Below are 55,498 nucleotides of genomic sequence, written 5' to 3'. Positions count from 1 at the left end.
GAAGGGCACGACCATGCGAATAGGTTGCTGCGAATGTGCCGCGCCTGACACCACGGCCAGGCCCAGCAACAGCGAGGCGATGAGCTTTCGATGAATCACTTTGTCTCCGATTTCTTTTGGAATGCGGTGGCTGTAACGCCACTCGCTGATTCAGTCTATCGACGGGCCTGGGGCGGGGGGCTTCAAGGAATGAAAAGGTGGTTTGTAGGTTGCGCATGGGGCGCGGCGTCTTTCGGCTGGCGCTGCCCGTCATGGTTTATCCAATGAAATGGATAAATCAGGTCATACGAGGCAGGTTGTTTGACTACCATGATGGTCAATATGCCAAGCCAAGCGCACGCCCACCTGACCTTGGACACGCCCGCCGAAATGCACGTTGATGGGCCATGGCGGCCGGCCGGGTTTGAAGGTGCAGCTGCACTGCCGAAGGCTCCCCGTGGATAAACGCCGCAAGCGCGTCGATGCGCAAGCAGAGAGCGCGCTGCGCACCGCCATCTACAGCGCCATCGCAGCGGGCGATATGTCGGTGGGCCAGGCCGTGGCCGCGATGCGCCGCATCAGCAAGTTGACGCAGCCGGAGTTCGCCAAGCACCGCGGCCTGAGCGTGCAGAGCCTGCGCGCCATCGAGGCCGACAAAGCCAACCCCACGCTGGATACGCTCGACAAGGTGGCCGGCATCTTCGGGCTGCAGGTGGGGTTTGTGCCGAAGGGTATGCGGCGTGTGTCTTGGCGGGATCTTGAGGAGGAGCGGTCCGCGCAAGACAACCCAGGCATGACCGCGCAGGGCTGACGCGCTGCTATTCAGTGACGGGCAACGGCCGTCGGATCTTCATGCCGGGAGGCCAGTCCACGTAGCAGTTGCAGAGCTCCGGGACCGCGTGCCCATCCATGATGTGAGCCGCCCATGCGAACAAATTGGCCATGTAGGCCGCGTTGGTTGGCGTCAGCCCACAAGACGCGGCGACTTCAGGCAATCGTGTGCGGCAAACATCAAGGTGGCGGCGCACACCGGCCTGTCCGCCAAGATAGGAATCGAATTCGTCAAGGTCGATGCCTAAGCCTGAGCATCCGTAGGTTCCGGCGACGCCTGGCGCATCCGTGTATACGCCCATGACATCGTGGCCTTCAAGGATTGCGACAGTTGTGAGTACTCTGCAAAAAGCGTCTTTCATCCCATTGCTGATCCAAAGGTCCTTGTTCTCGCCGATCCAGATTGGAGCACCCATGAGATTTTTCTTTTGGTTGCGCTATTGGAATGCGCAGAGGTTGTGCGAGTTTCAGTGACTCAAGATGTTCTTCGGCTGATGAGCTTACGTTCATTCGAGCGACCCATGATGAATTCGCCGTCGTGACCTTCAGCCGTTTCAGCAGCACTGGGCTCGTGTCTCGATGGTCTTTCAAGCAGAAGCAAAAGCTCTGGCACGGCCGCTTTCTGGCGATCTGCCATCCTGACCGCGCTTATCAACTCGGGGAGCCTTTGTTGCCGAAGAACAGCGTGAGTGCCTGTTTCTTTTCCTCACTTAAATGGACTGCGGTAGTGCCGCAAGCGGTGAGGTCGTGAGCGGCGCCGTATATGCTCATTTAGAAACAGAGACCGATTTGGCTGCGATGCGGTCAGGCAAAACGCGAGCCATCAACTCCGTGTCGCAATATTCCTCGTAGCGCACGATCTTTCCGTCCTCGAAGTGAATCACGAAGACGTAGTCGTTCTCGTAACGTTGACCGTCGCGGGTCAGATTTTTACCCCTGGCTTGCAGCACGATGACATCACCACCGTCAACGATGCGGGCAGGGATCGTGGCTCGCTCGGCCAGCGCGTAATTCAGCGGACGCAACACCTCTTCGATGATGGTTTGCTTGCCTGAGAACTCGCCGCTCCAAGAGCTTTCACCGATGGTTCGCCAGACGACATCCTGGTGACACGCGGCCCAAAACGGCGCGCCATTGCCTTTGGCTATCTCATCGAAGACATCAGAGACGAGCTGAGCATTTGGGGAAAGCTTGCGCATAGGTGTCCTGTGCTCAATGGCCTTGGAAATCGCGCTGCGGTTGCTGCTTGCCGCTCGCTAGAGATTGACCTTGGAGTTCCTGCTGCGAGCTCTTGCCCGATGCGGGCGGGAGCAAGAGGCAAGCCAGCGCACCACTGGCCGACGCCGCAGCCGCAACGCAGAACGGCCATACGAAGCCAGATACAGCGCCGCTCGAGGGCAGGAGTCCGCCCAAGGCAGCGACACCAATGGCGAATCCTCCTTGCCTCGCGATCACTGCAATCGCAGACGCCATGCCACTGGCCTCTGGCGGCGCAAGTGCCAGGACGGCACCTGAAAGTTGCGGGCTGGCTAGCGCAGCTCCTGTACCGAGAATCACCATTCCAGCGATAGACCACATCACGGACGACGTTGTCTGTGCCGCCGCCAAGCCCAAGGCGATGCCTCCGATCGCCATCGTTGTCAGCGCAATGGCAAACAAACACCGCCAGCCCAGTTGGGCCGCCACTCGGCCGCTGAAGGGGGGAACGATCAGCATCGGTAGCGTGGCTGCCAACAATCCCATGCCAGCCTCCTGAAGCGTCCAACCGTAGGCCGTGTTCAAGAACAGAGGCAGGTAGACCAGAACCGCCCAGTAGCCAATCGACACAGCGGCGATCAGTGCGGCGACGCCGATCATGGAGCGGCTTGCAAAGACAGCCGGATCAAGCATGGGCCGCTCCTGCTTCCTCTGCCGAAGCGTGAAGAGCACGAGAAGACCCACCCCAACCGCCAGTCCGAACACAAACCGAGTCCAGGAGTGGCGCGCCTGCAGCAACGCCTCGATCACCAGACCAAGAGCCAAAGTCAGCATAACCACGCTGGGCCAGTCCAGCGGTTTCCCCCGATTGCCAAGCGACTCCGGAACAAAGCGCGTTACGGCAAATGCCACCAGAACGCAGATGGGCAGATTGACAAGAAAGATCCAACGCCATCCCAGCCACATGCTGATGGCCCCGCCCAAGCTTGGCCCCAGTGCCATCGCAATGCCAGAAATCACACCCACAAGTCCAAACGCCCGTGCTCGTGCTTGAGCGTCCGGGAACGCGGTCGCAATGGAGGAAATAGCACCCGTCACGAGAAAGGCAGCGCCCCCGCCCTGTAAAGCACGAGACGCCAAAAACGTCGAAGTGTCCCAGCCCAAGCCACAGCACAGCGACGCCAAGAGAAACCATGCATTGCCAATCAAGAGTGTGCAACGGCGACCAAAACGGTCAGCCAAAGCGCCTGCGATGAGCAAGGTAGCGGTGAATGCAATGCTGTAGGCGTCGATGATCCACGCGATGGCCGCATCGCGGATGCCAAGGTCGGCTCCGATCATGGGCATTGCGACCACAACCGAGGTCACATCGAATTGGGCAAGAAATATCGCGAGACCCAGGGTCGCGGCCGTCAGGCGAGCGCGGGAGTTCCAAGCTTCATTGGGTTTGTGCTGCATGTTTTCAGTGTCGTGACCGCGGCACCGAACAGCAAATGAGCATTGCTTTCGAGCGCATGAAATGGTTTCATGCGGTATGACCAAGATCTCAGGACGCGTTCCGCCCTTGTCGGGCTTGCTTGCTTTCGAGGCGGCGCTGCGACACGGCAGCATGACTCTTGCCGCTGACGAACTCGGTCTGACGCAGAGCGCTGTCAGTCATCGGATACGTTCACTTGAGGACTTCTTCGGTATGGGCCTGCTCGAACGGCTCAATCCCGGTTTGCGCGCCACTGAGGCGGGTGCGCTGCTTTCGCGCGAACTGTTGCCGACCTTGGGTGCTCTCGCGGGTCTTATGCGGCGGATCATTGGTCAATCTGGCGCGCGCGTTTTCCGATTGGGCCTCAGCACGCCGTTGCTCGCGTGGTGGCTGTCGCCACGGCTGCCTGCTTTGCGCGAAGCCTTTCCAGACTTGCTCGTCGAAATCGTGACGTGGGATTCGCCTGCGGAGGCCGCCAGATCTGAGGTCGATCTCGCCCTCCTGTGGATGCCACGCGGAACCGCGAATGGGGGCAGCTGTGAGCTGGCTTTCCCGGATGAACATGTTCTCCCGGTCGCTGCGCCGAAACTCCTGAAGGCCAGTGGCGTGGGGCGCGATTGGCAGTCGTTGCCACTGTTGGCCAAAGGGCGGCGCGGTGAGGAGACCGGACGGGAGTGGTCGTGGGGCACATGGCTCGGTGCAACGCCTGCCTTTGAGGCCATTCGCTTCCGCGACATTGGCAGTTCTCTTCAGGCCGCAGTGGACGGTAACGGCGCCGCCTTGGGACGCTCGCTGCTGGTCGCCGACGCACTGTCCCAGCGCCGCCTGGTGCGGCTCGTGCCTTCGAGTCAGACGCGCATCTGCTCCAAGGCCCAAATTGCTCGCTGGAGAGATCCGTATGACCAGACGGCTGCGCGAATGGCGGATTGGCTCATTGCTACCGCTGGACAAGTTCTCAGAACTGAACACAAGGCGCTGAAGAACGTTGCGTCTAAAGACCGCTAAAAAAGCACGCTTGCCTTGACTTCAGGAAGACAGTTCAGGGCGCGTTCCAGCCCGTCAACTGTGAGCGACCGCTTTCGGGAACAGCCGATGTCCGCAAAGGGCGCTAAGCGCCTCGACTTGGTTCGTTGATTTCAATCGCGAAGCAAGATTCCGTGGCCCGACTGCCAACCCCAACACCGCATCACAACACCTGAACACCCCCCACAGCCGCCTTCACCACCCCCGCCTCATGCAGCGCTGCAACCTCCTCAGCGCTGAACCCCACCCCCCTCAGCAACTCATCCGTATGCGCCCCATGCGCCGGCGCCGCCAGCGTCGCGCGGCGCGGCGCGGCGCGGCGCGAGAAGATCGCATCGTACTATTTATGACATAGTAAGACTAAGACATGAGGCCGGGCTGGCGGACTATGGCGAGCTTGTCGAATACCACGCCGCCGTTGCTCGCGGCGACGCGCCCTGGTCGGCGGACGACATGATGCAACGCCTCGACGCCGCCAAGCTGCGCTATGTGCCCGGCGTCAGTTGGCGATATTCGAACGTCGGCTACATGTACGTCGCGAGACTTATCGAACGGGTGACAGACCTCACGCTCGAAGAAGCGCTGATGCAGCAAGCGCTGGTGCCGCTCGGTTTGTCGAGAGTTCGTTTGGCAAAGACGCGAACCGACTTTGCCGACGTCTGCCTTGGGGCCGCATCCACATACGACCCGCGATGGGTTTATCACGGCTTGCTGGTGGGTGCTCTCTCGAGCGCCACGCTTTTCCTGGACCGCTTGCTGGCCGGACACCTCTTGCCCGACTCGCTACTGCAGGAGATGACAACGGCGCGCGTCGTCGGCGGACCCATTCCTGGGCGCCCCTGGACTTCTCCAGGATATGCCCTCGGCCTGATGCAAGGCGAGGTGGACAGGGGCTTGACCCTGTGCGGACACACGGGAGCCGGGCCGGGCAGCGTAGTGGCCGTCTACCGTTGCGCCTACGGCGCCAATACGGCCAGCTGCGCCGTATTTCGTGAGGACTCCAGTGAAGGCTTGGCTGAAGCAGAGGTCGTCAATCGCCTGTCAATAGCCCTTAAACCCGAGAAGCATCGAGGCTAAGGATTTTGTCTCCGAGGTGGTGAAGCCCTGCCTGGTCGCGAACGAGTATTCCGCTCGCCGTCGAGAAACGTTTTTGACTGCTGGACGAAGCGATGGCATCCCGACACTTGAAACGCTCTTCGCGATCGATTGTTTGCTTCAACGCAGCAACTGGTTGGAAGAGGATGTCAATCGCGCCCTCAAACAAGGTTCCGGGCAACCGTCAGACCTGGCGATACAGCGCACCCCGATGCGCGACAGCCTGGTCCGGCTAAAGTTGGCTGGACGATGAGGATCGAAATGCAAAAGCCCCCACTGTTCCGAAAAGAAAACACAACGGCGCACCGACCCAACAGGCGCAGCGGTGGCGACTATCGCGACGACCGACACTCCAAGCAGCAGTCATCCAACGAGTCGATGCTCACCTCCATGCATGGAAAAACGCGTCGAGGCCGGGACTACAGCCCTCTTTTCAGGTTTCTCCTGGCAAACGCAGGCAGCCCGTGGGACGAGGTTTATTCAGAGGCCGTCAGCCGGCTCGATCGCATCGAGCCAATTTTCTGGTTGGTGGCAACTAGCAATGCTGAACGTCGAGACTATGTCCGCACAGGGGAATCTTCGTACTTCAGTGGCCTTTACGTCGATGAGTCCGGCCTGCTTCAAATCGTGAATCCCCGTCTTGGTCCCGACAGCCTGACGCCTACCTGCAAGTGCTGCACGCACACGTTCAACGGAGTGCGCTTTACTCAGCCGTTTGGAAGTCCGACCTCTTCGCTGAATCCTCTCGGGGACGATGCAGCCTAGAAACGGGGCGGCAGTTCCCAAGATGTTGGGGAGTCTTTCAACACAATCGGCCTGTTCCAGACTTTCGCCATCAGTGACTGCTTTCGGGAAGGATCGATGATCGCCATGGGGGCGCTCCTGCGACGACGGTGGCCGGCAGGGCCCGGCCCTAATCTGATCCGAACTTCAACCCTACCTCCTGCCCAGCCAAATGAGAGCTTCCTATGAATAGAGTGTCGACGAGCCTGCGGGCCCTGGTCATCGGTCTTCTGGCGCTAGCCACGCTGCACGTCTCAGCCGAGCAAGAAAAAAAGCTGGAGGACGGCCTGGCCAATGCGTTGCGACTGAAGAACGGCTCCGTCCAAAGAAGCGGGACCTCTGGCAAGGCCATTCAGGCATACATGCACGCCGGGCTGGTCGGCAAGAAGCCGACGCAGCGCAGCGACTACACCGACTACTACTTGCTCCGCAAACCCGCGGGCTTCATGGGGCACGAGCTGGTTGTCATCGAAGAAGAGTACATGGCCCAGTATGTGGGGTGCTGCGTCAGCCCGGGAGCGGGCTTGTCGGTGAAGGTGAATGGCCGCGCAGACAACCTGGAGGCCTTTGCTCGCCAGAACAAGTGCACCTTCACCGACAAGGTCGATCTTCAACGGGCGCTGCGCGAGGTGGGCGTCAAGGTCGTGTTGCCTGCAGCCAGGTATGCGACCTTGAGTTGCCGAGAGCGGGATGCGGACCGTTGACTCCGTCCGCAGAATGATCTCGCGTCCATCAGCCAGGAGCGCAGTGCCGGCGAAGGAAACCTGTCGGACCGAAGCGATGCGAAATTTATATAACTGCCTGTTTGCCGCATTTTTTCATTTGAGCGCCATGGTCCAACCAAGCCTGTGCACATTGCAAGAAGCGCTTCTTCAGGATATTCGAGCGTCCTGATTGAATGCGCTTCGACGTGATGCAAGGGATGGCGGCGTGCCTTTGCGCTGGCCAAACGAGCGGCTACAGTCGCCCAAAAGCAGTCCCTGCCAGGCTTCCATCAATATGTACTACGCCGTCGTCTTGCTATTTATGTTCGTGCTACCGATCGCCTCGATTACAGGGGATTGGGCGGTTGCTCTGGCGCCCTTTGGTGCAGCACTTGTCCTCAAATGGTACGTATTCTGGGCCGTAGGCTGGCGACTGTTCCTGGCGGGCACGCGGCAGATACTCCAGCCCGAGTACACGGCACGGCAGATTCTGGGACACAAGGGCGATGAATCCATAGTGCTCGTTCGCGAGTTGGGGTTTGCCAACGTCTCCATCGGGCTTGTCGCGCTCATCAGCCTGGCTTCGCCGAGTTGGCGCATTCCGGCGGCCGTCGCTGGTGGATTGTTCTACCTGCTCGCAGGGGCAAACCACATGCGCCAGAGGCACCGGAACCGGCTTGAGAACGTGGCGATGGCATCCGATCTGATCGCTGGGGTTGTACTTTTCGTTGCCTTGGCAGGCGCAATGTCCGCATAGGGCGGCTGCACGCCATGCTGTGATCCGGGCTACAGCGAACGTCTGATTCCGGGAGACCTCGATGTCCGCCAAGGGCGCTGAGCAGCACCTCAAGCTCACGCTGCGTCTGTATATCTCGAGATTCAAACTTCAAAGAATCCCAAATCGAGCGAAACAGCAGTTCTACAGTCAACGCCGCATCTAAACACCCCCCACAGCCGCCTTCACCACCCCCGCCTCATGCAGCGCCGCAATCTCCCCAGCGCTGAACCCCACCTCCCGCAGCAACTCATCCGTATGCGCCCCATGCGCAGGCGCCGCCTGCGTCGCGCGGCGCGGCGTGTCGCACAGCTCGTAAGGCAAACCGAAGCTGGTGTAGCCAGGAACCTCACCGTTCGGCGCCGCCTCGATCACCATGCGGCTCGCGCGAAAGTCTTCGCCCGCCAGCGCGTCGCTGTAGCTGCGCACCCTGCCCACCACGATGCCGTGGCGCGTGAGCAGGTCCACGCACTCTCCGGTGCCGTAGCGCGCCAGGCGCTCGCTCACTGCCGCCTTCATGGCCGGGCGGTTGGCCACGCGCAGTTCGTTGGTGGCAAACCTCGGGTCGCTCGCCAGCTCGGGGCAGCCGATGGTTTCGCACAGGCGCACCCAGTGCGCGGGCACGTAGGCAGAGATCACCACCATGCCGTCGCGCGTGCGAAAGATGTCCGCCGCCGGCGCGCTCAGCGGTTGGCCGTCACCGCTGCGCGTGGGCTCCACGCCGCGCACCAGGTAGTCGCTCCAGTTGGCCAGTTGCAGGTTCAGCGCCACCTCCAGCAATGACACGCGAATGGTTTCGCCATGGCCGGTGCGCTCGCGCCTGAACAGCGCCGCCAGAATCGCCTGCGTGGCCACCTGCACGGTGGCGGTGTCGACGATGGTGGCGCCCACTTTCTGCGGCAGGCCCTGCGGCTCGCCGGTCACGGCCATGAGGCCGCTCTCGGCCTGCGCTGCTATGTCGTAGCCGGGCCGATCACGCGAAGGCGACTCGGCCGGAAAGCCGCTGATCGACACATGCACCAGCCGCGGTTGCGCGGCGCGCAGCGCCTGTGCGCCAAGGCCCAGCGCATCGGCGGCGCCGGGGCGCAGGTTCTGCACCAGCACGTCGGCGCCGGCGATCAGGCGGCGCGCCACCTCCAGGCCGCGCGGCTTGCGCAGGTCCAGCGCAATCGATTTCTTGCTGCGGTTATAGGCGCGCAGCATCGCGTGGCCGAAGTGGCCGCTGTGGCGCGCCATGTCGCCCTCCAGCGACTCGATCTTCAGCATCTCGGCACCCAGGTCGCCCAGCGACATCGCGGTGCCAGGGCCCGCGATGTAGTTGCCGAGCTCGACCACGCGAATGCCCTGCAGCGGCGGGGGAGCGGTTCGTTCGTTCATCGGCCGCACTCTAGAAGCGCACGCACGCCGCGGCAAAGCATGATGCGCAAAGCTGCTTTGCAGGCGGCGCCACGGCCCGCGCACCATCCGTCGCCACACTGCGCTCCCATGGATGCATTCACTGTTCGAGAGATCGGCACGACCCGCGACCTGCTGGGCGAAAGCCCGTGCTGGGACGCGCGCTCGGGCGCGGTCTGCTGGATCGATTCGCTGGCCGGCACGCTGCACCGCCATTGGCCAGGCAACGACGGCGCCACCAGCGCAGCGGAGCAGCACACCCTGCCCGCACCCGTCGGCTCGATCGCGCTGTGCGACAGCGGCGCGGTGCTCGTCGCGCTGAAGCACGGCTTTGCGCGCTACGACATTGGCACGCGCACGCTGCAGGCCATTACGCAGATCGACACCGACCACGAGAACGTGCGCCTGAACGACGGCAAGTGCGACCCGTGGGGCAACTTCGTCGCGGGCACCTTGCACGTGCACCGCCAGCCCGATGAGCCTATCGGCGGTGGGCTCTATCGTTTGCGGCCGAGCGGCCAGGTAGAGCTGCTCGCGCAAGGCTTCTCGTTGACCAACGGCCCTTGCTTCAGCCCTGACGGCACAACTTTCTACGTGGCCGACAGCCCGCTGCGCACGATCTGGGCGTACGACTATTCCCCGACCGGCCCGCTCACCAACAAGCGCGTCTTCGCGCAGACCGAGAGCTTCGCTTCCGGCCCCGACGGCGCGACGGTGGACGCGCAAGGCTTCGTGTGGAGCGTGTTGCCGCGCGTGGGCAAGATGGCGCGCTTTGCGCCCGATGGCACGGTGGAGCGGGTGGTCGAGCTGCCGGCGACGCACCCGACCAGCCTGTGCTTCGGTGGCGCCCTGCTCGACAAGGCCTTCGTCACCTCGCTGTCGAAGAGCACCAACCTCTCGGGCGACCGGCCGCAAGACGGCGCGCTGTTCGAGCTGAGCGGGCTGCCCGCGCCGGGGCTGTCGCCGCACCGGTTCGGCGGCTAGCGGCCAAGGGCACCAGGGGCCCGCTCACGCCGCATCCCCTTCACGCCGCATCCCCTTCACGCAGCGCCTCTGCAATGAAGTCGACAAACGCCCGCACCTTCAGCGGCAGCGTGCGGCTCTGCCTGAACACCGCGTAAACGCCGTTGGAAAACGCCCTCACCGCAAAGCGGTGCTCGGGCAGCAGCCGCACCAGCGTGCCGTCTTCCAGGCAGCTGCGCACCGTGGGCTCCGACAGCAGCGCAATGCCCATGCCGCCGATGGCCGCCAGCCGCAGCAGCTCGCCGTTGTTGGAGCTCAGCACGCCCTGAATGGCCAGCTCCTGCTGCTGGCCCGCGTCGTCGATGTACTTCCAGGTGATGGCCTCGTGCTCGCGCTTGTAGGTGAGGCAGCGCACCTGCATCAGGTCGCTGGGGTGGCGAATGCGCTTGTGCACTTTCATGAACGCGGGGCTGGCCACCAGCACCTCGTCGCTGCTGAGCAGCCGCTTGATGACAAAGCTCGAATCGTTCGACTCGCCGGTGCGAATGTCGATGTCGAAGTTCTGCTCCACCAGATTCACCGGGTGCTCCGACAGCTCCAGCTCCAGCTGAATGTCGGGGTGGCGCTGCGCAAAGCCCGGCAGCAGCGGCGCAATCACGCGCAGGCCGATCTGCGTGCGCGAGTGGATGCGCAGGCGCCCCTCGGGCAGCAGCTTGGCGTTGCGCGCCGCTTCTTCGGCCTGGGCCATGGCTTCCAACACCAGCTCCGCGTGTTCCAGAAAGGCCTGGCCCGCTTCGGTGACCTTCAGGTTGCGGCTGGTGCGGTCAACCAGTTGCACGCCCAGTTCTTCCTCCAGCGCGCTGATGCGCCGCGAGATGGTGGCGGGCGACAGGCTCAGGCTGCGCCCGGCCGCGGAGAGGCTGCCCTTCCTCTGGACGATGACAAAGATCCGCAGCGAATCGAGGGCCTTCATTTCAATAAGCGCAAAGAAGGTGTGCGAAGCATGGCGCGCCGGGCGGGGACCCCGCTCCTACGATCACGGCACGTAACCCAGCCTACAAGGAGACCAGCGATGGATTTCGGAATCTTCATATTGATGCAGCAGCGAAACAAGCACAAGACGTCCCACGAAATCCTTCGCGATGCCGTGGAACAGACCCGCGTGGCGGACGAACTGGGCTTTGGCGGCGCGTGGTACGCCGAGCACCACTTCAGCAACTACGGCCTGTGCTCCTCGCCGCTGACCATGATCGCGCATTGCGCCGCGGTCACCCGCAACATCCGCCTGGGCACCGGCATTGTCGTCGCACCGCTGTACCAACCGGCGCGCCTGATTGCCGACGTGGCCATGGTCGACCAGCTGTCCAACGGCCGGTTGAACCTGGGCATTGGCTCGGGCTACCAGCACTTCGAGTTCGAACGCTTCGGCGTGTCGCTGGACACGGCCAAGGCACGCACGTTCGAAATGCTCGACATGCTGGAGCTGGGCCTGAAGCAGCCCAAGTTCAGCTACGACGGCGAGTTCTACCAACAGCCCATGAGCGCCATCAGCCAGCGCGCTGTGCAGCAGCCGATGCCCCCGATGTGGATCACCAGCATCGACCCCACCTTCGTGACCCGCGCGGTGCGCGGCGGCCACCATGTGTTTGTGTCGGGCGGCGACGGCGGTGTGGAAAAGCTGCGCCAAACGCGCAACCTCATCGACAAGGTGGCGCTGGCCGAAGGCAAGGACCCGGCGCAAATCAAGGTGGGCGTGCTGCGCGCGGCCTATGCCAGCGACAACAAGGCCGAGGTGGAGCGCTACCTCGACTGCGCACGCTTCCAGCGCCGCATTGCCGTGAGCCTGAAGCGGCGCACCGCGCAGGTGGCCGACGACTACCAGGTCGAAGAAAACGTGGTCGAAGGCGAGTCGAGCCTCGAAGAGATGCGCGCCAACCTGCCAGTGGGTTCGGTGGACCTGGTGATCGAGCGCGTGGTGAAGGAAATTCGCACGCTCAAGCCCTGCCACTACGCCTTTCAAACGCAGATGGGCGACTTCGACCACCCGACCATGCTGCGCCAGCTGGAGCTGTGGGCCAAGGTGATCATGCCCGCGGTGCAGCGCGAGATTGCCAACGACCCGCCGCACGTGGCGCAGGTGCAGCCCGAACTCGTGGCCGCCTGAAGGAAGCAGCCATGACCCACGCCGTCGCCCAGGCAACGCACACCGCTGAGGCCACAGCGGTGGCCGCAGCCGCCCCGTCTGAGATCGCGCCGATCGAGCCCGCGCTGTTTCGACAGCTGCTCGGCTGCTTTCCGACCGGCGTGGCCGTCATCACCACGCGCGACGCGCAGGGGTGCCCTGTGGGGCTGACCTGCAACTCGTTCAGTTCGGTGTCGTTGGAGCCGCCGCTGGTGCTGTTCAGCCTGCGCAAGGCCAGCAGCCTGGTGGGCGCGTTCCGCGAGGCCGACGGCTTTGCCATCAACATCCTGTCGCAGCGTCAGGACGCGCTGTCGGGCCGCTTCGCCTCCAGCAAGATCGCCGACAAGTTCGACGGCGTGGCGTGGCGCGCCGGCCCGCTGGGCATGCCGGTGATCGACGACTGCCTGGCCAGCTTCGAATGCAGCGTGCATGCCTGCCACGACGCGGGCGACCACCACGTGTTCATCGGCGAGGTGAAGCACATGGGCGGCGGCGGTGCCGACCATGCGCTGGTGTTCTACAAGGGCGCCTACATGATGCTGGCGGAGTCGCTGCGCACGCTGGTGGTACAGGGGCGGCTGGGCTCGGCCGACCTCGACGAGGCCTACCGCACGCTGTACGGCACGCTGCTGCGCCTGGCCAGCGAGCGCGCCAGCGACGCGGAGCTCGACGCCATCGAGCACGCGGTGGACAGCATCGAGCGCCACCAGGGCAGCGACACGCTGGCGCAGCGCATCGAATCGGCCAGCCGCTTTTTCTGTGCCATTGCCGAGGCGGGCCACAACGAGGCCCTGACGCTCATGGCGCAGACCATGACCACCATCCTGCGCGAACGCATGACGCACGTGGTTCCCGTGCTGCCGCGCCCCGACCTGTTTCCGCTGCGGCGCGAGGTGGTGCAGTGCCTGCGCCGGCGCGACGCAAACGGCGCCGTGGCCGCGCTGGACGAACTGATCACCAAGCTGCGCAAGGACGCGCCCGCGCCCACAGCTGCCGCATAGGCAAGCCCGGCCCCGGTGCGCAGCCACAGGCGGCGCACCAACGACACAGATGGCGCAGCAAGCGCTGCGCATGGACCACAGGACAGGAGACAAACATGTCGAACACCGACACCCCCCACACCGACCCCAGCTCGGACGCAGACGGCTACGCCGCCTTTCGCCGCGAGCTGGAAGACTTCGCGCGCAGCGCATGCCCGCCGGAGATTCGCGCCGTTGTGGCGGCAGGCCAGAAAGTCACCAAGCGCGAGTACCTCGGCTGGCAGAAGATCCTCACCGCCAAAGGCTGGGGCGCACCCAGCTGGCCGCGCGAACACGGCGGCACCGGGTGGGACATCACGCAGCGCCTGGTGTTCGAAGAGGTGATGGCCGAGTCCGACTGCCCGCCGCTCTACCACCACGGGCTGGGCCACATCGGCCCCGTCATCATCCGCTTTGGCACGCCCGAGCAGAAGGCGCGCTTTCTGCCGCGCATCCTGGACGGCGCGGACTGGTGGTGCCAGGGCTACAGCGAGCCCAACGCGGGCTCTGACCTGGCATCGCTCACCACCAGCGCGCGGCTCGAAGGCGACGAGTACGTCATCAACGGCCAGAAAATCTGGACCTCGCATGCGCACGAAGCCAACATGATCTACATGCTGGTGCGCACCTCCAGGGAGGCCAAGAAGCAGGACGGCATCTCGCTGCTGCTGGTGCCCATGGACACGCCGGGCATCACCGTGCGGCCCATTCACACCATCGACGGCTGGCACCACCTGAACGAGGTGTTCTTCGACGAGGTGCGCGTGCGCGCCGACAACCTGATCGGCGAAGTCGGCAAGGGCTGGACCTGCGCCAAGTTCTTGCTGGAGCGCGAGCGTCTGCCCCCGGCCAACGTGGCGCGGCTGGAGCTGGTGCGCAGGCAGGTCACGCGCGTGGTGGAAGAAGCCGCCAAGGCCGCTGCAGGCAAGCGCGACTTCAGCAGCCTGCGCTACCGCCTGCTGCTGGCCGAGGCCGACGTGAAAGGCGCGCGCGTGTTGCTCGCCCATGCCACCGACGACCTGAAGCACCAGCGCCCGCTGGGCGTGCAACCGTCAGTCATCAAGCTGATGTGCAGCGACGTGGCGCAGCGCCTGACCACCATCGCGCTGGACGCGGTGGGGCCCGATGCGGCGCACCGCTTCCTGGTCGACCAGGGCGAAGGCGAGCCCGGTGCCGCCTGGGTGCAGAACTACCTGTTCACCCGCGCCCGCACCATCGCCGGCGGCACGTCGGAAGTGCAGCGCACCGTCATTGCAAATGAATTGCTGGGAGCCTGAAAAGTGTCGATGTCATTCACCCCCCTGCTCCCCGGCATGCTGCTGGACGCCGCCGCGCGCTTTGCGCAGGACAACGAAAACACCAAGGACTTTGCCGGCACCGACCCCGTGCGCCAGATGGGCTGGACCTGCACGCTGGTGCCCGAAGAAGCCGGCGGCGTCGGCGGCACGCTGGCCGACCTGGCCTCCATCGTCGTTGGCCTGGCCACGCACGGCGTGCACCTGCCCGTGGTAGAAACCTGCGCGGTCGCGCCGCTGCTGCTGCAGGCCGCCAACACCGACACCGCCACGCGCTGGCTGCAGCAAGTGTGCGAAGGCAGCGCGAAGATCGCGCCGCTCACGTCGCTCTCGGCCTCGCTCGACGACATCGCCGTCAGCGCGAAGCAGCTCGACATCGGCTGTGCCTTCACCGGCCAGGTGAAGGGTGTGGACGTGTCGCTTGCGGCCACGCACTACATCGTGCCCGCCGTGCTGCAGGGCAGCGATGAAACGGCCTTGTTCGTGGTCGACCTCGAACACATGCCCGCGCCCACCGCCACCTATCGCACCATGGAAGGCCGGCGCAGTGCCGACTTCACACTCGACGGCATCACCGTGCCGGCGGTGGCCTGCATCGCACGCGGCGCGGCGGCCGACGCGGCCATCGAGCAGGCCGACAACGCCGCGCTGCTGCTCACCGCGGCCGACACGGTGGCCGCGCTCACCACGCTCATCGAGCAGACCGTGAAGCACCTGCAGGAGCGCCGCCAGTTCGGCGTGGCGCTGGCGTCGTTCCAGGTGCTGCGGCACCGCACGGCGGACATGTACGTGCGCTACCTGTGCGCCAAGGGCCTGATGCTGCACGCCTTTGCGGAACACGAGCGTGGGGCGACAAACCTGCGCCGCACGCTGCGCCTGATGAAAGTCGCTCTGGCAGAAACCGCGCGGCTGTGCGCCGAAGGCGCCATCCAGATGCACGGCGGCATGGGCGTCAGCGAAGAGGTGCTGGCCACCCGAATGGCGCAGCGCCTGCTGGCCTCCGAGTTCCGCTACGGCGACCGCCTGACGCACGCGTCGCGGCTGCTCCATTCCCCCAACCAAGTGGCCGCTGCAAATGCAACGGCCCCAGGCATGTCCCCCGTTTCCAGGAGTTCGTCATGAGCGTGAGTCTTGAAGTTTCCGAGTTCGTCGCCGTCGTGCGTCTGGACAAGCCGCCCGTCAACGCCCTGAGCCGCGAGACCCGCCACCGCCTGATTCAGGTGTTCGACGAAATCTCCGAGCGCGAAGACATTCGCGTGGCCATCCTCACCGGCACGGGCAAGTTCTTCTGCTCCGGCGCCGACCTGAAAGACCGCCCCTCGGCCGACAAGCCCGGCGACTTTCTGGACCACAACCGCTGGACGCGCGAGACCGGCAATGCCATTCGCGAATGCGCCAAGCCCGTCATTGCCGCCGTCAACGGCCCGGCGCTGGGCGCGGGCTTCGGCCTGATGGCCGCGTGCGACATCTTTCTGGCGTCCGACGATGCGAGCTTTGCCATGCCGGAGATCAACGTGGGCCTGGCCGGTGGCGTGTCGATGCTGCGCACGATGTTCGGCCGCTCGTTCACCCGCCACATGTTCTTCACCGGCATGCGCGTGTCGGCCGCCGAGCTGTACCGCCGCGGCGTGCTCGACGAGGTGGTGCCTGCGGAAGAGCTGATGCCCACCGCGTTGCGCCTGGCGCAGGAGATGGCTTCGAAGAGCCCCATTGCGCTGGCCTACGCCAAGCAGGCCGCCAACATGATGGACGTGATGCCGCAGCGTGACGGCTACCGCTTCGAGCAGAACATCACCATGGCCCTGTCGCGCACCGAAGACGCCAAGGAAGCGCGCCAGGCCTTCCTGGAAAAGCGCCCGCCTGTGTTCAAGGGGCGTTGAGCGATGGCCACAACCGAAGGCGAAGCTGTTGAAGTCGAAGCTGTTGAAGTTGGCACGGGTCTGGAGGCTCTCTTCAAGCCCCGCTCCATCGCCATCTTCGGCGCGTCCGACGACGTGACCAAGATCGGCGGACGGCCGCTGCAGTTTCTGCAGAAGTACGGCTTTCGCGGCGCGATCTACCCGATCAACCGCAAGGGCGGCACGGTGCAGTCGTTGCCCGCCTATGCGAACCTGGCCGAGCTGCCGTCGGTGCCCGACCTGGCCGTGATGGCGGTGCCGCCCGAGGCGGTGCTCGACGCGGTGAAAGACTGCGCCGCACGCGGCGTGCGCGCGGCCGTCATTCTGTCTTCCGGCTTCTCCGAGATGGGCGAGGAAGGCAGCCGCCTGCAAGCGGCCATTGGCGAGGTGGCAAGGGCATCGGGCATGCGCGTGGTGGGGCCCAACTGCCTGGGCTCCATCGGCGTGGCGGACAAGAGCATCGCCACGTTTTCTGTGGCGCTGGAGTCGGCCTTTCCGGCCGCGGGCCCGGTGGGCATCGTGTCGCAGAGCGGCAACCTCGGCAGCTACACGATGCGCCTGGCCACCGAGCGCGGCATCGGCATCAGCCGCCTGCTGACCACGGGCAACGAATGCGACGTCGACATTGCAGACGGCATCGCCTCGCTGGCTGCCGACCCGGCCACCCAGGTCATTCTGTGCTGCATGGAAACCTGCCGCAATGCGGCCAAGCTGATGCGCGCATTGGCCATGGCGCGCGAGGCCGGCAAGCCGGTCGTGGTGCTGAAGGTGGGCGTGTCGCAAGCGGGCAGCGAAGCGGCGGCCTCGCACACCGGCGCGCTGGCCGGCTCCGACGCGGTGTTCGACGTAGTGCTGCGCAATGCCGGCGCCATTCGCGTGCCCAGCATCGAGCAGTTGCTCGAAGTGGGGCATGCGGTGTCGGTGGTGGGCATGGCGCGCGCGCCCAAGGGCAACCGCGTGGCGCTGGTTACCGCATCGGGCGGCTTCGGCGTGCTGATGGCCGATGCGGCCAGCGCGCAGGGGCTGGAACTGCCGAAGCTTTCCGCGCACACGCAGCAACGCATCGTGGCCGCGCTGCCTTACGCATCGCCGGGCAACCCCGTGGACATGACGGCGCAGGTGTCTAGCCGGCCGGAGCTGCTGGTGCAGGTGCTGTCGGCGGTGGCCGACGACGCGGGCTGCGACGCGGTGATTCTGCAGTCGGCCTATGCCTTCCAAATGCCGCGCCTGCGCGATGTGTACATCGCGGCGTTGGAACAGGTACGCCGCGCGCATCCATCGCTGCTCATCTTGCTGTGCTGCAAGGCGCCACGCGACACCATCGCGCAGTTGAACGAGTTGGGCTTTCCGACCGTGGAAACCATCGACGCCGCATGCGCCACGCTGGCGGCGCTGGTGCGCCTGGGCACGCGCGGCGAGCAGACTGAATCGGCCGCCGCAACGGCTTCTTCAGAAGCACTGGCACCCGACGCCTTCGCCAACGAGGCCAGCGCCAAGGCCGTGCTCGCGCAGGCCGGCATTCCGGTGCTGAAGGAGGTAATGGCCGGCAGTTGGGCCGAGGCTCTGGCTGCCGCGCGAAACATCGGTTTTCCGCTGGTGCTGAAAATCGTTTCGCCCGACATCGCGCACAAGACCGAGGTGGGCGGCGTGGTGGTCGGCGTGCGCTCCGAGGCGCAGTTGCGCGACGAATACGACGGCATGCTGGCGCGCGTGGCGCAGAAGGCGCCGCACGCGCGCATCGCCGGCGTGCTGGTCGCGCAGATGGCGCAGGGCGGCACCGAGCTAATTCTGGGCACCACCACCGACCCCGTCTTCGGCCCGGTCGTGATGGTCGGCCTGGGTGGCATCTTTGCCGAAGTGCTGCGCGACGTGGCGCTGCAAGTGGCGCCCGTGAGCGAGGCGCAGGCGATGCAGATGCTGCGCTCGCTGAAGGCCTTTGCGCTGCTCGACGGCGCACGCGCCCGGCCCAAGGCCGACGTGGCGGCGGCGGCGCGCGCCGTGGCCGCGCTGTCACAGTTTGCCGCCCGGCATGCGCGCACGGTGGCCGAAATCGACATCAACCCGCTGGTGGTTCTGGACCACGGCCAAGGTGCCTTTGCGCTCGACGCGCTGCTGGTGCCGCACAAGAAAGAAACGCCATGAACGCACCCCAGTCCCTTGAAGGCCGCGTGGCCTTCATCAGCGGCGCCGGCCACGGCATCGGCCGTGCCACCGCGCTGGCCTTTGCACGCCTGGGCGCGACGGTCGGCGTGAACGACCTGAAGGCCGAGTTCGTGGAAGACACCGTCGCGGAAATCCACCGGCTCGGCGGCAAGGCCGTGGCGGTGCCGCAGGACGTGTCCAGCCGCGATGGCATGCGCCTGGCCGTGCAGCGCCTTGCAGGCGAAGCGGGCCGGCTCGACGTGATGGTCAACAACGCGGCATGGGTGCGCTACCAGCCGTTGATGGAGGTCACGCCCGAGGTGATGGACCGCATGGTCGACATCGGCTTCAAGTCGGTCATCTGGGGCATTCAGGCCGCGGCCGAGGCCATGGACCCGGCGCGCGGCGGATCGATCATCAACGTGGCCTCCATCGCGGGCTTCAAGTCGCCCGCGCGCTCCGTGGTGTACAGCGGCCTGAAGGCCGGCGTGCTGGGCATCACCCGCGCCGCGGCGGCCGACCTGGGTGCGCGCGGCATTCGCGTGAACGCAGTGGCGCCGGGTGCCGTGCCCACCGAAGGCACCGCCAAGCACCGCAACGCGGAGCTCGATGCCAAGCGCATCGCGCGCACGCCGCTGGGCCGGCTGGGCACGGTGGAGGACATTGCAGACGCCATCTGCTTCCTGGCCGGCGACGGCTCCCGCTTTGTGAATGCCGAGGTGATTCGGCTGGACGGCGGTGCGTCGGAGACCTCGCTGTGAGCACCGACCACAAGCCCGTCGACCATTCGCCCCAGCGCCTGCAGAACGTGTACGTGGTCGCGCAGCGCCCGGCCGAGCTGCATGCTTTCTATGAATCGGCCCTGGGCCTGAAGCTCAAGTTTCGCGACAAGGACCGCTGGTTTCAGTACGGCGTGGGCAACACCAGCGTGGCACTGGCCTGCACTGAAGAGGCCGCGCCAGCCACGTCGGGCCTGGTGATGGTGTTCGAGGTGAGCGACTTCGCGGGCGCGCAGGAGCGCATCACCGGCGCGGGCGGCGAGGTGATCGGCGTGCGCGACATGGGCGCGCACGGCGCGGTGATGTCGCTGCGCGACCCTGAGGGCAATGTGGTGCAGCTGTTCAAGCGCGCTGCAGTGGCCGTGACAGCGGCTCCGTCGGCATGAACACGCCCGCGCCACTGCAGGCACTGCTGGACCGCGAGGCGATCCGCGAGTGCCTGTTTCGCTACTGCCGCGGCATCGACCGCGTCGACGAAGAGGCCCTGCGCTCGGCCTACTGGCCGGACGCCACCGACTGCCACGGCGCATGGAACGGCAGCGCCGACGGCTTCATCGCGCAGGCGCTGCAGCGGCTGCGCCAGGGCGGGCGGCGCGTGCACCAGGTGAACAACATCATCATCGAGCTGCACGGCGACGTGGCCGCAGTGGAGAGCAGCTTCTTCGCGCTGCAGGCACCGGCGGATGCGCCCGCCAAGCGCACCTTGCTGTGCGGGCGCTACCTCGACCGCTTCGAGCGCCGCGCGGGCGAATGGCGCATTGCCGCGCGCACCGTGGTGTACGACTGGATCGAGGAGCGCGCGCGGCCCGAGCTGGCGTACAGCGACGCGGTGCTGTTCGGCGCGCGGCAGCCGGTGGGCGGCGTGGCGCCGCACGACATGCTGTACGCGCTGTTGAGGGATGTGCGCGACGTGCACGCCACCGACAACGAAACCATCCCATGATCAGAGACCCCAAGAACTTCCAGGCCCTGCTCGCAGAGGTGCGCCGCTTCATTCATGGCGAATGCCTGCCGCTCGAGGAACAGGTCGACCGCGACGACCTGATTCCCGAACCGCTGGTGCAGCGCATGCGCGAGCTCGGCCTGTTCGGCCACAGCATTCCCGAAGCCTTCGGCGGCGCCGGCCTCACCACCGAAGAACTCACGCTGGTGAACCTGGAGGTGTCGCAGGTGGCCCCCGCTTTTCGCGCGCGCTTCGGTGGCAACACCGGCATCGCGTCCGAATCGCTGGTGGTCGACGGCACGCCAGAGCAGCAACGCCGCTACCTGCCGCTGCTGGCCAGCGGCGAGCTCACCGGCTGCTTTGCGCTCACCGAGCCCGAGGCCGGGTCAGACGCGACGGCGCAGAAGACGGTGGCCGTGCGAGACGGCAACAGCTTTGTCATCAGCGGGCAGAAATGCTTCATCACCAACGCGCCGATTGCCGACCTGTTCACCGTGTTCGCAAAGACCGACATGGCCGCGAAAGGTGCCAGTGGCATCAGCGCTTTTTTGATCGAGCGTGGCACGCCGGGCCTGTCGACTTCTGACCCTTACCGCAAGCTCGGCCAGCACGGCTCACCGGTGGGCGAGGTCACGCTCGACCAGGTGCGCGTGCCAGCCTCGGCCATCGTGGGCGGAGTGGAAGGGCAAGGCTTTCGCACGGCCATGAAAACGCTGAACAAGCAGCGCATCAACCTGGCCGCGCTGTGCATCGGCCCGGCGGTGCGGCTGGTGGACGAGATGGCGCGGCGCGCGCAGTCGCGCCGCCAGTTCGGCCAGCCCATCGCGGACTTTCAGCTGGTGCAGCAGATGATTGCCCAGAGCAACACCGACGTGCACGCCGCGCGCGCCTTGGTGCTGGAAACCGCGCGCAAGCGCGACGACGGCATCGACGTGACGATGGAGGCGTCGATGTGCAAGCTGTTCGCCTCGGAGATGTGTGGCCGCGTGGCCGACCGAGCGGTGCAGGTTTTCGGCGGCAGCGGCTTCATGGCCGGCAATGTGGCCGAGCGCTTCTACCGCGACGTGCGGCTGTTTCGCCTGTACGAGGGCACGAGCCAGATTCACCTGGTGAACATCGCGAAGCGCACCGTGGCGCTGGCTGCGCGCTGAGCGCCTGAATGACCCGGGTCGTGAGCACCGTTCAGGGCGCTTCCATGCCCTTTTGCGCAAGCACCGCGCGCGCCTCCGCGCTGCCCAGCAGCGCCAGAAAAGCCTGCGCGGCCGATGCATCGCGCGCCGCCGACCCCACCGCGCCGGCATACACGGTGTAGTTCTGAATCTCCGCCGGAATCGGGCCGACCAGCATGGCGCCCGGCACCGCAAGAATCTCGCTGACCTGGTGCACCGCGATGTCGGCCTCGCCGTTGACCACGCGCTGCGCCACCAGCCCGCCGGGCACCAGCACCGCCTTGGCCTGGATCTGCGGCGCAACGCCCATCTTCACGAACAGCTGCGACAGGTACACGCCGCTGGAGCCGCCCGCCGCGGGGTCGATGTAGGCGACCGCGCGCGCGTCCAGCAGCGCCTGCTTGAAGGCGGCCACGCTGGAGATGTCGGGCGCGGGCGCGCCCTGCTTCACCGCCACGCCAATGGCCACGCGCGCCAGCCGCGCAGAGGTGCCCGGCACCACCTTGCCCGCCGCCGCAAGCTGCTCGATGGCTGCCGGCGTGAGCACCACCAGGTCAAAGGCCTCGCCATTGCCGATGCGCTTTTGCAGTGCGCCGGCGGTGTCGTTGTCGATGCTGAGCTTGTGGCCGGTGCGCTGCTCGAACACCGGCGCCAGCGCTACCACCACAGGCTTGAAGGCGCCGGCGGTGAGCACCTTCAGGTCGGCGGCCAGGGCGCTGGTGCCCAGGGTCAGGAGCGCGAGGGTCAACGTGAGGATGGGTTTTTTCATGCGTTTGCCTTGAAGGAGCAGTTCAACCACTGCCGGCGCAGTCTCTCCCATTTACGCTGCCGTGGAATGCCCCTTTCACGCGGCATCGACTAAGCTTTGCCGCCATGCAGTTCCCGTTTCATCGCAAGACCCGATGGCTGTGCGCCGCCGTCCTTTCCATGGCTTGCCTCCACAACGCGCTGGCCGCCGACGACGAGTCGGTGCGCGAGCTGGCAGAGGCCTCCCAGCAGATGCTCAACGACCTGGCCAGCCAGGTGATCAGCCTGCGCGCGATGGCCGAGCGCAAGGCGCTCGACACCGTCACCCAGCGGCTCGACAAACAGGTGGCGCAATGGCCCACCGAAACCGACGCCACCGAAAAGTACCGCCCGTGCAAGCAGGCGCTCGAACGCGCCGCGCAGCTCGCGCGGCTCACGCATGCCAAGGCCGCGAACCCGAAGGCGGCCACGCCGGCGGACGAGAAGGCCTGGCTGCAGGAGCACGCCAGCCTCACGGACCGCCGCGCGGTCTGCGAGCGCGTGCTGCGACAGCCGGTGATTCGCGCGTCCTGACGGGCGCTCCCCTTTTTCCATTCCTCGTTCTGGAGCCCGCATGGCGCTTTCATCCCCCGCCGCACACCCCCACTACGACCGCCTGATTGCCGCCGCACGCGCGCTGCCGCCGCTGCGCGTGGCGGTGGTGCATCCGGTGAACGACGTGTCTCTGGAGGCGGTGCTGTCGTCGGTGCGGCTGGGCCTGGTGGCGCCGGTGCTCATCGGGCCGCGCGCGCGTATCGAGGCGGCGGCGCAGTCCATTGGCGCGGACATCTCCGCCTTCGAGATCGTCGATGCGCCGCACAGCCACGCCGCGGCCGACGCGGCGGTGGCCATGGCGCTGCGCGGCGAGGTCGACGCGCTGATGAAGGGCAGCCTGCACACCGACGAGCTCATGGGCGCGGTGGTGCGCCGTGAGGGCGGGCTGCGCACCTCGCGCCGCATCAGCCACTGCTTTGTGATGGACGTGCCGGGCCATTCGCAGCCGCTGATCATTTCCGACGCGGCCATCAATATCGCGCCCACGCTCGAAGAAAAGGTCGACATCGTGCAGAACGCGATCGACCTGGCGCATGCGTTGCACATGCCCGCCGTGCGCGTGGCGCTGCTGTCGGCCACCGAGACGGTGAACGCCAAGGTGCCCTCCACGCTCGACGCGGCCGTGCTGTGCAAGATGGCCGACCGCGGCCAGATCACCGGTGCTCAGCTCGACGGCCCGCTGGCCATGGACAACGCCATCGACCCCGAGGCCGCGCGCATCAAGGGCATCGTGTCGCCGGTGGCGGGCCGCGCCAACGTGCTGATCGTGCCCGACCTGGACGCAGGCAACATGCTCGCGAAGAGCCTCACCTTTCTGGGCGGCGCCTATGCCGCGGGCATCGTGCTGGGCACCAAGGTGCCGGTGATTCTCACGAGCCGCGCCGATTCGGAACCGGCACGGCTCGCCTCCTGCGCGGTGGCCTCGATGCTCGCCAAAGCGGGGCGCGAGCGGCTCATCAAGGCCGTGGGCTGAGCCCTTCGAGGCAGCGCCCGGTGCCTCGAAGAGCCCAGTGCCTCAGTCCTGCATGCAGAGGTACTTCAGCTCCAGGTAGTCCTCGATGCCGTGGCGCGAGCCTTCGCGGCCCAGGCCCGACTGCTTCACGCCGCCGAAGGGCGCCACCTCGTTGGAAATGAGCCCGGTGTTGATGCCCACCATGCCCGTCTCCAGCTGCTCGCCCACGCGCCAGATGCGGCGGCGGTCTTCGGTGAACACGTAGGCCGCCAGGCCGAACACCGTGTCGTTGGCCATGGCAATGGCTTCTTCTTCGGTGTCGAAGCGAAACAGCGGCGCCAGCGGGCCGAAGGTTTCTTCGCGCGCCACGCGCATCTGCTGCGTCACGCCGGTGAGCACCGTGGGCTCGAAGAAGGTGCCGCCCATCGCATGCGGCTTGCCGCCGGTGCGCAACTGCGCGCCCTGCGTGAGCGCATCGTCGATGTGCTCGCGCACCTTGGCCACGGCGCGCGTGTCGATCAGCGGGCCCTGCGTAACGCCGGCTTCCAGCCCGTTGCCCACGCGCATCGCTTCCACCACCTCCACGAGGCGCTGCGACAGCGCGTCGTAGATGCCCGACTGCACATAGATGCGGTTGGCGCACACGCAGGTCTGGCCCGCGTTGCGGAACTTGGAGGCGACGATGCCTTCGACCGCGCGCTCCAGGTCGGCGTCGTCGAACACGATCAGCGGCGCATTGCCGCCCAGCTCCAGCGACAGCTTCTTGATGGTGGGCGCGCATTGCTGCATCAGCAGGCGGCCCACCCCGGTGGAGCCGGTGAAGCTGAGCTTGCGCACCGTGTCGCTCTCGCACAGCGCGGCGCCAATGGCCGGCGCGTCCCCGGTCACGATCTGCAGCACGCCCGGCGGTAGGCCGGCCTCCAGCGCCAGCACGCCGAGCGCGAACGCGCTCAGCGGCGTGAGCTCGGCCGGCTTCACGACGATGGTGCAGCCCGCGGCCAGCGCGGGGCCGACCTTGCGCGTGATCATCGCGGCCGGAAAGTTCCACGGCGTGATGGCCGCGCACACGCCAATCGGCTGCTTGAGCACCACGATGTGCTGGCCGCCGCGCTGCGGCTGCATCACTTCGCCGTCGACGCGCTTGGCCTCTTCGGCAAACCATTCGATGAACGAGGCGGCGTAGGCGATTTCTCCGCGCGCTTCGGCCAGCGGCTTGCCTTGCTCCAGCGTCATGAGGCGGCCCAGGTCGTCCTGGTGCGCAAGCATCAGGTCGGCCCAGCGGCGCAGCACCTGGGCGCGTTCGCGGGCGGTGCGTGCACGCCAGGCGGGCAGCGCGGCGGCTGCGCCGGCGATGGCGCGCTCGGTTTCGCTGCGGCCCATGCGGGGCACGTCGGCAATGTGCTTGCCGGTGGCGGGGTCGGTCACGGCGAGCGTGGCGCCGCTGTCGGCGGCGGTCCATTCGCCGTTGATGAGGCAGGCCTGCTGCAGCAGGTCGGGGCGCTTCAGGCCGAGGTTGTCAGCGGTCATTGGGTTGGTCATGTGGATGCTCAGCCCTTCAGTGCGTCGTCGATGATGTTCAGCGCGCGTTCGAACAGCGCATCGGGAATGGTCAGCGGGTACAGAAAGCGAATCACGTTGCCGTACATGCCGCAGCTCAGCAGCAGCAGGCCGTGTTCCATCGCCTTGGCCTGCACGCGCTTCACGGCCTCGGCGTCGGGTGCGCCGGTGGCGGGGTCGCACAGCTCGATGGCCACCATCGAGCCCTGTGCGCGCACCTCTGCAATGGCCTTGTTCGATTCCTTGGCGTCGAGCAGGCGCGACACCAGGCGCGAGCCCAGCTCGGCGGCGCGGTCGCACAGCTTCTCTTCGACGATCACGTCTAGCACCGCATGCGCGGAGGCCACGGCCAGCGGGTTGCCGGCGTAGGTGCCGCCCAGGCCGCCCGGCGCGGGCGCGTCCATGATGTGCGCGCGCCCGGCCACCGCCGACAGCGGCATGCCGCCCGCAAGGCTCTTGGCCAGCGTGATGAGGTCGGGCTCCACGCCGTGGTGCTGCATGGAAAACAGCTTGCCGGTGCGCGCAAAGCCGCTCTGCACCTCGTCGGCAATCAACACGATGCCGTGCGCGTCGCACAGCGCGCGCAGGCCCTGCATCAGCTCGGTGGGCGCCACGTTGAAACCGCCCTCGCCCTGCACCGGCTCGATGACGATGGCGGCCACGCGCGTAGGCTCGATGTCGGCCTTGAACAGGCGCGCCAATGCGGCCAGCGAATCGGCCGCGCTCACGCCTTGCAGCGCGCTGGGAAACGGCACATGGAACACGTCGGCCGGGAACGGGCCAAAGCCCAGCTTGTACGGCGCCACCTTGCCGGTCATGGCCAGCGTCATGAGCGTGCGGCCATGAAAGCCGCCACCAAAGGCGATGACGCCGGGGCGGCCGGTGTGGGCGCGGGCGATTTTCACGGCGTTTTCCAGTGCCTCTGCGCCGGTGGTGAAGAAGGCGGTTTTCACCGGGCCCGAGATGGGCACCAGCGCGTTCAGGCGCTCGGCCAGCGAGATCACGCTTTCGTACGGAACGATCTGGTAGGCCGTGTGCGTGAACTGGGCCAGCTGCGCCTGGATGGCCGCCACCAGGCGCGGATGGCGGTGGCCGGTGTTCAGCACGGCAATGCCGGCGGCAAAGTCGATGTACTCGCGGCCCTCCACGTCCCACAGGCTGGCGTTCTCGGCGCGCTGGGCATGAAAGTCGCACATCACGCCCACGCCGCGCGGGGTGGCGGCGAGGCGGCGGGTCTTGAGTTCGCTGTTGGTGGTCATGGAAGGGTCCGGTTGAAAAAAGGGGCTGGTGGGCTTTGAACAGATCTGATTGAATCGGCTATTGGCCCCACCGAAAAGATCCAATTTCGCTCCAATGCATGGGGCCAATCAAAAAACCGCATGAAATCCATCTGCGCCGACCTGGTGCTGCAGCGCATGGCACCCAAAGCAAATGCCGCCGATGCCACCAATGCCACAGATGGCACGAGCCCCGCGCTCAACCGCCAGCTGTACGACTGCCTGCGCGAGGCCATCCTCGACGGCAGCCTGCCGCCGTCGAGCCCCCTGCCCGCCTCGCGCGACCTGGCGCGCGAAACCGCCATGTCGCGCAACACCGTGCTGCACGCCTATGCGCAACTGCAGGCCGAGGGCTATGTGCATTCGCGCGTGGGCAGCGGCACCTTCGTGGCAGCGACCACGCCAGAGAGCCAGCTGAGCGCCGGCCGCGCGCGCGCCACCGCGCCCGAGGCGCCCGGCGCCGTGCGGCTCGCCAAGCGCGCGCAGGCGCTGGTGGCCGATGCCTCCGCCGCGCCGCGCCAGTGGGGCGCCTTCATGCCCGGCGTGCCCGACGTCACGCAGTTTCCGCACCGCACCTTCGGGCGCATCGTGTCGCGGCTGTGGCGCGCGCCCGCGCCCGAGCTGCTGACGTACTCGCACGGCGGCGGCCACCCGGCCCTGCGCGAGGCCATTGCCGAGCACCTGCGCGTGGCACGCGCGGTGCGCTGCAACGCCGACCAGGTGCTGGTGACCGAGGGCGTGCACCAGGCCATCGACCTGTCGCTGCGCATGCTGGCCGACCCGCGCGACACGGTGTGGGTGGAAGAGCCGGGCTACTGGGGCTTTCACAAGGTGCTGCAGATGGACAGCACGCGCGTGCGTGCGCTCAAGGTGGAAGTGGGCGACGACGACCCCCAGGCCGGCTGGCCGCGCGGCGGCACACCGCCGCGGCTGATGTTCGTGACGCCGTCGCACCAATACCCACTGGGCTCCGTGATGAGCCTGGCGCGGCGGCGCGCGTTGCTCGACCATGCGCGCGCCTCGGGCGGCTGGATCTTCGAGGACGACTACGACAGCGAATTCCGCTTTGCGGGCCGCCCCATTCCGTCGATGCAGGGGCTGGAGGCCGACAGCCCGGTGATCTACGTCGGCACCTTCAGCAAGACCTTGTTCCCCGGCTTGCGCGTGGGCTACATGGTGCTGCCGCGCGCGCTGGCCGCGCCCTTTCGCACCGCGCATGCCGACCTGTACCGCGAGGGCCACGCGCTCACGCAGGTGGCGCTGGCCGAGCTGATCGACCAGGGCCACTACGCAGCGCACATCCGGCGCATGCGGGTGCTGTATGCGCGAAGGCGCGCGCTGCTGGCGGGGTTGATTGCCACGCACCTGGGGCCCGCGTACCTGCATCCGCAGGCCAGCAACGCCGGTCTGCACCTGGTGCTGCAGTTGCCCGAAGGCAGCGACGACGTCGCGATTTCAAGCGACGCCGAGGCGCACGGCGTGCTCACCCGGCCGCTGTCGCGCTACTACCGCCGCAGCGGCGCGCAACGCGGCTTGCTGCTGGGCTATGCGTGCGTGCAGGAGGCCGACATAGAACCTGCGTTCATGGTGCTGCTGGCGTGCCTGCAACGTGCGCAGGTGCTACAGCAGGCTGCGCAATTGCACGTCTAACATCGGCGCGCATGCCTTCCACCGCCCTGCTCCCCATCGCTGAATCCATCGACTTCAACGGCCCGTCGCAGGACGTGGCGCGCCGGCTGATCGGCGTGACCGTGCTGATCGACGGCGTGGGCGGGCGCATCGTGGAGACCGAGGCGTACGACAGCACCGAGCCGGCCGCGCACGGCTTTGGCGGCCTGCGGCCCCACAACGCCGCGCTGTTCGGGCCGCCAGGGCATGCGTATGTGTACCGCTCCTACGGCATTCACTGGTGCCTGAACTTCGTTTGCCGTGAGGCCGGGCATGGCGCAGGGGTGCTGATTCGCGCGCTGGAGCCGACCCACGGCATCGAGCGCATGCGGGTGCGGCGCGGGCTCGATGAGATGCGGCTGCTGTGTGCCGGGCCTGGCCGGGTGGGACAGGCGCTGGGCATCGACCGCAGCTTCGACGGCATGGCGCTGAGCGCGCCGCCCTTCGAACTGCTCGCGCCCGTCGGCGGCCAACCGGCGCTGGCACTGGCGGTGGGGCCCCGCATCGGTATATCGAAAGCGATCGAGCTGCCGTGGCGCTTTGGCGAGAAGGGCTCGCGCTATTTGAGCAAGCCGTTTCCGCGGGTGTAGCCGGGCGGAATGAAGGCTCCGGCGCAATGCCGGGGCGCGCAATTTTGTGTCTTGAGCGGAAGCAAATGTGGCCTTTCCATGCACGCACGCGCGGCGTATTGCGGAAGCTGCATTTGTTGGCGCTTGTCGGAATTTAGTGCCGCGCAAAACGGCTGAGAAGGCCCGGCTGTTCTCTAAAGTGAATGCCCCTGTCACTCACAACCCCGCCAAGGGAACAAGGAAGGCGCCACACACACAGCCATACAAATTTTTTGAAGACTGCTCGCCTCGCGGCAGGTTGTCGGTGCTGAACAAGCAACGATGCAGATGCGAGGTATCAAAGGCGACGGCCGGGATGCGACTAACACCCCGACCGTCTAACCAAAGAAGTGCACTTACCTCTTAAGGACCGCACAAAAATGGCTACCAAGACTATAGCCGGGGCCCCCTCGCCCCGAAATTCCCCCGACGAGACCGCCCAAGACCCGGCGGACCAGCTCGAAAACACACTCGCCCAACTCGAAGCCCTGCTGTGGGTCTGCCACGGGGAAGACATCGACTGGTGCAGCGGCACGGGACCGCGACAACTGGACAACCTGCTTTGGCTTGCGGCTGAATTGGCGCGTGAGGCTGGGGAGCTATTTCAGTTGAGCGAGAAGGCGCGGCATGAGGCCCTGAGGCTGACAGTTAGCGGCTGGTCTGCGGGCTGCGAGTTTCGCGGCCCGCCTGTGGCGCGGGATTCGTTTGCGGGGTAGCTCTGGGGCAGTTATGGGCACATTGCGGCCATTGGGCCCTCCAGAAAGCGGACGTTCATCGAAAGTCAGGATCAGAGCACGACGTACAGCCGCTTCGGGCCGAGGCTGTGTGAAAACGCTGGCGCTGTACCCATCGCATGAAAGCCGACCTCTCAGATCGCGCCAGGATCGACGATCAAGGGTTCGGGAATGGTTTGGCTACCCACAAAAACATGACCTTCGAACGTTTTCACACAGCCTCGGCCCGAAGCCGACACGCGGTCCGCTCGAAAGCGGGCGATCGCGTGGAGGCGGTTTCTCTCCATGGCGAACAGTAGCCCTGTCTGCGCAGTGCGGGCGCGGACGAAAGGCTATGGAAGTTGGCCTCGTGGACCGCATTCTTCACCCCACCCCATTGGTGGTTTTGCGAAAGACACCTCAAGCTCCACATGCCGATTGGCGGCACGCCCCGCCTCCGTAGCGTTGCTCTTGACAGGTTCTGTGTCAGAACCATTCCTGATCACGATGTGCTCAATGGCAGCAGGCGAAGCAAGCATCAATGCCCGGACTGCCAATGCACGACCCAATGCAAGATTTTCCGGATTCCCCTCACCTTTCGCGGCGTGCGCGTACAACCTCAACACATCAACCCTGCCGCCCTTGAGTTTGCAAACTAGTCTCTCCAGTTCCACGACGGCATTTGGCTCTAGCAGTGAACTGTTTTCTTTGAACCAGACATCGGTAGTCATGTGTAGCGGGGTCGTCGCAAGAGCAACGGAACACGCCAACGTCAATGGAAGCATCATCGCGATACGGATCGCTGCAAGTGAAGCGGCGGAAGAGTTCATTCGGTGAAATTCTTCTGTGAGGTTGAAGTTTCGGTTCTGACTGAATTCATTCCACCGTTTCTTCGAGGGCCGGTCTTGGCCGCTTGCCGTCCGCTGCTCGTTGAGCGCCTTCAAGGGCCGCGATGTATGGCAAGACTTGCGGATGGGCCTGAACCCACTGCTCGCCCAAAAACGTCGATACGGAGCCCGGGCCGGTAACGCTCACCATTGCCCCAAACTTCGAAGCGGCCTGCAGCAGGTTGTGCGCTGCATGCATCACGTTTTCGCTTGCAGCCGACCGCGGCTCGCCAGCTTCGATGCCCCACTCCTTTTGAATCGCCGCGATGAGCTTGCCGGCGGCGGCCTCGAGAGGTATTCGTGAACGTGTCATGGGCGCAAATCTAACCTGCCCACGAAAGTCTGGTTCTGGCCGAGGGCTGTCAACCCATCGATGCTCGGTAAAGCAAAGACTCAGCCTCGTCATAGCGCAAAGGCTGACCCTTCGATTCGGCAAATTGCTGTACTCGCCAAGGATCAATTACCTCCGGATCGCTGACTGCCGTGTGCATGTCGACGACGAGGTGGGGCACTGGTGCTTGTCGGGTGAAGACCACGCCAGACCCGTGTTTCTGGGCCGCCCAATGCTCGCCGTGAACTTCGAGATCTTCAGCTATCTGAACGCCAAGAAGCCATTTGTTCCCTTGCACCTCGGGGTAACGCTGCAGCAGCGCGGCACTGAGCCTTCGCTGACACTCGAGCAGTTCTTGTATCAAGGCATCATTCATAGGTTGGTGGGGCGATGAGTTGAGCGTCTGGTTCTGGCCGAGGCTGTGTGAAAACGCTGGCGCTGTACCCATTGCATGAAAGCCGACCTCTCAGATCGCGCCAGGATCGACGATCAAGGGTTCGGGAATGGTTTGGCTACCCACAAAACCACGACCTTCGAACGTTTTCACACAGCCTCGGCCGTGAGCCGCCGATCTCAATGAATTGACCGGTGACCAGTGAATTTCAAGAAATCGGAATAGTGATAGAGACCCACAAGTATTCCGATTGCGTGAGCTAGTAGGAAGTAGCCGGCAAGAATCCAGAAGGGGGCCGCAACGAGGAGTGCTCCTATCTCGCTGAAATCCATAGCGGGGAACAACACCACAAGCGGGACGATGACGGACATGATCAGCACAGGAATCATGTAAAGCACGGAAAATTGGACACCACGAAATCTTACAGACGACTTCTCATCCCACAGGTTCGGTTGAATCATCAGCGGGATAGAGAAGAAGCGATATGGCTTTCCGGGTACGTGGGTTGGCGGAGGGTTCATCTTGAATGAGAAGAAGCGAGACGGTCGGCAAAGGTGCGCCCAGAACAATTTCGCTGCACGAGCCGCTGAGGGCCAGAGAAAGGCCGATTCGGCGCTTCTCACGAATGACTGGTCTTGGCCGACTGTTGCCTGTCGCCTCATGGGAGCAAAGGGCCCATACCGGTTGTACAGAATGCGTCGAAGCTGGCGTTCGTGTGCCGACGCAGCCATCCTCCATCTATACAGAATTGCGTCAACTTCGTCCTCGCGCAATGTTCGGCAGTCGGAATGCAAAGTTCCGAATTCCTCTCGCGATGCGGCCGTGGCCTCCTCGAGGCTGTACATCAGATGGTCCCCTTCGATGTCTTGCGAATCGGAATCGCGACAGCAAACCATCAAATACAGCCGAGGCTCTTCGCCTGATAAGCCACGCAGAGGTACCGACCTCACGGTAGGTCGTTTCCGGTATTTTTTCCTTACGGGTGCGACGAGATATTTGGGTTCACACATCATGAAAGATCTTGTGTCGATGGCCGCTGACCAGTCATGTTTCATGATGAAAAGCTCGACAAAGGAAACAAGAAGAGATTCTGCGTCACTTCGAACGTTTCCTTATGGCCGAGCAAGCATCATGGAAAAACTATTTTTTGCTGATATGTTCCATACCTGTAGCCTTTTTTGAGCAAACAGATGGCAAATGTGTCAGCGACGGATGCTGTCACTCCTGGTTCGGCGTGTCTTCCAGTGGGATCCAACAGGGCTGCTGGATACCAAGCCAGTGCGACCTGCGGAGCACCGTTTGCGAAGAATCGTAGTGAGTCACGCCCTTGTAAAAGCTTTTTATCGCTGCTAGAAATTTGAATTAGATTTACCGGATCGACACTCGTCGACCTGCATTGTTTGAGCATTTCCAATTGCACCTCTGTCGGCATTCTTGCCGGCGGAATTAGCGCAGCCACCTTATGTATCCGGAAATTCTCCGCTACCGAACTTGCGGTACTCTGCGGAGAGAACGGGCTAACGGCGATTAGGGTCAGGAGCGCGACGGATCTATGAAGGCGCGGCATTTGTACGTCCTGATGTTGAAGCTGAGCGGCGCCGCGAGGCGTCCGCTTGGACGGCCGGTATTGGCCGGTTATTGGCTGCTTCAGCAGCCCTTTGATTGAGTTCGCTCCCCGTCGATGAACGGAATTGAGTCAACTTCGTCCGGGTGCAACGGCGGCCAGTCGGACTCCAAAATTCCATAATCCACCTGAGCCTGGTTCATAGCCTCCTGGAGGCTGAACATCAAGTGGTCTCCTTCAATGTCCTTGGTGGCGAAATCGTAAAAGCAGACTTCCAGATACCACAGCTGGTCATCCCCTGCATACCAAGAGAGCAACCGACCTCACTGCTGGTCGAAATGGATTCTGCTTCCTTACGTTCGAAAAACAGGTTCTCTAGCGTGTGCTTCATCCCGAATTTTGCCGCAGCGTGGAACGACCGGTCTTGGCCGACCGTAGCCGCACCAACTGCTGGTGCAAAGGGCCGGAAGCAGACGTCGGTCTGCCGACCGTAGCCGGTCGCGCCGCCGTCGTGGACGGGTCCATCACAGTCCTTTGACCTTTTCGTAAGCGGACTTCCAACGCTCGCGACCAGTTCCGACTCGGCTTACCGAAGCGATGTCCAGTCAGTTGAAAAAATCAACTCTCACCGCGCCGAATGAGAACAAGCGCGACGCCACCAGCAAGTAGTGCTGACATGCCGTACTCAAAGCCATGAACATAGAGTGCTAACGCTCCCAGAATGAAGCCGAGACCCAGACTTGATGACTCTTCGCGTTGCTGCTCGGCCAGGAGTGCCATCAACAAGGCCCAAATTGCAAAGCAGACCGAGTACACAAGAATCCATTGAAGAACCCGGTCGTCCGTGAGGTCGAGAAGACCTCGCGGCCGCCACTCGGGCGCTTGACCTGGAGGCGGCGGTCGCACCAAACCCAGTCGATCCATCCAGGTTAGGAGATGGCCGGATCCCGGTATGCGCACGCGCTCGGCTTCCGTGATTCCGATGCCGGCGAGCAAGCCTGCAATACCGAAGAAAACAGATACAACGCCAAATCGATTTCTAGCTTCCATGGGCTGACAGCCTGACGTGATGTAGATTGCAACAAACTGAGGATCATGCCCGCCGTCTGCGAGTTGGCGTGAGTAAACGGCTACAAATCCTGAGCCAATTCACGCACCGCCGGGGAAGGTCTGGTGCTGGCCGATCACTGTCGTTTGCGTGGCCCGGAAAGACAGCCGCAATCACACACTAGCGATGCCTCCGAAGGGCGTAGACGCCGTCTGAGGGCGCGGATGCATTGCATGCCTGCACTTGGTCGCTCGTCCACCAACTTTTGAAGTCGTCGTCGAGAAGCGACTTGGGGAATCTGGACATGACACTCGACACAGCGGCTAGGGCATCACGTGCCGCGTTGCCATGTCGGCAGCTAATGTGTACGGCGCACGACGGAGCCTGCCCCAATGCTTGGACAAGCTCTTCAAACTCGTCCGCTTCGAGTTCGTCTTTCCACGTGTCGGCTTCATAGGGAAGGACTGAATACTCGTGAGAGGCAACGTCGCGGCGCCGGACTTCGTTGAATCCGTTCAGCACGTCAAGTAGCTTAGTTTCAGCGAAATAGATGACAACCCCGTCCATGATTCTCCTGTGCTCAGCAGCGAAAGCGAACTGATTGTGTCGGCATCGCGGACGACTGCTTCTGGCCGTCTGAGCCGCTTAGTCAACCATAGAAGGAGTAACCAGCCGACGCCAGGCAGCCGACGCACAGGACCCCGAAGAGCCAGACAGATTGGCTGAGGTCGCCGATGCCGCGGGTGGCGTTGTACTGCTTTCGCTTTTGTTGTTCTGCGAGCGAGACATGGGCGACGTCCTCATCCCAGCTCTTTGCGGTCAGAGAGTAAGGAACATTCTTCGCCGGCGTCGAGAGGCGCGCGGCGTCGTAGCCGAGATATGCAAAGACGGCAGCCGCAGTGAGCATTACCCAGGGGAAAATCATGGTCCAGATTGTTCGTGAAGCGTGAAGGAAAGCCCATCGGGTGTCGGCAGCGACAGTCCGCTAATTGCCGAATGTAGCCTCTCGGCTACCAGGCGCCTTGGGCCCATTGCAGTCACACCGCTGGGGGAACCACATGTCCGCCTTGCAGCGGCAGCGCCATTTCGCAGGTCCGAACAGTAGACATCCGGCCAAGCGCTGACGGCCAATGTTTTGGCTGCAGGTGCACATCGTCGGCATCACTGTCTCTGTCAAAAGCTGGTTGCTCCGAACCGCCTTGGGTTCTCGGCATTCGACCGCCACTTCGGGCTCGTCCATGTATCCTCCGAGCCATCATGAGCAGCGATTCCAAATGGCTTGAGAGTGCCCGCGCGCAGTGGCTTTGGCGAGGGCAAGAGCGGCCCCCGTTCGCCGATGTCCCTGCGTCAGGGCAGGTTTCGGTTTGGGATTTCCCGAGGCCGCCAGAGCTCGTACGCGAAGCACGTGAGATCGTCGTGCTCTGGGGCCATCTCGAGGTAGCGCGCACACGCGCCGCCTGGGCTGTCCGCGAAACGGCCCACCCACCCACGTTCTACCTGCCGCTGGTCGACGTACAGCTCGGACTGTTGCAGCCCGCTGGCGGTGGCTCGTTCTGTGAGTGGAAGGGACCGGCGCGCTATTGGAATCTGGTAGACGGCGCACGTCGCTTGGACCAGGTCGCCTGGAGCTACCCCCATCCGTTGTCTGGTGCCGAGCCACTCGCCGGCTGTGTGGCCTTCTATGCCCACAATCTTGACTGCCGTGTCGACGGATCGACGGCCCATCCACAGGAGGGCGCCTTCTATGGGGGCTGGATCACCCCCGACCTGGCGGGGCCCTTCAAAGGCGGACCCGGTAGCGGAGGTTGGTAGCCAGTCGGTTGCGGTGACCCGGTGCGCAAGCAAAGACAAACCGCACAATCTGGCCGACGCGGGACTGCCGCACTTGGCGTTCAGGGGAAGCCTGGCAGTGCAGGGAGCACATACACCTTCCTTTTGATGCCATCCAGCTCCCGCCGACGCGTTCTGAACTGCTCCGTTCCAACCTCGTCATTACGCCCCCCAACTCGCTTGCTGCAGCACCACGCGATACCCATCCGGGTCTGCAAACGTTCGCCCTTGCCGCTGCCAATACGGATTGAAGGAGGCAACCTCCGTGAATCCCGCAGCCAGCATATTGCTCGACAAGCGCTGCCATTCCACAAGATACGGCACATAGAAAACGCTGAGGTCGTCGACCGTGGGCGTCGGCACTATCGGCTGGTCGCGGCAATAGGTGAATGCGAAGTGGTAGGGCAACCCCGGTGAGCCGAGCAGGGCCGCATCAAAACCTTGGTGGCCCGCAAACCTTTCCAGTAGTCGCAGGCCAAGGCCGTCGCAATACATGGCGACGGAAACGTCCAACGAGCTGACCGGGCGAACAATTCGAAGTTGAGCGTTCATGCGAAAAAATTCTCCTTGAATGCATTGGCGCCATTGACGCCCTTGACGCCATCGACCTCAATTGAACCCGTTCCACCGGCGCATGCCCGGCCAGCCGGACGGGTGCTTTCCCTTATCTGCGCATCACACCTTCAACTTGTGCCATCAGTTGCCGATACACAAACAGTCATGTCAGATTCACCCTTCCACCGCCCGTCTCCGCTGCTGGCCATCCTGCCAAGGCAGAACATCATTCAAGACGACGGTGTGCATGTGCTCGTGTCGACAAAAGACGTCGAAGGCGCGCAAAGCGACGGCATGCTGCTGCGGCGATGCGACTTTTCGATCTCCACGCCGTTCGGGTACATGTGCCTAGGCCACTTCCGGCAGCTCTCTTCAAACTGCTGGCAGGCCTCGCTCGGCACACGGGTTGCGGTCGACGAAGGAGCCGTTCGGCCCGACAGGCTCTATGCGACGGAGCTCGACGCGCTGGTCAACCTGTGGGCGAGCCGGCGGCGGCTGACACCGGGCAAGGTCTGACGCTGCAGGCTCGGCCGCCTGGGTGCCTGCACCGGCGTTTCAACCTGCTCAGGCGCTGGTGCCCGCCACGATCGCAATGCCCCTGATCTGCCCCGCAGCAGCAGCAGCAGCGGTGCTCGGCTTCGCGTAGCGCAACGGCGCAAAGCGGTGCAGCAGCTCCGCCTCGCGCACGCGCGCTGATTCCAGGTTCGCCAGCTTCACATGCCCGAACCCGCGCACCGACATCGGCAGCGCGGCCACGCGTGCCGCGGTCGACTGGTTCTGCGCGGTCAGTTCGCCCGCCATGTCTTGCAGCAGGCCTTCGAAGTGCGCGATGAGCTCGCGCTCGGTTCGCCTTTCTTCGGTGTGGCCGAACAGGTCGAAGGCCGTGCCGCGCAGGCGCTTGCCGTGCGCAAGCCATTTCATGGCCGGCAGCATCCATGCACCGAGCCGAATCTTGGCCGGCGCCTGCCCGTTCACGGGGCGCGAGAGCAGCGGCGGGGCCATATGGAATTCGAGCTTCAGCTCACCTTCGAACTGGTCTTTCAGCTTCTGCATGAACGCGCCGTCGGTGTACAGGCGCGCGACCTCGTACTCGTCCTTGTAGCTCATGAGCTTCATCAGGCTGCGCGCCGCGTTGCGCGTGAAGGGCAGGCTCACATCTCCGCCCTGCAGCGCGGCCTCGGCCTTCTGCAGTGCGCGAATGCGCGTTTCGAAGCGCGTGGCCCATGCGGCGTTCTGGTAGCCGGTGAGGTGGCTGCGCGCATCGGCGATCAGCGTTTCCAGCGGGCGCTCGTCGCCTTGCTGCTGCGGTGCCTGCGCCGGCGCGGCGCGCAGTTGGTCGAGTGCCGCGGCGTCGCCGGCCGCCAGCCGGCCGAGCGAAAACGCCGACTGATTGGCTGCCACGGCCACGCCGTTGAGTTCAATCGCATGCATCAGCGCCTCCAGGCTCAGCGGCACCAGGCCGCGTTGCCAGGCGTAGCCGGTGGCCACGATGTTGGCGGCCAGCGTGTCGCCCAGAAACTCTTCGGCCAGGCTCTGCGCGTCGAAGGTCTCGACCTGTTCTTCACCGGCCACAAAGCGCATCTTCTCCAGCAGCAGGTCGACGTGCAGGTCGGCGTCGGGGTTGCGCAGCGACTCGGCCACAGGAATCTCATGCACGTTGGCCAGCACGCGCGTGCGGCCGTGGCGCACGGTTTGCAGTGCGTCGGGCGATGCGCCCACCACCACGTCGCAGGCCAGAATGGCATCGGCCTGCTGGGTGTCGATGCGCACCTGGTTCAACCGCTCGGGCGCATCGGCCATGCGCACAAAGCTCAGCACCGAGCCGCCCTTCTGCGCAAAGCCCATGAAGTCGAGCACGCTGGCCGACTTGCCTTCCAGATGCGCGGCCATGGCAATGACGGCGCCCACGGTCACCACGCCGGTGCCGCCCACGCCCGTTACCAGCAGGTCGTAAGGCGCGGTCCACGCATGCGCCGCGGGGTGGGGCAGCGCGGCCACGCGGTGCAGGAAGGCGTCGCGCCCGGCCGCCAGCGCACCGCTCTTGCGGCGCAGCTTGCCGCCGGTAACGCCCACGAAGCTGGGGCAGAAGCCCTTGGCGCAGGAGTAGTCCTTGTTGCAGCTGGTCTGGTCGATCTTGCGTTTGCGGCCCTGCGGTGTTTCTTGCGGCAGCACGGCCACGCAGTTGCTTTGCACGGTGCAGTCGCCGCAGCCTTCGCACACGGCCTCGTTGATGTACAGGCGCTTGGGCGGGTCGGCCAGCTCGCCCTTCTTGCGGCGGCGGCGCTTTTCTGCGGCGCAGGTCTGCTCGTAGATGAGCACGGTCACGCCGGGCATTTCCCGCAGGCGGCGCTGCACCTCGTCGAGCGCGGCGCGGTCGTGGAACTCGGTGCCTTGCGGAAAGCGGTTCTTGATGGCGTCGTACTTGTCGATGGCGTCGCTCACCACCACCACTTTGGTCACGCCCTCCGACTCGACCTGGCGCGCGATGGCGTCCACGCTGATGACGCCGTCGACCGGCTGGCCGCCGGTCATCGCCACCGCGTCGTTGAACAAAATCTTGTAGGTCAGCGTGGCCTTGGCCGCCACGGCCTGGCGAATGGCAAGGTAACCCGAGTGGTAGTAGGTGCCGTCGCCCAGGTTCTGGAACACGTGCGGTGTCTTGGTGAACATGGCGTGCGAGATCCAGTCGACGCCCTCCCCGCCCATTTGAATGAGGCCCGCGGTGCTGCGGTCCATCCAGTTGGCCATGAAGTGGCAGCCGATGCCGGCGCGCGCAGCGGAGCCTTCGGGCACCTTGGTGCTGGTGTTGTGCGGGCAGCCGGCGCAGAAGTACGGCACGCGCTTGACGGCATCGCTCGCGTTGCCCAGCAGTTCGGGCGGCGTGAAGTCGCGCACATGCTGCAGGTGGTCGCCCAGGTCGTGGTTGTCGGGGAAGTGCACGGCCAGCCAGTGCGCCACCAGCTCGATGAGGCGCGAGGGGCGCAGCTCGCCCAGCGCCGACACCAGCGGCTGGCCTTGGCGGTCGTGCTTGCCGACGAGCGCGGGGCGGGCATCGGCAGGGGCGTTGTAGAAGATGTCGCGCAGCTGCGTCTCGACCACCGCGCCCTTCTCTTCGACGATGAGGATCTCTTCGAGCCCCTGTGCAAAGGCCTTCAGGCGCGTTTGCTCCAGCGGAAAACTCAGGCCCACCTTGTACAGCCGCACACCGGCGCGCGCGAGCTGATCGGGCGACAGCTCCAGCCTGCGCAGCACCTCCATCAGGTCGTGGTGCGCCTTGCCGCAGGTGACGATGCCTACCTTGGCATGCGGGCTCACGATGACCTGGCGGTCGATGCTGTTGCGCTGGGTGAAGGCGGCGACGGCCGCAAGCTTGTCTTCGAGCCGCGACTCGATGCGCAATGAAGGCAGGTCGGGCCAGCGGTAGTGCAGGCCGTCGGGCGGTGCCTGGTGGCCGGTGGCGGCGCGCACGGTGTCGGCGCTTTCCCAGGCGGCAACGCGTGCGTTGACGGCGTCGAGGTCCACGGTGCCCGCGCTCTCCACAATTTCAGACAGCGCCGCCATGCCGACCCATGCGCCCGAGTAGCGCGAGAGCTCGTAGCCGTAAAGGCCGAACTCCAGGTACTCGGCCACGCTGGCCGGCTGCATCACGGGCATGCGCCAAGCCATGAAGGCGTGGTCGCTCTGATGCGGCATCGACGACGACACACACCCGTGGTCGTCGCCCGCCACCACCAGCACGCCGCCGTGCGGGGACGAGCCGTAGGCGTTGCCGTGCTTGAGCGCGTCGCCCGCGCGGTCCACGCCGGGGCCCTTGCCGTACCACATGGCGTACACGCCTTCCACGGTGCGCTCGGGGTCGGACTCCACGCGCTGCGTGCCCAGCACCTGCGTGGCGGCCAGCTCCTCGTTCACGGCGGGCACAAAGCGAATGCCGGTTTGCTTGAAGCGCTCGCCGGCCTTCCAGATCGCCTGGTCGACCATGCCCAGCGGCGAGCCGCGGTAGCCGCTGACAAAGCCCTGCGTGCGCAGGCCGCGCGCCGCGTCGCGCTGGCCCTGCATCGCCAGGATGCGAATCAGCGCCTGCGTGCCGGTGAGAAAGACCGAGCCTGTGGTGGCCCACAGGTTGTCGGAGAGCTGGTAGTCGGGCCGTCTGAGTGCAGCCGTGGCGTGGGGGGCGTTCATGGCCCAGATTGTTCGGCTGCACCCGGAGGAAGTGTTTCTTCAATACACTGGCGCAGACCCTTGTTTGAAGAAAAATCTTCTCGGAAACTGCGATGAATGTTGGTTCTGTTTCTCTCGATGAGCATTGCCTCAAGATTCTTTCTGCGCTGCAGCACGACGGCCGCCAGACGGTGCAGCAGATTTCCGAGGCCGTGGGGCTCTCGCCCACGCCGTGCTGGAAGCGCATCAAGGACATGGAGGCCGCCGGCGTGATTCGCGGCTACACCGCGCTGGTCGACCCCGAGCAGGTCGGCCTGCATGTGTCGGCCGTGGCCGAGGTCAACCTCGACCGGCACAGCGAAGAAATGGTGCAGCGCTTCGAGCAGGCGGTGGCCGCCAGCCCGCAAATCATTCGCTGCGTGTCGGCCACCGGGCCGGCCGACTACATCCTGAACGTGACGGTGCCCGACATGAAGCACTACGAGCGCTTTCTGCACGAGGTGCTGTTCAGCCTGCCGGGCGTGACGCACGTGCGCTCGAGCATCGTGCTGCGGGAGATCAAGTCGGAGACTGCCCTGCCGCTGGGGCACCTGCTGGCGGCGAAGGGGGGCGTGGCCAGCCCTCGGCGGGGCTGAAGCACGTGAATCCTTTGAAGCGCTTGAAGCGCTTGACCCGCTACGCCGGCTGGTCCGCCAGCAGGCCCAGCGCGGCGGCGGCTTCCCGCACCAACGCCATGGCGTCTTCAGCCGACGCCGCCACGCCGTGGACGTAGTTGTCAGGCCGCACCAGTGCATGGGTGCAGGCATGGCGCGCGAACCAGCCGGCGGCCACGCCTTCGGCCTCGCGCTCGGTCCCCAGATCGACGGTGCGCAAGCCGGGCAGTGCGCCGTCGTCGAAGCCCTGCGGCCGTTGCGCGCCCTCGGCCCGCACCAGCCGCCAGCCGTGGCCGGCCACGTCGTCCATGCGGCGGCGCTCGCCCTGCACCGCGAGCCACGGCTGCGGAAAGAGCGCGCCGCGCGCCGCATGCGCCTGGTGGCTGAGCAACCCCGTCGTGAGGCCCGGCAGGATGTCCTGGCGCGGCGTGTCTTTCACCTGCCCGCCCGCATCGGCCAGCAGCTTGGCGTCTCGCGCGCGGGCCTTGGCCGGGTCGCGTTCGCAGATCACCGCGCCCACGCCCTTGATGCGGCTCGTGAGCTCGCGCACATGCGCCTTGCGCTCTGCGCCGTAGCTGTCCAGCAGCGCCTGCGCGGCCGGCCCGGCCACGTCGCCGCGCAGCACCGCGCCCAGCTTCCAGGACAGGTTGGCCACGTCGCGCACGCCCTGGCACATGCCCTGGCCCAGAAACGGCGGCTGCATGTGGGCCGCGTCGCCCGCCAGAAACACGCGCCCCTTGCGCCAGTCCGTGGCCACCAGCGCATGAAAGCGGTAGCTCGACTGGCGCCACAGCTCGCCGTCTTGCGGCGTGAGCCAGCGCGAGAGCAGCGCCCAGGTGCGCTGCGGCGTGGCCGCCTCGGCCGGGTCTTCGCCGGGGTTGAGCGAGATTTCCCAGCGCCGGTGGTTGCCGGGCCCTATCACCAGGGTGCAGGGGCGCTCGGGCTCGCAGTACTGCACGCTCACCTTGGGCAGCTTGGCCAGCCCGCGCTCGTTCACGCGCACGTCGACCACCAACCAGGGCTCGTCGAAGTCGAGGTCTTCCAGCGGCATGCCGAGCTGCGTGCGCACGGTGCTGGCGCCGCCGTCGCAGGCGATGGCATAGCGCGCGCGCACCTGCTTCGCGGCGCCGCTGGCGTCCGTGATGCTCAGCGAGACGCCTTGCGCGTCCTGCGCCACGCCGTGCAGTTCGGCGCCCAGCTCGACCGTCACGTTCGGCAGCTGTGCCACGCGGGCGCGCAGCGCGTGCTCCACCGGTGGCTGCGTGAACACCATCGACGGCACGTGGCCCTGCGGATACGGCGGCGCCACCATGGTCATGCGGCGCACCAGTTGGCCGTCCACGCCAAAGTACTCCGAGGGCGTGAAGGGCTCGCAGAAAGGCTCTATCGCCTGCGCCACGCCCAGCTGCTGAAACACCCGCATGATTTCGTGGTCGAGCGAGATGGCGCGCGGAATCTGGTGCACGTCGTGCAGCCGCTCGCTCACGTGCACGCGAAGGCCCTGCTGCCCCAGCAGGCCGGCCGCGACCTGGCCCGCGGGGCCGTAGCCGACGATGGCAACGTCGTAGACCGGCTCGCTCATCGTGCCTCGTTCACGATCGCGTTGGCCAGCGTGCCGATGCGCTCTATCTCCACCTCGTAGGTGTCGCCGGCCTTCATCCACACCGGCGGCGTGCGCGCCTGGCCCACGCCGGCGGGCGTGCCCATGACGATCACGTCGCCCGGCGCCAGCGTGAGCACCTCGGCCAGCAGCGCAATGGTTTCGGCCACGTTGAAGATCATGTCGCTGGTGTTCGCGCTCTGCATCACCTGGCCGTTCAGGCGGCCCTGGATCTTCAGGCCCGCCGCGCCGGGCGGCAGCTCGTCGGCCGTCACCAGCAGCGGACCGAAGGCACCGGTGCCGTCGAAGTTCTTGCCGATGGTCCATTGCGGCGTGCGCTTCTGGTAGTCGCGCACGCTCATGTCGTTGAAGCAGCTGTAGCCGAACACGTACTGCAGCGCGTCGGCCTGCTGCGTGTGGCGCGGCACCTTGCGCCCGATGACCACGGCCAGCTCGGCCTCGTAGTCGAACTTGGTGGAAACCAAAGGCACGACGCCGTCGTCGCCATGCGCAATCAATGAAGAGGCGCCGCGAAAGAAGAACCACGGGTAGTCGGGCTTCTCGCGGCCGCCTTCCTTGGCGTGGTCGAAGTAGTTCAGGCCCAGGCACACGGTCTTGCCGGGCTCGGGCACGAGCGGTGCGAGCTGCACGCTGGACCATGCGATGCGTTTGGCGGTGCTGTCGTCCAGTGCCGCACGCGCGGCGGCGTGCAGGTCGGTGCCGGTCTCGAGTGCGGCGCGCAGGTCTGCGGGCACCTTCGGTTGTGCGTCGTTCAGGTCGATGAGGTTGCGGCCGTCGACGACGGCCAGGCGCGGTGCGCCGTCGCGCAGGTAGGTGGTGAATTTCATGCGGTGCTTCTTTCAGGGAATTTGCGGAGGGGTCAATCGGGCGCGAACAGCACGCGGCGCTGCGCCTCTTTCAGGCCGGGGCCGGGTGGGGGAGAAATGCCCCACTGGTCGACGCGCCCGGGCGGCCACTTCCAGTCTTCGGGGCCGCGCGGCTGGTAGTGCGCATCGACCTGCTCCACCTCGGCCGTGTACTCGATGACCACGCCGAAGGGATCGATGAAGTAGTTGAAGAGGTTGTTGCCCGGCCCGTGGCGCCCGGGCCCCCACTGAATAGCAAAGCCCGCGTCCTTCATGCGGCCACCGCCGCGCATGACGGACTCGAAGTCCGGCATCAGGAAGGCGATGTGGTTGAGCGCGTCGTTGTCGCTGATGCCCACGGCCAGCGTGTGGTGGTCGTGGTTGCAGTTCATGAAGGCGATGGCCACGGTGCGATCAGCCAGCGTGAAGCCGAGCGCGCGGGCCAGGAAGGCCTGTGTGTCGTCGACCGCGTGGCTGTTGAGCACCACGTGCGTGAGGCGCAGCGGGCGGTCTTGCAGCTCGGCGGCCTCGGCGCGTTGCAGGTCGCCGTGCACCACCTGGAAGACGCGGCCGTGCGGGTCCTTGAACGTGAGGCCATGGCCGCCTGCAGGGTCGTCGGCCAGCGGCAAGATCGGCGCGATCACAGTGGCGCCGGCTGCGACTGCCGCGTCGGCCACCGCGGCAAGCGCATCGGCGCTGTGCGCGCGCAGGGTCACATGGCGGATCTGCGGCACAGGCCCGCCCTGGTGCAGTGCGAGCAGGTAGGCGTCGCTGCCGCTGCCGCGCAGGTAGACGGCGCCGTCGCGGCGCTCGGCCACGTCCAGGTTCCACACCTGCGTGTAGAAGCTTTCGGCCTGCGCGAGGTCGGGCATGTTCAATGCCACGCTGCGCAGGCCCGCGATCCAGGCAGAGCTCATGGGGTGGGGCCTTTCAGGCCGAGAAAGCGCTCGGCATTGCGGTGGACCAGTTGCGCGGTGGTGTCGGCGTCGAAGCCCGCGGCCTCGATGCGCTCGACCGGCGTGCGGTCATGAAAGTTGAAGGGGTGGTCGGTGCCGATGAGCAACTGCGTGCCGCCGAAGGTGGCGACCAGGTGGCGCAGCATCGGCGTGTCGAACACCAGCGTGTCGTAGAACAGGCGCTGTGCCTGGGCCTGTGGCGATTCGTGAATGCTGTCGCGCAGCGCCGGGAACACGCCCCAGCCTTGCTGCAACCTGGGCAGCAAAGAGGCCAGCGTGCCGCCACCATGGCTGAACGCGATGCGCAGCCCGGGCCGTCGCACCAGCAGGTTGGTGGTGATGACCGAGGCCGCGGCCAGGCCCACGTCGCCCGGGTAACCGAGCACCTGCTGCAGCGGCGCCGGGCCCACCAGCCGCTCCATGCCGGCAGGGCGAATCGCATGCACGAACACCGCGGCACCCAGCGCCTCGCAGGCCTCGAAGAAGGGGTCGAAGGCCGGCGCGCCGATGGGCACGCCGTTGATGTTGCTGCCCACCTCCACACCAGCGAAGCCCAGCGTCTTCACCACGTATTCGAGTTCGCGAATGGCCAGGTCGGTGTCTTGCAGCGGCACCGCGCCCAGCCCCGCGAGGCGCCCGCCGCTGTCGGCCACCATGGCCGCAATCTGGTCGTTGAGGTAGCGCAGCAGCTGTTGCGCGTCGGCCGGTGCCATCCAGTACGACAGCAGCTCCGGCATGGGCGAGACCACCTGCAGCGCCAGGCCCATGCCGGGCAGGTCCTCCAGGCGGCGGGCCGTGTCCCAGCACTTGTCGGACACGGTGCGGTACACCTTGCCCGAGATCATCACGTGGCGGTGGCAGGGTTGCGCGGGCGCCATCGACGGCCAGTCGGCGGGCATCGTGCGGCCGATGTACGCGGGAAAGTTCTCCGGGACGACGTGCGCATGCACGTCGATGCCACAGGTGCAAGACATGAGCGACGCCATTTCTTACCCCGCCCTACTCGGCCACGATGCCCAGCGCCTGCACCACCTTGCCCCAGCGCTCGCGTTCCGCGCGCATGAAGGCCTCGAACTCCGGCACCGACTGGCGCGGCTCGGCCAGCGAGCCCAGCGTGAGCAGGCGCTGCACCACCTCGGGCTGGCGGAGCACCGATTCCAGGTCGGCGTTGAAGCGCGCGACCACGTCCGCCGGCGTGCCCGCAGGTGCGAAAAGGCCGTTCCAGCCGGTGTATTCGAAGCCCGGAAAACGCTCGGACAGTGCGGGCACGTTCGGCATCTCGGAAGAGCGCTGGGCCGTGCTCACCGCGAGCGGCACGATCTGCCCGCCTTTCAAATAGGCGGTGAGCGCCGCATCGGGCAGGCACACCAGGTCGACGCGCCCGCCAATCACGTCCTGCATGGCGTCTGTCGCCTTGGTGTAGGGCACGTGGTTGAGCTTCACTCCAGCCATGTGGGCGACGCTGTCGGCCAGCATGCCGGAGAAGGTCTTCGGGCCTTCGGTGGCAATGGAGATCTGCCCGGGCTGCGCCTTGGCGCGGGCCAGCACGTCGCCCAGGTCCTTGCCCGGAAAGCTGGCGCCGGCCGCGAGCATGAAGGGGCTGCGCCCGACCAGGCGAATCGGCACGAAGTCTTTGGCCGGGTCGTAGGGCAGCTGCTTGAAGGTGAACACGTTGGTGACCATGGCCGCGGTGGTCGCGTAATAGAAGGTGTAGCCGTCCGCCGGTGCGCGCGCGGCGGCCAGCGCACCAATCACGTTCTGGCCGCCGGGGCGGTTGTCCACGATCAGCGGCTGGTTCCACTTCTTCGCGAGCTGCTCGCCGACGAAGCGCGCCAGGATGTCGGGGCCAGAGGCCGCCGGCTGCGAGAGGATGAACTTGACGGGGCGTTGCGGCCATGCGCCGCCCTGCGCCAGGGCGCGGGTGGCCACCGACATCATGGGCAAGGCCGGAAGCAGCAAGGCGGCGCGGGCGAGGTCTCTGCGTTTCATTTCTTTGTCTCCTGTCGGCGGGGCGTGGACCGCCCTCAAAAAAGTCGTGCGACGCGCTTTGCGCAAGCGGTCAGCGGCCATGCTAGGAGCACGGGTCGAATCCGGTAAGTAGATAAAACGCATACATAGAATCCACGGTATGGATATTCGATCGATCGACCTGAACCTGCTCGTCATCTTCGAAGCGATGGCGCAGCACCGCAGCGTGAGCCGCACCGCCGAGGCCGTGGGCCTGAGCCAGCCCGCCACCAGCGCCGCGCTGGCGCGGCTGCGCACGGTGTTCGACGACCCGCTGTTCGTGCGTGCCGGCGCGCAGATGGAGTCCACGCCGCGCGCGCAGGAACTCGCACCCGCCGTGCAGCGGGTGGTGCAGATGATTCAGTCGGACATTCTTCAGCCGGCCGGGTTCGAGCCGGCCCAGGCGCAGCGTGGCTTCACCCTCCTCACGCCCGACATCGGCGAGGTCGCTTTCTTGCCGGGCGTGCTGCGGCGGCTGCGGCAGGAGGCGCCGCACGTGACGCTGCGCGCGCTGGCCAAGCCGCGGCTTGCGGCGGCGCAGGCGCTGGAGGCGGGCGAGGCCGACCTGGCGGCCGGCTTCTTTCCCGACCTGCACAAGGCCGGCTACTTTCAGCAGGCGCTGTTCAAGACCTCTTATGCGTGCATTGCATGCGCACGCAACAGCGCCGCCGGCGCGCGCATGACGCTCAAGCAGTACCTGTCCGCGCGCCACGTGGTGGTGCGGCCCGACGGGCGCGAGCACCACATCGACCGCCTGATAGAGGCCAAGGGATGGCAGCGCCACGTGACGATGGAGCTGTCGCACTTCATGAGCCTGCTGGCGCTGCTGCCGGGCAGCGACCTGATAGCGACGGTGCCCGAGGACATTGCCACGGTGGTGGGGCGGCATGTGCCGCTGAAAAGAATAGAGCTGCCGTTTCGCCCGCCGCAGATTCAGGTGCAGCAATACTGGCACCGCCGGCTGCACAGCGACCCGGCCAACCGGTGGCTGCGCAAGGTGTTCTATGAGGTGAACCGGCGGGATGCGAACGCGGAGATGCCGCAGTGAAAACACCGGACGGAAATGCATCGGTCACTCGGCCCCGGCTTTCCAGGCCGTCTGGCGGCCCTGGCCGACGGAGCTGCCTTCAATCTGGCACAAGCATGCGTACCGCCGACTCGAGCGCGTCGAGCAAGGTCGCGCGGCGTGCCTCTAGCACCTCCAGCCGCATGCCGAGTGTGATGCCCATGTGCGGCTGGCCCGCGATGGCCGGCAACAGGGTCGACAGGTTCGCGAAGCCGCGCTGCGGGTAGTTCACGCTCTCGGCCCACCCACGCTCCCGGCTCTCGCGAACTTCGTTGAGCAACGCGCTCACGTCCACGCGCTCCTGCGGTGTTGCGGCTTGTGCATTGGCGCGACGTGCAATGCGCTGGACTTCACGGTCGCTCTCACGGGTGAGCAGCATTTTTCCGGCCGCTGAAAGACACACCGGCCGCATCACGCCCACGGGGTAGCGCAGCGCGTTGGCCTTGACGCTGGGCAGCGAAAGAATGAAGCGAACGTGAATGCCTTGGCGCAGCCCGACCAGCACGGCCTGGCCGGTGCGCAGGCGCAACTGCGCCATGTTCGAGAACAGGCTGGCCTGCCCGAACAGCTCGTCGTGCATCCAGGTTCCCAGCAGCATCACGCGCAAGGTCGGTCGGTAGCGGCGGCTGCCGCCTTCCTGCATCAGATAACCGAGTGATTCGAGCGTTCGCAGCAGCATCGACGTGCTCGACTGCGGGTAGTCGAGCGCCTCGGCCACCTCCGACACCGTGGCCGCGCTGTGCCGCGCGGCGAAGAACTCGAGCACCTCGAGCGTGCGGCGTGCGGACTTGACGGCGGATGGCTCCGTGCCGGCAGCGACGCGGGTGACGGCGGAGGAAGACTTGGCGTTCATGGTCGGGGGTGCGCTGGGGCACTCCACTGTGCCGCGCACAGCGGTGCCGCGGCCTCGTGCTAACCCCTAGCCATCCATCACGTATGTGATGCACCTCGGAAGGGTCCGAACCTACATTCGTTTTTCATTCCCTGCCCCACGAAGGAGATCGAACGATGTTTCCCCGCAACTGCTGGTACGTAGCCGCCATGGCGCACGAAGTGACACAGGCGCTATTCCCGCGCACTCTGCTGAACGACCCCGTGCTGCTGTTTCGCCGCGAAGACGGCAGCGCCGCCGCCATAGAGAACCGCTGCAGCCACCGGCGTGTGTCTTTGCATCTGGGCAAGCGCGTGGGTGACCATGTGCAGTGCGGCTACCACGGCCTGGAGTTCGACGGCACCGGCCAGTGCGTGCGCATCCCCAACCAGGAGCGCATTCCGCCGAAGGCCTGCATCAAGGGCTACCCGCTGGTCGAGCGCGACGGGTTCCTCTGGATCTGGATGGGCGAGAAGAGCCTTGCCGCGCAAACGCCGGTGCCCGACTTCTCGGCCGTATGCAACTCGCCGGCCTATGTGGGCCGCCGCAGCGATGCACTGCGCGTGGAGGCGCCCTACACCTACAACCTGGAAAACGTGATGGACCTGTCGCATGTGAGCTATGCGCACCAGCAGACGGTCGGCACGCAGGACGTGGCCGAAACCAGGCCGCGTACCACCGTACAGGCCCACGGTGTGGAAGTGCACCGCGAGTGGGAGCGCACCGATGCCGCGCCGGTGTTCAAGCGGCTGTTTGGCTGGGACATGGTCAAGCGCACGCAGACCATCCGCTTCTGGCCCGGCGCCAACATCCAGCTCGATATCAGCTCGCAGCCCGTGGGCAACACCGATCCGGCGCAGGTGCGCAACATACGGGTGGTCGGCCCTTGCACCCCGGAGACCGAAGGCACGCACCTGAAGTTCTCCACCATGTACCGCGACTTTGCGCTGGACGACGCCAACATCACCGAGCGCCTGGCCGACGCCTTCCTGGTCACGCTGCACGAAGACAAGGTGCTCATGGAGAACCAGTGGCGCAACGTGCGCGCCGACGGCCCCGGTGCACCGATGGTGGACATCGCGGTGGACCACGCACCGCTCGCCACGCGACGCATGCTGCGGAAGATGGCCGACGCCGAACAGCCGTCCTGAGCCCCGCGGGCTCGCAGAAAACACAAGCAAACAGAGACAACCCCATGACCCATCGACGCACCGCCATCACGGCCATCACCTTGTTGGCCGCCCTGTGCACGCTCGCACACACGGCCCAGGGCCAGCCCGCAGCACAGGCACAGCCTTCGGCATTCCCACGCAAGGCCGTGACCATCGTCGTGCCCTACCCCGCAGGCGGCTCCGCCGACGCACTGATTCGACCCGTGGCCGAGAAGCTTTCGCGCATCTGGGGACAGCCGGTGGTGGTGGACAACCGCACCGGCGCCAACGGCATCATCGCGACGCAGGCCGTGATGCGCGCCGAGCCCGACGGGCACACCATCCTTCTGCACCTCACCGGCTTCATCCAGAACGCAAGCCTTTACCGCAAGCTGCCCTACGACCCGTTCAAGGACCTGGTACCCGTGACGCAGCTCGGCACCCAGCCGATGGGCCTGGCCGTGGGCCCGGCCAGCCCCTACACCTCGGTGAGCGCGCTGGCGGCCGGGCTCAAGGCGCACGCGGGCGACGTGAGCTTCGGGTCGTTCGGCATCGGCTCCACGGGGCACATCTTCGGCGAGCTGCTCAAGCAGAACATGGGGGTGCAGATGCCGCACGTGGCCTACCGCGGCGAAGGGCCGATGCTCATCGACCTCATCTCTGGCCGCGTGAGCGTCGCCTTTGTGTCGTCGGCCACCGCCGCGGTCCGGCAGAAGGACCAGACGCTGCGCATCCTCGCGGTGACCGGCCCGCACCGCCTGGCCTCCATGCAGCAGGTGCCCACGCTGTCCGAAGCGGGCATGAAAGGTTACGACCTCGTGGGCTGGTACGGCTTCTTCTTGCCGAAAAACACGCCCGCTGCAGTGGCCGAACGCATTGCCGCCGACACGCGCACCGTGCTGGCACAACCCGACATCGTGCAGCGCATGCGCGAGCTGGAGATCGAACCCAGCGGAACCTCCCCGGCCGACTTCGCAAAGCTGCTGCGCAGCGACTACGCGAAGTGGGACGGGCTCATCAAGCAATTCAAGATTGAACTGGAATGAACACGCCCATGCTGACAAGCACCTGCGCACGCCTGAAACTCGCCGACCCGCGGCTGCTGAAGACGCAGGCCCACATCGGCGGCCACTGGCTGGACGCGCACGACGCCGCGACCTTCGACGTGACCGACCCTGCCAGCGGCGCGCTGCTGGCCGCGGTGCCGCACATGGGCGCCGCGGAAGCGGCGCAGGCCGTCGAGGCCGCCCGTGCCGCGCTGCCCTCGTGGAAGGCGCTGCCTGCCGAAGCCAGAGCGCGTGTGCTGCGGCGCTGGAGCGACTTGATGCTGGAACACGCCGAAGACCTGGCGCGCATCCTCACCGCCGAGCAGGGCAAGCCGCTGGACGACGCACGCGCCGAGGTGGTCTATGCGGCGTCGTTCATCGAGTGGTACGCCGAAGAGGCACGCCGGGTGTATGGCGACGTGATTCCCGGCCCCTCGGCGGACCGCTGCATAGTGGCGCTGAAGGAGCCCGTGGGCGTGTGCGCGGCCATCACGCCCTGGAATTTTCCTTACGCGATGGTCACGCGCAAGGCTGCGGCAGCGCTTGCAGCCGGCTGCACCATGGTGCTGAAGCCGGCCGAGCAGACGCCGCTTTGCGCGTTCGCACTCATGGAGCTGGCGGTGCGCGCAGGCGTGCCGGCTGGTGTGCTGAACGTGGTGACTGGCGACCCCGTGGCGATCGGTGGTGCGCTCACCTCCAGCCCCGTGGTTCGCAAGCTCAGCTTCACAGGGTCGACCGAGGTGGGCCGTTTGCTCATGCGCCAGTCTTCCGGCACGCTGAAGAAGCTGTCGCTGGAGCTCGGTGGCAACGCGCCGTTCATCGTTTTCGAAGACGCCGACCTCGACGCGGCCGTCGACGGCCTCATGGTCGCGAAGTTCCGCAACGCGGGCCAGGCCTGCATTGCGGCCAACCGGGTCTATGTGCACGCCGCCGTCTACGACCGCTTCGCAGACAAACTCGCCACGGCCGTGGCCGCGCTCAAGGTGGCCGAAGGCACGGTGCCGGGCTCGCAGATCGGGCCTTTGATCGACGCCGAGGCGCTGGCCAAGGTCGAACGCCACATGGCGGATGCGCTTGCGCGCGGGGCACGCGTGGTGGTGGGCGGCAGGCCGCACGCCTTGGGCGGCAGCTACTACGAGCCGACCGTGCTGGCAGAGGCCGACGCATCGATGCTGCTGGCGCAGGAAGAAACCTTCGGCCCCATCGCGCCACTCTTTCGGTTCACGCAGGACGCGGACGCCATCGCGCAGGCCAACAGCCTGGAGTTTGGGCTGGGCGCGTATGTCTACAGCCGCGACCATGCACGCATCTGGCAGACCATCGATGCACTGGAGGTTGGCATGGTCGGCGTCAACAGCGGCCTGATTTCGACCGCCGTGGCACCCTTCGGTGGCGTGAAGCAGTCCGGCATCGGGCGTGAAGGGTCGTACCACGGCATCGAGGAATACCTGGTCGTGAAGTACGTCTGCCTGGGCGGTCTCGGGGCACCGGCCACATCGGGCGCATCGGGCCCATGACCACGCTCGACGTTCGGCTGCATGCGGTTCGCCTCGAGGCCGAGGGCGTGCATTCGTATGAGCTCAGGTCGCTGCCGGGGCAGGCCTTGCCGCCTTTTTCGGCCGGCGCACACGTCGATCTGCATCTGTCGAACGGCATGACGCGCAGCTATTCGCTGGCAAACCCGCCCTACGAAACACACCGCTATGTGATGGGTGTGCAGCGCAGTCCCGCGAGCCGTGGCGGCTCGGTCTTCGTGCACGAGCAATTGTGTGTGGGCCAGACCTTGCGCATCGGCGTGCCGCGCAACAACTTCGCGCTGCGCGAGGATGCGCCCTGCAGCGTGCTGATTGCGGGCGGCATCGGCATCACGCCGTTGCGCGCCATGATCGGCCGGCTCGAGGCGCTGGGGCAGCCATGGGTGCTTTTTTATGGCTGTCGAGATCGCCGCAGCGCCGCCTGGCTCGACGAGCTGTGCGCGCTGGACTCGCGCGAGCCTGGCCGCATTCACTTCAACTTCGACAACGAAACCGGTGGGCGGGTGCTGGACCTGAACGCGATCGTGGCCAGCGCGCACGCGGGCTCGCACCTGTACTGCTGCGGCCCCGCGCCCATGCTCGCAGCCTTTGAAACAGCCACCGCCGGTCTGCCGCGCGAGCGGGTGCACGCCGAGTACTTCATAGCAAAGCAGGCACCTGCTACGCGAGGCGCCTTCCGCGTGGAACTGGCCCGCAGCGGCCGCGTGGTGTGCGTGCCAAAGGGTCGCACCATCCTTGACGCGCTGCTGGCCGAAGGCGTCGATGCGCCCTACGCGTGCATGGAAGGGGTTTGCGGTTCATGCGAGACGCGGGTGCTGCGCGGCACGCCGGATCACCGCGACATGGTGCTTTCCGACCAGGAGAAGCGCGCGAACGATCGCATGATGATCTGCTGCTCGGGGGCGCACACGCCCACGCTGGTGCTCGACCTATGACGCCTTGCGCGCGGCAGTCTTGCGCCTGGCGCCCTGCCCCTGCGCCACCCATTGATCGACCATGGCCGTCACCAGCAACCTGACCATGGTGCGCGTCTTCGTCCACGGCATGCCGGGCGTCATCTGCGGAAACAGCACCGTGCCGTGCACGGCCGCCAGCAGCATGTCGGCGGCCACGCGCGACGAAAGCGGCGGTTGCGCGAGCGTGTCGAACAGCGCATCGACCGTCTCGTAGTACAGCGCCAGGATGTCGCGCACCGCCTGCGACTTGGCAAAGCCGTCTGACGCCACGCGCGCACCCGGCGCGGGAAAGATGATGAGGAAGTCGTCCATGTGCGACAGCCAGTAGTGCGCCGTGCCGATGAACAGTTTCTTGACTCGCTCCGCCGGGTCTGCGGTGCGAGCCACAACGCGCCTGAACAGCTGCGTAGCCGCCTGCATGTCTTCACCGCGAATCTGCAGGAACAGGTCTTGCTGGTCGCGAAAGTACTGGTAGATCGCACCTGGCGCATAGCCGGCCAGGGTCGCCACGCGGCGCAGCGAAACGGCAGCCAGCCCTTCTTCGGCGACCAGGCGCCGCCCCGCGGCAATGAACGCGGCCTTGACCTTCGCCTTGTCTTCTGGAGTGCGTGCGCGGCTCTGGACCTCGCTGCTCGGCTTGCGGAATGACATCGATGCGATCAGGGTGAAAGAAAGCAAAAGTATAGGTGCCTGCGGGAAAACACTTGCCTTTATTGATCGCGTTCAATTAAAAACGCACTCATGTTTGAAACCTTTGCCAGCTTCACTCCGCCCTGCTGTTGCGCGGGCGCGAACATGGCGCAAACGGCAACACCACCCGCGCCGGTGAATGGCCGGTTCGAGCTTGTCGACCACTTCGGCAGCACCGTGAACGAGCGCAGCTTCGGCACCAGGCACCTGCTGGTTTTCTTCGGCTTCTCGCACTGCGCGATCGTGTGCCCGCGCGAGCTCGCCAAGCTCAGTGCCGCGCTGAACATGCTGGGGCCGCTGGCCGAACGCGTGCAGCCGCTCTACATCTCGGTGGACCCGCAACGCGACACGCCCGAGGTGCTGCGGCGCTATCTGTTGCGCTACACCGGAGGCTTTCTTGGCTTGACCGGCTCTGCGCCACAGGTGGATGCCGCAAAGAAATCGTTTCGCGTGTTCGCGCAGCCGGTCGCCGACAGCGCGGCACCTGACGGGTACGTCGTGCCCCACACCGCCCTCGCCTACCTGATGGCGCCGGGCGGCCGCTACGAGGACCGCTTTGCAGAGTCGCTCGACGCTTCGAACGTGGCCGAGCGCTTGCGTACCCACCTGGAGCGCGCGCCCCATGTCGCGTGACGAATTGACTCTGAACGACCGCCAGGCCGGCCACCTGCGGCATTTTGCGAACCTGTCGCGCCAGCCGGTCAACGACTGGTCTTTCATGCAGGGTCGGGGCACCGGCCAGGACGACTTCGGCGGCTACCGTTTTCAGATGGCGTACATGGCCTACGCGCTGGCGCTCGCGCACCGCCACCGGCTGCCGGCGGCGCCGGGCGTGTTCAAGCCGGTGTTCGAGCGCCTGCTGGAAAAGATGCTGCTGCCCGAGGTGTGGATGTACTGGGCGCGCGTGGGGCGCGGCGGCAGTGTGTTCAACATGCACCTGTCCGCGGGCTACACAGAAGACTGGAACCCGGTGGGGCGCGACAACATCATGTACAGCGCCTATGTGCAGTCGATGGCGCTGCTCTACCACTACCTGTTCGACGACGACCGCTACGCCGCGCCGGGTGCGCTCACGTTCAAGTACTGGTCGTTCTTCTGGGGCGGCAAGGAACGGCGCTTCGAATACGACCAGACCAGCCTCAACGAACACATCTACTGGCAGATGGTGGAAAGCGGCTACCTGGGCGTGGCGTGCGAGCCGAACTGTGTGTTCCAGATCTGCAACCAGCCGGCCATTCTGGGCTTTCGCATGCACGATCTCGTGACCGGCGGCGCGGTGGCCGAGGAGGTGACGCAGGGCTACCAGAAGGCGTGGGCGCAGTTCGGCCGCCTTGGTGCCAACGGCCACTACAACATGATGCTGTCGCAGGACACGCACGCCGTGCGCGACAACGCGGGCAACGCGCCGTGGGTCGATGCATGGTGCGGCACGCTCATGAACATGTGGAACCGCGACTTCGTGCACGCCCACTATCCGGCCCAGATTGCCGACTGGCTGATGCACGGGCCCGACGGCACGATGTCCGTGCGCAGCGCGGAGCGCCCTCAGGTGATGGGGCAGACGGT

Annotated in this window: 54 protein-coding genes (2 of these 54 running past the window's edge); 30 read left to right on the top strand and 24 right to left on the bottom strand. The window is 65.7% G+C overall.

The window, feature by feature from the left end; translation table 11 throughout:
* On the bottom strand, positions 1–99 hold the beginning of the coding sequence (locus VLK31_RS16055; protein WP_409169408.1) for a Bug family tripartite tricarboxylate transporter substrate binding protein. The gene continues 861 nt to the left of window position 1, outside the view; only the first 99 of its 960 coding nucleotides appear in the window; it begins with the start codon at positions 97–99; the stop codon falls past the left edge of the window.
* Between the two features lie 337 nt (positions 100–436).
* Here VLK31_RS16055 and VLK31_RS16050 point away from each other — a divergent pair, with 337 nt between their 5' ends.
* Entirely contained in the window at positions 437–790 is a 354-nt protein-coding gene (locus VLK31_RS16050) for a helix-turn-helix domain-containing protein (RefSeq protein WP_409169407.1), read from the top strand.
* 7 nt (positions 791–797) lie between these two features.
* Here the strand turns inward: VLK31_RS16050 and VLK31_RS16045 are convergent, their stop codons facing one another.
* The 3 genes from VLK31_RS16045 to VLK31_RS16035 form a co-directional block, all read right to left on the bottom strand.
* Positions 798–1,226, bottom strand: a complete 429-nt coding sequence (locus tag VLK31_RS16045) for a hypothetical protein (protein ID WP_409169406.1) — start codon at positions 1,224–1,226, stop codon at positions 798–800.
* Between the two features lie 351 nt (positions 1,227–1,577).
* Entirely contained in the window at positions 1,578–2,009 is a 432-nt protein-coding gene (locus tag VLK31_RS16040; protein ID WP_409169405.1) for a nuclear transport factor 2 family protein, read from the bottom strand.
* A gap of 13 nt (positions 2,010–2,022) precedes the next feature.
* Positions 2,023–3,465 carry an MFS transporter gene (locus tag VLK31_RS16035; protein WP_409169404.1) on the bottom strand — a complete coding sequence of 481 codons (1,443 nt, stop codon included), beginning with the start codon at positions 3,463–3,465 and terminating at the stop codon, positions 2,023–2,025.
* A gap of 76 nt (positions 3,466–3,541) precedes the next feature.
* On the opposite strand from VLK31_RS16035, the gene VLK31_RS16030 reads away from it, so the two are divergent.
* From VLK31_RS16030 to VLK31_RS16015, 4 genes are all read left to right on the top strand, one after another.
* Entirely contained in the window at positions 3,542–4,489 is a 948-nt protein-coding gene (locus VLK31_RS16030; RefSeq protein WP_409169403.1) for a LysR family transcriptional regulator, read from the top strand.
* Between the two features lie 360 nt (positions 4,490–4,849).
* Positions 4,850–5,584 carry a serine hydrolase domain-containing protein gene (locus VLK31_RS16025; RefSeq protein WP_409169517.1) on the top strand — a complete coding sequence of 245 codons (735 nt, stop codon included), beginning with the start codon at positions 4,850–4,852 and terminating at the stop codon, positions 5,582–5,584.
* Between the two features lie 986 nt (positions 5,585–6,570).
* Complete coding sequence (locus VLK31_RS16020; RefSeq protein WP_409169402.1) at positions 6,571–7,089, top strand: hypothetical protein; 519 nt, start codon at positions 6,571–6,573, stop codon at positions 7,087–7,089.
* Positions 7,090–7,384: 295 nt separating this feature from the next.
* Positions 7,385–7,846: a DUF6790 family protein gene (locus VLK31_RS16015; RefSeq protein ID WP_409169401.1), complete on the top strand. Its 462-nt coding sequence runs from the start codon at positions 7,385–7,387 to the stop codon at positions 7,844–7,846.
* A gap of 180 nt (positions 7,847–8,026) precedes the next feature.
* Here VLK31_RS16015 and VLK31_RS16010 read toward each other — a convergent pair whose 3' ends face one another.
* Positions 8,027–9,241 (bottom strand): CaiB/BaiF CoA transferase family protein, encoded by a 1,215-nt coding sequence (locus VLK31_RS16010; protein WP_409169400.1) that lies wholly within the window; start codon positions 9,239–9,241, stop codon positions 8,027–8,029.
* Between the two features lie 108 nt (positions 9,242–9,349).
* Between VLK31_RS16010 and VLK31_RS16005 the strand changes: the two genes are divergently transcribed.
* Complete coding sequence (locus VLK31_RS16005) at positions 9,350–10,243, top strand: SMP-30/gluconolactonase/LRE family protein (RefSeq protein ID WP_409169399.1); 894 nt, start codon at positions 9,350–9,352, stop codon at positions 10,241–10,243.
* A gap of 40 nt (positions 10,244–10,283) precedes the next feature.
* On the opposite strand, the gene VLK31_RS16000 is transcribed toward VLK31_RS16005, so the two are convergent.
* Entirely contained in the window at positions 10,284–11,195 is a 912-nt protein-coding gene (locus tag VLK31_RS16000) for a LysR family transcriptional regulator (RefSeq protein ID WP_409169398.1), read from the bottom strand.
* 99 nt (positions 11,196–11,294) lie between these two features.
* Here VLK31_RS16000 and VLK31_RS15995 point away from each other — a divergent pair, with 99 nt between their 5' ends.
* The 10 genes from VLK31_RS15995 (at position 11,295) to VLK31_RS15950 (ending at position 21,631) form a co-directional block, all read left to right on the top strand.
* Positions 11,295–12,386 carry an LLM class flavin-dependent oxidoreductase gene (locus tag VLK31_RS15995; RefSeq protein ID WP_409169397.1) on the top strand — a complete coding sequence of 364 codons (1,092 nt, stop codon included), beginning with the start codon at positions 11,295–11,297 and terminating at the stop codon, positions 12,384–12,386.
* 11 nt (positions 12,387–12,397) lie between these two features.
* Positions 12,398–13,405: a flavin reductase gene (locus VLK31_RS15990; protein WP_409169396.1), complete on the top strand. Its 1,008-nt coding sequence runs from the start codon at positions 12,398–12,400 to the stop codon at positions 13,403–13,405.
* A 95-nt stretch (positions 13,406–13,500) separates the two neighbouring features.
* Positions 13,501–14,700, top strand: a complete 1,200-nt coding sequence (locus tag VLK31_RS15985; protein ID WP_409169395.1) for an acyl-CoA dehydrogenase family protein — start codon at positions 13,501–13,503, stop codon at positions 14,698–14,700.
* A 9-nt stretch (positions 14,701–14,709) separates the two neighbouring features.
* Positions 14,710–15,840: an acyl-CoA dehydrogenase family protein gene (locus VLK31_RS15980; protein WP_409169394.1), complete on the top strand. Its 1,131-nt coding sequence runs from the start codon at positions 14,710–14,712 to the stop codon at positions 15,838–15,840.
* Positions 15,837–16,598, top strand: coding sequence for an enoyl-CoA hydratase/isomerase family protein (locus VLK31_RS15975; RefSeq protein WP_409169393.1), 762 nt, complete (start codon positions 15,837–15,839; stop codon positions 16,596–16,598). The genes VLK31_RS15980 and VLK31_RS15975 overlap by 4 nt, the downstream gene beginning before the upstream one ends.
* A 3-nt stretch (positions 16,599–16,601) precedes the next feature.
* Positions 16,602–18,758 carry an acetate--CoA ligase family protein gene (locus VLK31_RS15970; protein WP_409169392.1) on the top strand — a complete coding sequence of 719 codons (2,157 nt, stop codon included), beginning with the start codon at positions 16,602–16,604 and terminating at the stop codon, positions 18,756–18,758.
* The gene (locus tag VLK31_RS15965; RefSeq protein ID WP_409169391.1) at positions 18,755–19,519 is read left to right on the top strand and encodes an SDR family NAD(P)-dependent oxidoreductase; all 765 of its coding nucleotides are present in this window, start codon (positions 18,755–18,757) and stop codon (positions 19,517–19,519) included. The genes VLK31_RS15970 and VLK31_RS15965 overlap by 4 nt, the downstream gene beginning before the upstream one ends.
* Positions 19,516–19,923, top strand: coding sequence for a VOC family protein (locus VLK31_RS15960; protein WP_409169390.1), 408 nt, complete (start codon positions 19,516–19,518; stop codon positions 19,921–19,923). Before VLK31_RS15965 ends, VLK31_RS15960 begins: the two co-directional genes overlap by 4 nt.
* Entirely contained in the window at positions 19,920–20,480 is a 561-nt protein-coding gene (locus tag VLK31_RS15955; RefSeq protein WP_409169389.1) for a nuclear transport factor 2 family protein, read from the top strand. The genes VLK31_RS15960 and VLK31_RS15955 overlap by 4 nt, the downstream gene beginning before the upstream one ends.
* A complete protein-coding gene (locus VLK31_RS15950; protein ID WP_409169388.1) occupies positions 20,477–21,631 on the top strand; it encodes an acyl-CoA dehydrogenase family protein in 1,155 nt (384 codons plus the stop codon). The genes VLK31_RS15955 and VLK31_RS15950 overlap by 4 nt, the downstream gene beginning before the upstream one ends.
* Before the next feature lie 31 nt (positions 21,632–21,662).
* Here the strand turns inward: VLK31_RS15950 and VLK31_RS15945 are convergent, their stop codons facing one another.
* Positions 21,663–22,418: a molybdate ABC transporter substrate-binding protein gene (locus VLK31_RS15945; protein ID WP_409169387.1), complete on the bottom strand. Its 756-nt coding sequence runs from the start codon at positions 22,416–22,418 to the stop codon at positions 21,663–21,665.
* A 158-nt stretch (positions 22,419–22,576) separates the two neighbouring features.
* On the opposite strand from VLK31_RS15945, the gene VLK31_RS15940 reads away from it, so the two are divergent.
* Together VLK31_RS15940 and VLK31_RS15935 are read left to right on the top strand one after the other, a co-directional pair.
* Positions 22,577–22,969, top strand: coding sequence for a hypothetical protein (locus VLK31_RS15940; RefSeq protein ID WP_409169386.1), 393 nt, complete (start codon positions 22,577–22,579; stop codon positions 22,967–22,969).
* A 40-nt stretch (positions 22,970–23,009) separates the two neighbouring features.
* The gene (locus VLK31_RS15935) at positions 23,010–23,963 is read left to right on the top strand and encodes a phosphate acetyltransferase (protein WP_409169385.1); all 954 of its coding nucleotides are present in this window, start codon (positions 23,010–23,012) and stop codon (positions 23,961–23,963) included.
* A gap of 42 nt (positions 23,964–24,005) precedes the next feature.
* On the opposite strand, the gene VLK31_RS15930 is transcribed toward VLK31_RS15935, so the two are convergent.
* Positions 24,006–25,469 (bottom strand): NAD-dependent succinate-semialdehyde dehydrogenase, encoded by a 1,464-nt coding sequence (locus VLK31_RS15930; RefSeq protein ID WP_409169384.1) that lies wholly within the window; start codon positions 25,467–25,469, stop codon positions 24,006–24,008.
* Positions 25,470–25,489: 20 nt separating this feature from the next.
* Positions 25,490–26,758 (bottom strand): 4-aminobutyrate--2-oxoglutarate transaminase, encoded by a 1,269-nt coding sequence (locus VLK31_RS15925; RefSeq protein WP_409169383.1) that lies wholly within the window; start codon positions 26,756–26,758, stop codon positions 25,490–25,492.
* 120 nt (positions 26,759–26,878) lie between these two features.
* On the opposite strand from VLK31_RS15925, the gene VLK31_RS15920 reads away from it, so the two are divergent.
* On the top strand, positions 26,879–28,426 hold the full coding sequence (locus tag VLK31_RS15920; RefSeq protein ID WP_409169382.1) for a PLP-dependent aminotransferase family protein: 1,548 nt from the start codon (positions 26,879–26,881) through the stop codon (positions 28,424–28,426).
* Positions 28,427–28,437: 11 nt separating this feature from the next.
* The gene (locus tag VLK31_RS15915) at positions 28,438–29,034 is read left to right on the top strand and encodes a DNA-3-methyladenine glycosylase (RefSeq protein ID WP_409169381.1); all 597 of its coding nucleotides are present in this window, start codon (positions 28,438–28,440) and stop codon (positions 29,032–29,034) included.
* A gap of 1,084 nt (positions 29,035–30,118) precedes the next feature.
* On the opposite strand, the gene VLK31_RS15910 is transcribed toward VLK31_RS15915, so the two are convergent.
* The 6 genes from VLK31_RS15910 to VLK31_RS15885 form a co-directional block, all read right to left on the bottom strand.
* Positions 30,119–30,595, bottom strand: coding sequence for an OmpA family protein (locus VLK31_RS15910; RefSeq protein WP_409169380.1), 477 nt, complete (start codon positions 30,593–30,595; stop codon positions 30,119–30,121).
* 46 nt (positions 30,596–30,641) lie between these two features.
* On the bottom strand, positions 30,642–30,965 hold the full coding sequence (locus VLK31_RS15905; protein WP_409169379.1) for a hypothetical protein: 324 nt from the start codon (positions 30,963–30,965) through the stop codon (positions 30,642–30,644).
* Positions 30,966–31,014: 49 nt separating this feature from the next.
* Positions 31,015–31,359: a DUF6896 domain-containing protein gene (locus VLK31_RS15900; RefSeq protein ID WP_409169378.1), complete on the bottom strand. Its 345-nt coding sequence runs from the start codon at positions 31,357–31,359 to the stop codon at positions 31,015–31,017.
* A 197-nt stretch (positions 31,360–31,556) separates the two neighbouring features.
* Positions 31,557–31,838, bottom strand: a complete 282-nt coding sequence (locus VLK31_RS15895; protein ID WP_409169377.1) for a hypothetical protein — start codon at positions 31,836–31,838, stop codon at positions 31,557–31,559.
* A gap of 1,721 nt (positions 31,839–33,559) precedes the next feature.
* Complete coding sequence (locus VLK31_RS15890) at positions 33,560–33,991, bottom strand: hypothetical protein (RefSeq protein WP_409169376.1); 432 nt, start codon at positions 33,989–33,991, stop codon at positions 33,560–33,562.
* Between the two features lie 647 nt (positions 33,992–34,638).
* Positions 34,639–34,914 carry a hypothetical protein gene (locus VLK31_RS15885; RefSeq protein WP_409169375.1) on the bottom strand — a complete coding sequence of 92 codons (276 nt, stop codon included), beginning with the start codon at positions 34,912–34,914 and terminating at the stop codon, positions 34,639–34,641.
* Between the two features lie 332 nt (positions 34,915–35,246).
* Here VLK31_RS15885 and VLK31_RS15880 point away from each other — a divergent pair, with 332 nt between their 5' ends.
* The gene (locus VLK31_RS15880) at positions 35,247–35,801 is read left to right on the top strand and encodes a DUF427 domain-containing protein (protein WP_409169374.1); all 555 of its coding nucleotides are present in this window, start codon (positions 35,247–35,249) and stop codon (positions 35,799–35,801) included.
* A gap of 180 nt (positions 35,802–35,981) precedes the next feature.
* Here VLK31_RS15880 and VLK31_RS15875 read toward each other — a convergent pair whose 3' ends face one another.
* Positions 35,982–36,371 carry a VOC family protein gene (locus VLK31_RS15875; RefSeq protein ID WP_409169373.1) on the bottom strand — a complete coding sequence of 130 codons (390 nt, stop codon included), beginning with the start codon at positions 36,369–36,371 and terminating at the stop codon, positions 35,982–35,984.
* 168 nt (positions 36,372–36,539) lie between these two features.
* Here VLK31_RS15875 and VLK31_RS15870 point away from each other — a divergent pair, with 168 nt between their 5' ends.
* Positions 36,540–36,890 carry a hypothetical protein gene (locus VLK31_RS15870; RefSeq protein WP_409169372.1) on the top strand — a complete coding sequence of 117 codons (351 nt, stop codon included), beginning with the start codon at positions 36,540–36,542 and terminating at the stop codon, positions 36,888–36,890.
* Between the two features lie 48 nt (positions 36,891–36,938).
* Here VLK31_RS15870 and VLK31_RS15865 read toward each other — a convergent pair whose 3' ends face one another.
* Positions 36,939–40,556, bottom strand: a complete 3,618-nt coding sequence (locus VLK31_RS15865) for an indolepyruvate ferredoxin oxidoreductase family protein (RefSeq protein ID WP_409169371.1) — start codon at positions 40,554–40,556, stop codon at positions 36,939–36,941.
* A 92-nt stretch (positions 40,557–40,648) separates the two neighbouring features.
* On the opposite strand from VLK31_RS15865, the gene VLK31_RS15860 reads away from it, so the two are divergent.
* On the top strand, positions 40,649–41,170 hold the full coding sequence (locus VLK31_RS15860) for an Lrp/AsnC family transcriptional regulator (RefSeq protein ID WP_409169370.1): 522 nt from the start codon (positions 40,649–40,651) through the stop codon (positions 41,168–41,170).
* 40 nt (positions 41,171–41,210) lie between these two features.
* Here the strand turns inward: VLK31_RS15860 and VLK31_RS15855 are convergent, their stop codons facing one another.
* From VLK31_RS15855 to VLK31_RS15835, 5 genes are read right to left on the bottom strand one after another with little or no spacing between them, the layout of a single operon-like run.
* Positions 41,211–42,770 carry a bifunctional 3-(3-hydroxy-phenyl)propionate/3-hydroxycinnamic acid hydroxylase gene (locus VLK31_RS15855; protein ID WP_409169369.1) on the bottom strand — a complete coding sequence of 520 codons (1,560 nt, stop codon included), beginning with the start codon at positions 42,768–42,770 and terminating at the stop codon, positions 41,211–41,213.
* Positions 42,767–43,636, bottom strand: a complete 870-nt coding sequence (locus VLK31_RS15850; protein ID WP_409169368.1) for a fumarylacetoacetate hydrolase family protein — start codon at positions 43,634–43,636, stop codon at positions 42,767–42,769. Before VLK31_RS15850 ends, VLK31_RS15855 begins: the two co-directional genes overlap by 4 nt.
* A 32-nt stretch (positions 43,637–43,668) precedes the next feature.
* Complete coding sequence (locus tag VLK31_RS15845; RefSeq protein WP_409169367.1) at positions 43,669–44,571, bottom strand: VOC family protein; 903 nt, start codon at positions 44,569–44,571, stop codon at positions 43,669–43,671.
* The gene (locus VLK31_RS15840; protein WP_409169366.1) at positions 44,568–45,584 is read right to left on the bottom strand and encodes an amidohydrolase family protein; all 1,017 of its coding nucleotides are present in this window, start codon (positions 45,582–45,584) and stop codon (positions 44,568–44,570) included. The genes VLK31_RS15845 and VLK31_RS15840 overlap by 4 nt, the downstream gene beginning before the upstream one ends.
* 25 nt (positions 45,585–45,609) lie before the next feature.
* On the bottom strand, positions 45,610–46,599 hold the full coding sequence (locus VLK31_RS15835; RefSeq protein WP_409169365.1) for a Bug family tripartite tricarboxylate transporter substrate binding protein: 990 nt from the start codon (positions 46,597–46,599) through the stop codon (positions 45,610–45,612).
* Positions 46,600–46,738: 139 nt separating this feature from the next.
* Here VLK31_RS15835 and VLK31_RS15830 point away from each other — a divergent pair, with 139 nt between their 5' ends.
* Positions 46,739–47,665 carry a LysR family transcriptional regulator gene (locus VLK31_RS15830; RefSeq protein ID WP_409169364.1) on the top strand — a complete coding sequence of 309 codons (927 nt, stop codon included), beginning with the start codon at positions 46,739–46,741 and terminating at the stop codon, positions 47,663–47,665.
* A 79-nt stretch (positions 47,666–47,744) separates the two neighbouring features.
* Here VLK31_RS15830 and VLK31_RS15825 read toward each other — a convergent pair whose 3' ends face one another.
* Complete coding sequence (locus VLK31_RS15825) at positions 47,745–48,536, bottom strand: IclR family transcriptional regulator (RefSeq protein WP_409169363.1); 792 nt, start codon at positions 48,534–48,536, stop codon at positions 47,745–47,747.
* A 155-nt stretch (positions 48,537–48,691) separates the two neighbouring features.
* On the opposite strand from VLK31_RS15825, the gene VLK31_RS15820 reads away from it, so the two are divergent.
* Genes VLK31_RS15820 through VLK31_RS15805 form a run of 4 tightly spaced genes read left to right on the top strand, consistent with a single transcriptional unit; the run spans position 48,692 to position 53,221 of the window.
* Positions 48,692–49,705 carry a Rieske 2Fe-2S domain-containing protein gene (locus tag VLK31_RS15820; protein WP_409169362.1) on the top strand — a complete coding sequence of 338 codons (1,014 nt, stop codon included), beginning with the start codon at positions 48,692–48,694 and terminating at the stop codon, positions 49,703–49,705.
* A 44-nt stretch (positions 49,706–49,749) separates the two neighbouring features.
* Positions 49,750–50,751, top strand: coding sequence for a Bug family tripartite tricarboxylate transporter substrate binding protein (locus VLK31_RS15815; RefSeq protein ID WP_409169361.1), 1,002 nt, complete (start codon positions 49,750–49,752; stop codon positions 50,749–50,751).
* Between the two features lie 8 nt (positions 50,752–50,759).
* Positions 50,760–52,268: an NAD-dependent succinate-semialdehyde dehydrogenase gene (locus VLK31_RS15810; RefSeq protein WP_409169360.1), complete on the top strand. Its 1,509-nt coding sequence runs from the start codon at positions 50,760–50,762 to the stop codon at positions 52,266–52,268.
* Positions 52,265–53,221 carry a PDR/VanB family oxidoreductase gene (locus VLK31_RS15805; protein ID WP_409169359.1) on the top strand — a complete coding sequence of 319 codons (957 nt, stop codon included), beginning with the start codon at positions 52,265–52,267 and terminating at the stop codon, positions 53,219–53,221. The genes VLK31_RS15810 and VLK31_RS15805 overlap by 4 nt, the downstream gene beginning before the upstream one ends.
* On the opposite strand, the gene VLK31_RS15800 is transcribed toward VLK31_RS15805, so the two are convergent.
* The gene (locus tag VLK31_RS15800) at positions 53,216–53,893 is read right to left on the bottom strand and encodes a TetR/AcrR family transcriptional regulator (RefSeq protein WP_409169358.1); all 678 of its coding nucleotides are present in this window, start codon (positions 53,891–53,893) and stop codon (positions 53,216–53,218) included. The two genes, VLK31_RS15805 and VLK31_RS15800, sit on opposite strands and share 6 nt — an antisense overlap.
* A gap of 144 nt (positions 53,894–54,037) precedes the next feature.
* Between VLK31_RS15800 and VLK31_RS15795 the strand changes: the two genes are divergently transcribed.
* Both VLK31_RS15795 and VLK31_RS15790 read left to right on the top strand, forming a co-directional pair.
* Entirely contained in the window at positions 54,038–54,565 is a 528-nt protein-coding gene (locus tag VLK31_RS15795) for an SCO family protein (RefSeq protein ID WP_409169357.1), read from the top strand.
* A protein-coding gene (locus VLK31_RS15790; RefSeq protein WP_409169356.1) for a hypothetical protein crosses the window boundary here: on the top strand, positions 54,555–55,498 show its 5' portion. The gene runs 604 nt beyond the window's last position; the window shows 944 of its 1,548 coding nt (coding positions 1–944); its start codon is at positions 54,555–54,557; the stop codon falls past the right edge of the window. The genes VLK31_RS15795 and VLK31_RS15790 overlap by 11 nt, the downstream gene beginning before the upstream one ends.

The organism is Variovorax sp. H27-G14 (assembly GCF_046156345.1).
Lineage (GTDB): Bacteria > Pseudomonadota > Gammaproteobacteria > Burkholderiales > Burkholderiaceae_C > Variovorax.
The sequence above is the reverse complement of the archived record's forward strand: the minus strand, read 5'-3'. Positions and strand labels throughout refer to the sequence as shown.

Coding starts and splice junctions, on each gene's coding strand:
- VLK31_RS15920 (WP_409169382.1), top strand. CDS start 26,879: ATGAAATCCATCTGCGCCGACCTGGTGCTGCAGCGCATGGCACCCAAA.
- VLK31_RS15810 (WP_409169360.1), top strand. CDS start 50,760: ATGCTGACAAGCACCTGCGCACGCCTGAAACTCGCCGACCCGCGGCTG.
- VLK31_RS15900 (WP_409169378.1), bottom strand. CDS start 31,359: ATGAATGATGCCTTGATACAAGAACTGCTCGAGTGTCAGCGAAGGCTC.
- VLK31_RS15940 (WP_409169386.1), top strand. CDS start 22,577: ATGGCTTGCCTCCACAACGCGCTGGCCGCCGACGACGAGTCGGTGCGC.
- VLK31_RS15860 (WP_409169370.1), top strand. CDS start 40,649: ATGAATGTTGGTTCTGTTTCTCTCGATGAGCATTGCCTCAAGATTCTT.
- VLK31_RS15975 (WP_409169393.1), top strand. CDS start 15,837: ATGAGCGTGAGTCTTGAAGTTTCCGAGTTCGTCGCCGTCGTGCGTCTG.
- VLK31_RS15875 (WP_409169373.1), bottom strand. CDS start 36,371: ATGAACGCTCAACTTCGAATTGTTCGCCCGGTCAGCTCGTTGGACGTT.
- VLK31_RS15930 (WP_409169384.1), bottom strand. CDS start 25,469: ATGACCGCTGACAACCTCGGCCTGAAGCGCCCCGACCTGCTGCAGCAG.
- VLK31_RS16010 (WP_409169400.1), bottom strand. CDS start 9,241: ATGAACGAACGAACCGCTCCCCCGCCGCTGCAGGGCATTCGCGTGGTC.
- VLK31_RS15880 (WP_409169374.1), top strand. CDS start 35,247: ATGAGCAGCGATTCCAAATGGCTTGAGAGTGCCCGCGCGCAGTGGCTT.
- VLK31_RS15935 (WP_409169385.1), top strand. CDS start 23,010: ATGGCGCTTTCATCCCCCGCCGCACACCCCCACTACGACCGCCTGATT.
- VLK31_RS15995 (WP_409169397.1), top strand. CDS start 11,295: ATGGATTTCGGAATCTTCATATTGATGCAGCAGCGAAACAAGCACAAG.
- VLK31_RS15955 (WP_409169389.1), top strand. CDS start 19,920: ATGAACACGCCCGCGCCACTGCAGGCACTGCTGGACCGCGAGGCGATC.
- VLK31_RS15890 (WP_409169376.1), bottom strand. CDS start 33,991: ATGGAAGCTAGAAATCGATTTGGCGTTGTATCTGTTTTCTTCGGTATT.
- VLK31_RS15895 (WP_409169377.1), bottom strand. CDS start 31,838: ATGATTCAACCGAACCTGTGGGATGAGAAGTCGTCTGTAAGATTTCGT.
- VLK31_RS16045 (WP_409169406.1), bottom strand. CDS start 1,226: ATGGGTGCTCCAATCTGGATCGGCGAGAACAAGGACCTTTGGATCAGC.
- VLK31_RS16000 (WP_409169398.1), bottom strand. CDS start 11,195: ATGAAGGCCCTCGATTCGCTGCGGATCTTTGTCATCGTCCAGAGGAAG.
- VLK31_RS15915 (WP_409169381.1), top strand. CDS start 28,438: ATGCCTTCCACCGCCCTGCTCCCCATCGCTGAATCCATCGACTTCAAC.
- VLK31_RS15970 (WP_409169392.1), top strand. CDS start 16,602: ATGGCCACAACCGAAGGCGAAGCTGTTGAAGTCGAAGCTGTTGAAGTT.
- VLK31_RS15830 (WP_409169364.1), top strand. CDS start 46,739: ATGGATATTCGATCGATCGACCTGAACCTGCTCGTCATCTTCGAAGCG.
- VLK31_RS15965 (WP_409169391.1), top strand. CDS start 18,755: ATGAACGCACCCCAGTCCCTTGAAGGCCGCGTGGCCTTCATCAGCGGC.
- VLK31_RS15795 (WP_409169357.1), top strand. CDS start 54,038: ATGGCGCAAACGGCAACACCACCCGCGCCGGTGAATGGCCGGTTCGAG.
- VLK31_RS15805 (WP_409169359.1), top strand. CDS start 52,265: ATGACCACGCTCGACGTTCGGCTGCATGCGGTTCGCCTCGAGGCCGAG.
- VLK31_RS15820 (WP_409169362.1), top strand. CDS start 48,692: ATGTTTCCCCGCAACTGCTGGTACGTAGCCGCCATGGCGCACGAAGTG.
- VLK31_RS15840 (WP_409169366.1), bottom strand. CDS start 45,584: ATGTCTTGCACCTGTGGCATCGACGTGCATGCGCACGTCGTCCCGGAG.
- VLK31_RS15855 (WP_409169369.1), bottom strand. CDS start 42,770: ATGAGCGAGCCGGTCTACGACGTTGCCATCGTCGGCTACGGCCCCGCG.
- VLK31_RS15990 (WP_409169396.1), top strand. CDS start 12,398: ATGACCCACGCCGTCGCCCAGGCAACGCACACCGCTGAGGCCACAGCG.
- VLK31_RS15980 (WP_409169394.1), top strand. CDS start 14,710: ATGTCATTCACCCCCCTGCTCCCCGGCATGCTGCTGGACGCCGCCGCG.
- VLK31_RS15865 (WP_409169371.1), bottom strand. CDS start 40,556: ATGAACGCCCCCCACGCCACGGCTGCACTCAGACGGCCCGACTACCAG.
- VLK31_RS15945 (WP_409169387.1), bottom strand. CDS start 22,418: ATGAAAAAACCCATCCTCACGTTGACCCTCGCGCTCCTGACCCTGGGC.
- VLK31_RS15950 (WP_409169388.1), top strand. CDS start 20,477: ATGATCAGAGACCCCAAGAACTTCCAGGCCCTGCTCGCAGAGGTGCGC.
- VLK31_RS15885 (WP_409169375.1), bottom strand. CDS start 34,914: ATGATTTTCCCCTGGGTAATGCTCACTGCGGCTGCCGTCTTTGCATAT.
- VLK31_RS15835 (WP_409169365.1), bottom strand. CDS start 46,599: ATGAAACGCAGAGACCTCGCCCGCGCCGCCTTGCTGCTTCCGGCCTTG.
- VLK31_RS16015 (WP_409169401.1), top strand. CDS start 7,385: ATGTACTACGCCGTCGTCTTGCTATTTATGTTCGTGCTACCGATCGCC.
- VLK31_RS16005 (WP_409169399.1), top strand. CDS start 9,350: ATGGATGCATTCACTGTTCGAGAGATCGGCACGACCCGCGACCTGCTG.
- VLK31_RS16020 (WP_409169402.1), top strand. CDS start 6,571: ATGAATAGAGTGTCGACGAGCCTGCGGGCCCTGGTCATCGGTCTTCTG.
- VLK31_RS15910 (WP_409169380.1), bottom strand. CDS start 30,595: ATGAACTCTTCCGCCGCTTCACTTGCAGCGATCCGTATCGCGATGATG.
- VLK31_RS16030 (WP_409169403.1), top strand. CDS start 3,542: ATGACCAAGATCTCAGGACGCGTTCCGCCCTTGTCGGGCTTGCTTGCT.
- VLK31_RS15905 (WP_409169379.1), bottom strand. CDS start 30,965: ATGACACGTTCACGAATACCTCTCGAGGCCGCCGCCGGCAAGCTCATC.
- VLK31_RS15850 (WP_409169368.1), bottom strand. CDS start 43,636: ATGAAATTCACCACCTACCTGCGCGACGGCGCACCGCGCCTGGCCGTC.
- VLK31_RS15845 (WP_409169367.1), bottom strand. CDS start 44,571: ATGAGCTCTGCCTGGATCGCGGGCCTGCGCAGCGTGGCATTGAACATG.
- VLK31_RS15925 (WP_409169383.1), bottom strand. CDS start 26,758: ATGACCACCAACAGCGAACTCAAGACCCGCCGCCTCGCCGCCACCCCG.
- VLK31_RS15870 (WP_409169372.1), top strand. CDS start 36,540: ATGTCAGATTCACCCTTCCACCGCCCGTCTCCGCTGCTGGCCATCCTG.
- VLK31_RS15985 (WP_409169395.1), top strand. CDS start 13,501: ATGTCGAACACCGACACCCCCCACACCGACCCCAGCTCGGACGCAGAC.
- VLK31_RS15800 (WP_409169358.1), bottom strand. CDS start 53,893: ATGTCATTCCGCAAGCCGAGCAGCGAGGTCCAGAGCCGCGCACGCACT.
- VLK31_RS16035 (WP_409169404.1), bottom strand. CDS start 3,465: ATGCAGCACAAACCCAATGAAGCTTGGAACTCCCGCGCTCGCCTGACG.
- VLK31_RS16040 (WP_409169405.1), bottom strand. CDS start 2,009: ATGCGCAAGCTTTCCCCAAATGCTCAGCTCGTCTCTGATGTCTTCGAT.
- VLK31_RS15815 (WP_409169361.1), top strand. CDS start 49,750: ATGACCCATCGACGCACCGCCATCACGGCCATCACCTTGTTGGCCGCC.
- VLK31_RS15825 (WP_409169363.1), bottom strand. CDS start 48,536: ATGAACGCCAAGTCTTCCTCCGCCGTCACCCGCGTCGCTGCCGGCACG.